Source organism: Serratia sp. CY76391 (assembly GCF_052166695.1).
GTDB classification, from domain to species: domain Bacteria; phylum Pseudomonadota; class Gammaproteobacteria; order Enterobacterales; family Enterobacteriaceae; genus Serratia; species Serratia nematodiphila.
Window position 1 is genome coordinate 171,773 of record NZ_JBJNOJ010000009.1, and the last position, 56,721, is coordinate 228,493.

Genomic DNA, 56,721 nt, shown 5'->3' on the forward strand with positions numbered 1-56,721 from the left:
CAACTCGCTCAGTTTGCGCTTCCCGCCCTGGCAGTTCCTTTTTCTCTTTTACTATCAGTACAATAATATGAAAACGACATTACCACCTGCGGCACGTTTGGGCCGACAGGCGCTTTTATTCCCTCTTTGTCTGGTGCTGTTCGAGTTCGCCACCTATATCGGCAACGATATGATTCAGCCGGGCATGCTGGCCGTCGTGGCGGATTTCAACGCCGGCGAAGAGTGGGTGCCCACCTCGATGACCGCCTATCTGGCCGGCGGCATTTTCCTGCAGTGGCTGCTAGGGCCGCTGTCGGATCGCCGCGGCCGTCGCCCGGTGATGCTGGCCGGGGTGGCGTTCTTCATCGTCTCCTGCCTGGCGATCCTGCTGGTCACCACCATCGAGCAGTTTATCGCCATGCGTTTCCTGCAGGGTATCGGCCTGTGCTTTATCGGCGCGGTCGGCTACGCCACCATCCAGGAGTCGTTCGAGGAGGCGGTGTGCATCAAAATCACCGCCCTGATGGCTAACGTGGCGCTGATCGCCCCGCTGCTCGGGCCGCTGGCCGGCGCGGCGCTGATCCACGTCGCGCCGTGGCAGAGCATGTTTGTGCTGTTTGCGGCGCTGGCGGCCATCGCCTTCTACGGCCTGTGGAAAGCGATGCCGGAAACCGCCACGCTGCAGGGCGAGGCGTTTTCCGCCGCCAACCTGTGGCGCGACTACCGCCAGGTGCTGGGCAACCGCCGCTTCCTGTGCGGCGCCCTGGCGATCGGTTTCGCCAGCCTGCCGCTGCTGGCCTGGATCGCCCAGTCGCCGGTGATCCTGATCAGCGGCGAGTCGCTGTCGACGCTGGACTACGGCCTGCTGCAGATCCCGGTGTTCGGCGCACTGATCCTCGGCAACCTGACGCTGGCACGCCTGACCGGCAAAAACAGCGTGGAGCGCCTGATCAAGCTGGGCGCAGGCCCGATGCTGCTGGGGCTGTTGATCGCCGCGCTGGCAACCCAGTTCTCCAGCCACGCCTACCTGTGGATGACCGCCGGCCTGAGTCTGTACGCCTTCGGCATTGGCCTGGCCAACGCCGGGCTGTACCGCCTGACGCTGTTCTCCAGCAACGTCAGCAAGGGCACAGTGTCGGCCACCATGGGCATGCTGAGCATGATGGTGTTCACCATCGGCATCGAGCTGGCCAAGGTCGCCTACGTCTGGGGCGGCAGCGGGCTGTTCAACCTGTTCAACCTCATCAGCGGCCTGTGCTGGCTGACGCTGGTGGCGCTGTTCCTCGCCAAACGCCGCAACGGCGACCCCACGCCTCAGCCGAACGGCGCGGCGTAAACGCGACGATAAAACGCCGGTCCGGTTTCCCGACCGGCGTTTTTTATGCGGGTTCAGCTTAGCAACCCCCACAGTGCATACCCCGCTCCCACCACCGCCACCGCCAACAACAGCAACGCCGACAGGACAGAGATCGCCCGCCGCGCGCGCTGCAGCGCCGTTCCCGACAGCAGGGTGATATAGGTCAGCAAAATGGCGAAGTCCGCCAGCACCCACAGCGCGGTCAGCAGCGTCAGGCTGACGCCGATCGAGGGGGTAACGGCGATGAACTGCGGGAAAAAGGCGACGAAGAAGATAATGTCTTTGGGGTTGGCGATGCCCACCAGAAAACCATTCAGGATCGCCGAGCGTTTTTGCGGCGGCGCAACGGGCTGCGCATCGGGGGCTCGCGCGGATAAATCCTCATACAGCGAGACGATCGCCATACGGCCAATAAACAGGCAACCCAGCAGGCCTATCCACTGCAGCAAGCGCATATCCACGGCAAACAGCCCGGTGATAATCAGCGCGGCGACGCCGATCAGCAACAAGGAGGCTCCGTTGCTGCCCAGCGCGGTCAACAGCGCACGCCGGGCGCCAAAGCGCGCCGCGGTGTTGGCCACCATCGCCACCACCGGCCCCGGCGCGGCGATCAGCAACAAAATGGCGGCGAAATACGCCGCCAGCAACGACAGGTTCATCTTTATTTCACTCACATTCAGTCAGTTGGCGTCGCGCCATTATCATGCCGCCGCCCCCGCCTTGAAAAAGGAGTAATCCTGTCGTTTACTGTGAATCAGACTCATTATTAGAGACGCCGCGATGGCCAGTTCCCTTCCGCCGCTTTACGCCCTGCGCGCCTTCGAAAGCGCCGCCCGCACCGGCTCGTTCACGCTGGCCGCCGAGGAGCTGCATCTCACCCCGAGCGCGGTCAGCAAGCACATCAAAACGCTGGAGCAGCACTTCGGCTGCCGGCTGTTCCAGCGCAACGGCCCGCGTATCGAGGTCACGCCGCAGGGGAAAATCTTCGCCGCCGAGCTGCAGCAAGGGTTTGGCCGCATCGAGCAAGCCTGCGAGCTGTTCAGAAGCCACCGCGATCTGCTGCGGCTGAAGGCGCCCTCCACCCTGACCCTGCGCTGGCTGCTGGACTGCCTGAGCCGGTTCCGGCAAACGGCGCAGGCGTTCGAGGTGCAGGCAGCCAGCGTCTGGATGGACATCGACAGCGTGGATTTTTTCAGCGAACCCTACGACTGCGCCATCCTGCTCGGCAACGGCCATTTTGGCGCCAATACCGCCGCCGCCAAGCTGTTCGACGAATGGCTGATCCCGATTTGCGCCCCCGCGCTGCTCGCCGACGGGCAGCGGGATCTCGCCGCCTGCCCGCTGATCCACCCTTCGCCCGATCGGCGCGACTGGCGGCGCTGGCTGCAGAAAAGCAGCATCGCGGCCCCGATCGATCTCACGCGCGGCCAGGTATTTGATTCGCTGGAACAGGGCAACGCGGCGGCCATCGCCGGGCACGGCATCTCGATCGGCGATCTGGCGCTGAGCCTGCGGACGATTGAGGAGGGATTATTGGTGTTGCCTTGTGACGTCGCCGTGCGCACCGGCGACGGTTACTATCTGGTTTGGCCGGAAGAATCGGCAAAACGGCCGCTGATCGAACGTTTACAGGCGTTTCTCACCGCCCAAACGCCCGACGTCAGCCGGGCCGCCGTCAGATTTATCGGGTAGGGGACTCGCTGCCGAACAACCCGCCGTCGCGCAGCAGATGCTCGTTGCCCTTGCGGCGGGTAAAGCCGCTGCGATCGAAGAACTCCAGCACCTGGATCGCCAGCTTGCGCCCGACGCCGAGCCGATCGCGGAAATCGGCGGCGTTGGCGCCCCCGCGCTCCGCATCCAGCTCGCGGATCAGCGCCGCGAACTGATCGATGCGTCGGCTGAGGTAGTAGCGATCCACCACCACCGCCGTCACATGGCCCAGCTGAGCCGCCTTGCGCAGCAGCGCGCGCACCCGGCTCTCCTCTTCGCCCAGCTCGCTCGCCAGATCGCGCACCCACCACGGTTCGTCGCCGAACAGCGGTTCGATGCGCGCCCACAGCGGCGCCTCTTCGGCGCTGAACGCCAGGCCGTGTTCCGGCAGGTGCAGCCAGCCGCGCGTATTGCGCAGCGCGCCGGCCCGCAGCAACCGATCGATCATCATAAACACCAGCGTTTCCGGCTGCTGAGGCAGAACCATGCGCCGCAGGCGGGCGCGCCCTAAGCCCAGCTGATCGGCGTGCTGTTGGTGGTACTCCGCCAGCACCTGCAGCAGGCGGCTTTCCGCCTGTTGCACCTGATCCTGCGCCAGCGCCCGGTCACCGACGATCAGCAGATCGCGGTTCGCCAGCAGCTCGTTCAGGCCATCGTCCGTCAATTGACGCGCCCAGGCGAACGCCGCCAGCGACAGCGCGCCGTGCGGCAATTCAAGCGCCAGCGCCTGCGCATCGTCCTGCGCCTGCGCCAGGGCCTGCAGCCATGCCAGATAGTCCGGCTGACGCTTGCCGCGCTTGGGCGCATTCAGCCTGAGCACCCGAGCCGCACCCAGCGTTTGCCGCGCGCCGATATCGCGCAGCACCAGCCGATCGTTCTGCGCCAACCACAGCGGACGATCGAGGATCAGTTCCGCCAGCCCGTCGTTCAGCAAAGAAATGCGCCCGGTGATGTGGCTGGCGGCATGGTGCAGATGCAGCGGCTGCCAATGGCGGATCGGCCGATCCGTCTCCAGCGCCACCAGAATGCGTTCCGCCGCTTCGTGCGGACGCTGCGCCAGCAGCCAATCGCCGCGCGCGACCCGCTCTTTATCGACATCGCCGCTGATGTTAAGCGCAATGCGCTGCCCGGCCTGCGCCTGCTCCACGGTCTGATTCTGGGCATGCAGGCCGCGCACCCGCACCGGCGCGTCGGCGCCGGTCAGCCACAGCGTATCCCCCACCTTCACCCGGCCGCCGAGCGCGGTGCCGGTCACCACCAGCCCCGCCCCTTTGACGCTGAACGCGCGGTCTACCGCCAGGCGAAAACGGCGCGTCAGCGCATGTTCAGCGGGCGACAACGCCAGCAAATGCGCGCGCAGCGCCTCGATGCCCTCGCCCGCCGCCGCTGCGGTCACGAACAGCGGCGCATCGGGCCAGCCCTGGCGCGCCAATTCGTCGCGCACCTGACCGCGCACCTCATCGATACGCGCCGCCTCCACCCGGTCGGCCTTGGTCAGTACCACCGTCAGCGCCGGGCGCCCGCTCAGGCGCAGGATCGCCAGATGCTCGCGGGTCTGCGCCATCACGCCGTCGTCGCAGGCCACCACCAGCAACGCATGGTCGATGCCGCCGACGCCCGCCAGCATGTTGGCGAGGAATTTCTCGTGGCCGGGCACGTCGATAAAGCCCAGCACCCGGCCGTCCGGCTGCGGCCAGTAGGCGTAACCCAGATCGATGGTCATGCCGCGGCGCTTTTCTTCCGGCAGGCGATCCGCGTTGATCCCGGAGATCGCCTGCAGCAGGGTGGTTTTGCCATGATCGACATGGCCGGCGGTGGCGATGATCATGATGCGCTCAGCGCTGCGATCAGCGCCCCTTCCTGTTCCAGGCAGCGCAGATCCAGCCACAGCCTGCCGTCGCCGAGGCGGCCGATCACCGGCTGCGGCAGGCGGCGCCAGCGTTCGGCCAGCGCTTCCAGCGTCGCGCCGCGGCCGTCGCGCGGCGTGAAGGTCAGCGCATAGCTGGGCAGGCGATCCACCGGCAGCGAACCGCTGCCGATCTGCGACCAGCAGGGTTCGGCGCGCAGCTCGAAATCGGCGGTGAACCGCGGCGTCAGCGCCGCCAGCAGCCGCTCGGCCGCCTGTTGCATCTCCTGCTGCGGGCGGGTCAGCAGCCGCAGCGTCGGCAGCTGCTCAGCCAGTTTTTCCGGCTGCAGATAGAGCTGCAGCGTGGCCTCCAGAGCCGCCAGCGTCAGCTTGCCGACGCGCAGCGCGCGTTTGAGCGGGTGCTGCTGCAAACGGGCGATCAGCGCCTTTTTGCCGACGATGATGCCGGCTTGCGGGCCGCCCAGCAGCTTATCGCCGGAGAATGTCACCAGATCGACGCCGGCGGCCAGCAGCCGCTGCGGCATCGGCTCGGCAGGCAGGCCGTACTGCGCCATATCGATCAGCGAGCCGCTGCCCAGATCGGTGGCGGTCGGCACGCCCTGTTCGGCCCCGAGCTGCGCCAGTTCGGCCTCGTCGACCGCCGCGGTAAAGCCCTGAATGCTGTAGTTGCTCGTGTGCACTTTCATTAACAAGCCAGTCTGCTCGTTGATGGCCTGGCGGTAATCCTTCAGATGGGTGCGGTTGGTGGTGCCGACCTCGACCAATTGACAGCCGGCCTGGCGCATCACGTCGGGAATGCGGAACGCGCCGCCGATTTCCACCAGCTCGCCGCGCGACACCACCACCTCTTTGCCGGGGGCGATCGCCGCCAGCATCAGCAACACCGCCGCCGCGTTGTTATTGACGATGCAGGCGTCTTCCGCGCCGGTCAGCCGGCACAGCAGATCCGCCACCGCCCGATCGCGATGGCCACGCCCGGCGCCGTCCAGATCGTACTCCAGCGTCACCGCCTCCCCCATCACCGCGTTCACCGCATCCTTCACCGGCTGCGCCAGCAGGGCGCGCCCGAGGTTGGTGTGCAGCACGGTGCCGCTGAGGTTGAACACCGGCAATAACGCCGGGCGTTGCTGCCGGGCCAGCTCGGCCCGCAGCGCCTGCGGCCAGTCGCCGCACCAGGCCGGCAAGCGTTGCCGTTGTTTGATCGCGTCGCGCGCCTGGGCCTGCAGCCGGCGCAGCAGTTCGCCGATCAGCGTCTGGCCATGCTGCGCCACCAGCGGTTCAATCGCGGGTTCACGCAGCAGGCGGTCGATGGCGGGCAGTTGGCTGTAAAGAAGGTGGGATTCAGTGCTCATGGTCGCTCGGTTTTCAGTTTAAACGTATCGGCATAGCAAAACCCCGCCGCGGCGGGGAGAAAAAACTCAGGGCGGCGCCGTGCGGGCGAAGCTTTCGCGGGCGAACAGGCGTTCGGCCAGCTTGACCAGCGCCGGGCGCTCGACGCACCAGTTGGGCAGGATGCGGCGAAAATTGAGGTAGCCCAGCGCGCAGCCGGTGGCGATATCAGCCAGCGTCAGCCGCTCGGCATTGAGCCACGTTTTTTCCCGCGCCAGCGCCTCCAGGGCGTCCAGGCCCTGCGTCAGCTTGTCACGCTGGCGCAGCATCCAGTTTTCGTCCTGTTTTTCCGGCGCGCGCCGGCTTTCACGGAACAGCGTCGCCGCCGCTTCGGTCACGCCGTCCGCCAACGCCGCCACCTGGCGAACCCGCAACGCGGCGGCGCGTTCGGCCGGCAAAAACGCCGGCTCCACCGCCAGCAGCTCGAGGTATTCGGCCACCACCGGCGAGTCGTAAAACACCTCGCCATCATCGGCGATCAGCACTGGCACCTTGGCGAGCGGGTTCAACTCCTTCACCCGGCTGCCGGGCTCATACGGCGGATCGTTGACGAATTCGAACGCAATCCCCTTCTCCAGCAGCATCACGGAAATCTTGCGCACAAAGGGGCTGGTGTAACTGCCGATAAGCTTCATCCGGTCTCCTCCGCTTCGTCCTGGCTGCGGCGTCCTTACTTCACCGCCAGGGTATCGATAATCCGCTGCACCAGCGCCTGATGCACTTCCGGCGTTTTGGCCGGCGACAGCATTTGCAACGTCACCACCCGCTTGTTGAACACCGTCAACACCAGGGTGGAGACCACCTTTTGCCCGTTAACGGTCTGTTCGGTATCCACCCGGCGAAACTTCTGTTTGCCGACGCTGAAGTTCTCTTCTTTGGTGGTCTGGATATTCTGATAGCGTTCGGCCAGCACCGTGATGGCGCTCTGCGTCAGCTCTTTCAGCATTTTGTCGCTGGTGTTGAGCTTCATGCCGTCCGGCGGGATCACTTCGGACGAGACCGCGCTCTGGCGCGACTTGCCGTCAAGGAAGCGCTGAATGGTGGAGGTGCTGTCGTTGATGATGCCGCTGTTCAGCGTTTGATCGCTAAAGCCCGGCGGCAGCTCGAAGGTGATCTTGCCCTTCTGCAGCGACACGTTCAGCCCCGGCGGCGCGGGCGGGGTTTCTACCGGCGCAGGCGGCGGCGGTGGCGCGGGCTGCGTCACGGTCGGCTTGGTGTCCGGCGGTGGCACCGCCGGTTTGGTGTCGTCTTTGTTGTCGCAGGCCGCCAGTCCAACCGCCAACACGGCGACCGCGGTCAGTTTTGCCAGGGTGTTTAACATCGTGGTTCCTTTCGCTTGGCGCGTTATGGCCTAAACGTAGCAACTCGCCCGGGCGATTGCCAGAAGCCCGTTCTGAAATTGCTCATCCGGCCCCGCGCGAACGGGGCCGGGCGGTTACTCCGCCGGGAACAGGAACGGATTGATGCTGCTGCGGCCGAAGCCTTCTTCTTCCATACGGGCGTCCAGCACCAGCGAAGCCAGATCGTCGGCCACCGCTTCGACCTGCGGGTCTTTTTCCTGATAGAGGATCTTCAGGTAAGTGCCGCAGTCGCCGCAGCTCTCCGCCTTCACCGCCGCCTGCTCGCTGTCCAGCGACCAGTAGTTGAGATCGCGAGTCTGCTCGCAGTTGCTGCACTTCACTCGTACCACGTGCCATTCGCTTTCGCACAGGTTGCAGTGCAGGTAGCGCAGGCCGTTGACGGTGCCGATGTGCACCATGCTGGAGACCGGGATGCTGCCGCACACCGGGCAGAACTGGCGCTGCTCGCCGTATTCGGCGCGCGCCTTGCCGGGGATCAGGCTGGCCATCTGCGCCCAATAGAGCGACAGCGCGGCCCAAAGAAACGGCGCCTTCTCGCTGCCTACCTTGCCGAACTCGCGGTTGAGCAAGGCGTCGGCCATCAGCTCCAGCTCGTGCGCCGAGGCCTTCTCCAGGTTGTCCAGCACCGCCAGAATGTGTTCCGGCGCCTGCGGGCGCAGCTCGGCGATCAGCGATGTCAACAGCTTGCGCCAGTGCTCGCTGCGCGGGAACACGCTCAGATCGAGCGGCGGTTTGCCGCTGGCGGCGCCCTGCGCCAACGCTTCGCTCAGATCGAGCGCCAGCGGGTTATCGTGCAGCGCATGCTGCTGCGCCTGCGCCAGCTCGGCGGCGAAGTTCAGGTAGTCGCCCAGCGGGTTGTCGACAGCCAGCTGACGCAGACGTTCGGCGCGGCGGCTGTACAGGCTTTTCAGGTTGGCGAAAAGTAACGGCGGGATGTTCTCCGCCGTTGTGGACTTCTCACGCTGTGCCCCTAACTGCTCTTTAGGAACGATGCGGATACTCATCAGGGTTTATCTTCCTGTCGTTTCTCGCGGACCTCACGGTACCAGCGCGGATGATGTTTCTTGGCCCAGGCCGCCGGCACCCAGCCTTCCACCATCGCGGTAATGGTGCCTTTTACCCACAATGCGGCGTAAATGTGCACCATAATCACGATGATAAGGCCGACCGCGGCCAGCGAATGCACCAGCAGCGCGATGCGGATCAGCGGAATGGAGAACGACGGCGCAAAATACGGCCGCCAGATCACCACGCCGCTGGCCAGCAGCAGCACCAGGCTGATAATCGCCGCCCAGAACACGCACTTCTGGCCGAAATTATAGCGCCCGGTATCACCCACTTCCTCGTTCATGGCGATTTTGTGGATGTTCTTGGCCCAGACGATATCTTCCCGGTTGATCAGGTTGTGCTTCCAGTAGCGCAGGAACATCAGCAGGAACGCGGCGAACATGATCACCCCGACAAACGGGTGCAGAATGCGCGCCAGCTGCGGCGTCCCGAAGATGTTCATCAGCCAGTTGAAGGAGGGGAAGAAGAACCCCAGCCCGCTGATGGCGGCGAACACGAAGCAGAACGCCACGATCCAGTGGTTGATGCGCTCCGGCGCGCTGTAACGCTGAATGGGCTTTTCCTTTCTCATTTGCGCGTCTCCTCGTCGTGCGACTCGTCGTGCTCGTCCTCATCTTCGACGCGGTTAGGCCCGACGCCGACATAGTGGAACACGCTGGCCGCGAAGGTAGCGGCAAAGCCGATGGCCGCCAGGGGTTTCCACACGCCCTTCCAGAAGGTCACCGCCGGGCTGATGCTCGGGTTGTCCGGCAAACCGTGGTACAGCTGCGGTTTGTCGGCGTGGTGCAACACGTACATCACGTGCGTGCCGCCCACCCCCGCCGGATCGTACAGACCGGCGTTCTGGTAACCGCGGGTGTTCAGCTCGCTGACGCGATCCGCCGCCACCTGCTTCATCGCTTCCTTGGTGCCGAAGTGAATGGCGCCGGTCGGGCAGGTTTTCACGCAGGCCGGTTCCTGGCCGACGTCCACGCGGTCGACGCACAGGGTGCACTTGTACACCCGGTTGTCGTCCTTGTTCATGCGCGGCACGTCGAACGGGCAGCCGGCGATGCAGTAGCCGCAGCCGATGCAGTGCTCGGACTGGAAGTCGACGATGCCGTTGGCGTACTGAATGATCGCGCCTTCCGACGGGCAGGCCTTGAGGCAGCCCGGATCGGCGCAGTGCATGCAGCCGTCCTTGCGGATCAGCCATTCCAGCTTGCCGTTTTCCTCCACCTCGGAGAAGCGCATCACCGTCCACGACTTGGCGGTCAGATCGGCGGGGTTATCGTACACCCCGACGTTGTGCCCCACTTCGTCGCGGATGTCGTTCCATTCGGAACAGGCCACCTGACAGGCCTTGCAGCCGATACAGGTGGTGACATCGATCAGTTTGGCCACTTCTTCCTGGTGGTCACGGGCGCGCGGCGCCGGCGTGAAACCATTGGTGGCGGATTTACGAATGATGTCTTGAGATTGCATGGCCATAATTCGTCTCCGTTACACCTTTTCCACGTTGACCAGGAACGCCTTGAACTCCGGCGTTTGCGTATTGGCGTCGCCGACGAACGGCGTCAGCGTGTTGGCGATAAAGCCTTTCTTCGCCACCCCTTCGTAACCCCAGTGAATAGGGATGCCGATGGTGTCGACTTCCTGGCCGTGCACCTGCAGCGTGCGAATACGCTTGGTCACCACCGCCTTGGCCTTGATGTAGCCACGGTTGGAGCTGACTTTCACGGTGTCGCCCTGCTTGATGCCCTTCTTCTCCGCCAGCTTTTCGCCGATTTCCACGAACTGTTCCGGCTGGGCGATGGCGTTCAGCCGCGCGTGCTTGGTCCAGTAGTGGAAGTGCTCGGTCAGACGATAGGTGGTGCCGACGTAAGGGAACTTGTCGGATTTGCCCATCGCCGCCAGATCGTCCTTGAACACGCGCGCCGCCGGGTTGGACACCACGTTCGGGTGCAGCGGGTTGGTGCCGAGCGGCGTTTCGAACGGCTCATAGTGTTCAGGGAACGGCCCTTCCGCCATCTTGTCGGTGGCGAACAGGCGGCCCATGCCTTCCGGCTGCATGATGAACGGCCCGACGTCGCTGCCCGGCGCGGCGGTGCTGTAGTCCGGGATATCGGCCCCGACCCACTTGGCGCCGTCCCACTCCAGCAGCTGGCGTTTCGGATCCCACGGTTTGCCCTGCGGATCCGCCGAGGCGCGGTTGTACAGAATGCGGCGGTTGAGCGGCCATGCCCAGGCCCAGCCCAGCGTATTGCCGAGGCCGGACGGATCGGCGTTGTCGCGCCGCGCCATCTGGTTGCCGGCCGGCGTCCAGCTGCCGGCGAAGATCCAGCAACCGCTGGCGGTGGTGCCGTCGTCGCGCAATTGCGCGAACGAGCTGAGCAGTTCGCCTTTTTTCACCAGCACTTTGCCGTCGGCATCCAGCAGATCCGCCAGCGCCTTGCCGTTGTTCTCCTGCGCCACCTCTTCCGGCGCCGGGTTGTCCGGCGTCAGGTAGTCCCAGGTCATGTTCAGCACCTGCTCCGGCACCGCGCCACCGTCGCGCGCATACATCTCACGCAGGCGGCTGAAGATGCCCGCCAGGATCTCGCCGTCGTTCAGCGCTTCGCCCGGGGCGTCCGCGCCTTTCCAGTGCCACTGCAGCCAGCGGCCGGAGTTGACGATCGAGCCGTTCTCTTCGGCGAAGCAGGTGGACGGCAGGCGGAACACTTCGGTCTGGATCTGCGAAGGATCCACCTCGTTGAACTCGCCGTGGTTCTGCCAGAAGTTGGAAGTCTCGGTGTTCAACGGATCGATGGTCACCAGGAACTTCAGCTTGGACAGCGAAGCCACCACCTTGTTTTTGTTCGGGAACGACGCCACCGGGTTAAAGCCCTGGCAGAAGTAGCCGTTGACCTTGCCCTGCGCCATCATTTCGAAGTACTGCAGCACGTCGTAGCCTTTGTCCCACTTCGGCAACCAGTCAAAGCCCCAGCTGTTGTCCTTCTGCGCCTTGTCGCCGTAGAAGGTCTTCATCATGCTGACGAAGAATTTCGGGTAGTTGCCCCAGTAGTTCACCTGGCCCGGCAGCAGCGCCTTCGGCGTGTTGGCCTTCAGGTAGGTCTCGAGATCGGTCTGTTTCTCCGACGGCAGCGTCAGGTAGCCCGGCAGGCTCTGCGACAGCAGGCCGAGATCGGTCAGCCCCTGGATGTTGGAGTGGCCGCGCAGCGCGTTGACGCCGCCGCCCGCCATGCCCATGTTGCCGAGCAGCAGCTGGATCATCGCCATGGTGCGGATGTTCTGCGCGCCGACCGAGTGCTGAGTCCAGCCCAGGGCGTACAGGAACGACGCGGTTTTATCCGCCACGCAGGTTTCGGCGATGTATTCGCACACCTTGAGGAAATCGTCCTTCGGCGTGCCGCAGATGTTGCTCACCACGTCAGGCGTGTAGCGGCTCACGTGCTGCTTCAGCAGGTTCCACACGCAGCGCGGATCCTGCAGCGTGACGTCGCGCTTGGCGAAGCCGTTCTCGTCGAACTGGTAGTTCCAGGTGGTTTTGTCGTACTTGCGGTTTTCCGCGTCGTAGCCGCTGAACAAGCCGTCTTCGAAGGCAAAGTCTTCCCGCACCAGCAGGCTGGCGTTGGTGTAGGCCTCGACGTATTCGCGGTTGAACTTGTTGTTGGTCATCAGATACAGCAACACGCCCGACAGGAAAGCGATGTCGGTCCCGGAGCGGATCGGCGTGTAGAAGTCCGCCACCGATGCGGTTCGGGTAAAGCGCGGATCGATCACGATCAGCTTGGCATTGTTGTGTATTTTGGCTTCCATCGCCCAGCGGAACCCCACCGGATGCGCTTCCGCCGCATTACCGCCCATGACGATAATCAAATTCGCGTTCTTGATATCAACCCAGTGGTTGGTCATCGCACCGCGACCAAATGTTGGAGCAAGACTTGCTACCGTTGGTCCGTGTCAGACACGCGCCTGGTTGTCTACGGCAAGCATGCCGAGAGCGCGACTAAATTTTTGCGACAGAAAACCGGTTTCGTTGCTGGCGGCCGAAGCGCACAGCATGCCGGTGGTCAGCCAGCGGTTGACGGTAACGCCCTGGTCGTTGGTTTTGATGAAGTTGGCGTCACGGTCTTCTTTCACCAGCTTGGCGATGCGGGTAAAGGCGTCGTCCCAGCTGATGCGCTGCCATTTGTCCGACCCTGGTGCCCGGTATTCCGGGTACTTGAGACGGCTTTCGCTGTGGATGAAGTCAACCAGGCCGGCGCCTTTCGGGCAAAGCGCGCCGCGGTTTACCGGGTGATCCGGATCCCCTTCGATATGGAAAATGCTTTCTTTGGCGTTTTTGGCGCCATCACCAAGGCTGTACATCAACAGCCCACAGCCGACGGAACAATACGTACAGGTATTACGGGTCTCGCGGGCGCGCAGCAGTTTGTACTGCCGGGTTTCCGCCAACGCCACTTCGGGGGCAAAGCCCAGCGCGGCCACCGTCGTTCCTGCCATACCGCCAGCGCAGATCTTAAAGAACTGCCTTCTGCTGACCTGCATGGGGGTCTCCTTTACTCTCGATTGTCACATTGTTCAAATGCGCCTGCCCGCTAGCGCGGCAAACGCGAATGTCACTGTTGTTATGCTTGCTACGAACGCCGGCCATATTACCACAGCGTGCTTGTGGTTGTTACACACTCGTGCTCATTCAGTGAACGCATTGGCACATTTCGATACATTTCGGCGTTGGCGCTCCCTACAGTATAGAGAGTAACCAACGTGCCGGGGCAGCGGTTCGACGTGGCCCCCCAGCGCCCTCTTCTATCAGCATGTTAACGCAACGATTTGTTCATTAACCACACAATTCACAGGGCATTGATAATCATTTTCAATATCATTTAATTAACTATAATGATCCGACTGCTTACGCGGTGCTCGCCCTTTGCGCCGCCCATACACCACTGGAGATGATGATTATGAGTTATTCACTGCCATCCCTGCCGTACGCTTACGACGCACTGGAACCGCATTTTGACAAGCAGACGATGGAAATCCATCACACCAAACACCACCAGACCTACGTCAACAACGCCAACACCGTGCTGGAAGCCTACCCTGAGCTGGCCAAATACAGCGTTGAAGAGCTGATCCAGGATCTGGACAAAGTGCCTGCCGACAAACGCACCTTCATGCGCAACAACGCCGGCGGCCACGCCAACCACAGCTTCTTCTGGAAAAACCTGAAAACCGGCACCACGCTGGGCGGCGATCTGAAAGCGGCCATCGAGCGCGATTTCGGCAGCGTTGAGAAATTCCAGGAAGAGTTCGAGAAAGCCGCAGCCACCCGCTTCGGTTCCGGTTGGGCCTGGCTGGTGCTGAAAGACGGCAAGCTGGCCGTAGTGTCTACCGCCAACCAGGACAGCCCGCTGATGGGCGAAGCCGTCGCCGGCGCTTCCGGTTTCCCAATCATCGGCCTGGACGTGTGGGAACACGCTTACTACCTGAAATATCAGAACAAACGTCCTGACTACATCAAGGCGTTCTGGAACGTGGTCAACTGGGACGAAGCGGCCGCACGCTTCTCCGCGAAGAAGTAATTCGCCCCCGCTGATGAAGATGCCCGCCGCCGGCGGGTATTTTTTTGCCTGAAACCCGCTAAAGTTTGACCACTTCCTGCCGATGGTTTGTTCAATTGACGTTCGCCCGGAGAAGGAAAAACGCTATGGCGGCATTGCAAGCATTGGCAGGAAAGTTCACTCATCTCACCGTAGGTAAAAAGCTCGGCCTCGGCTTCGCGCTGTTGCTGCTGTTGGCGGTCGTCATCGCCGGCACCGGAGCGCAATATCTGCACATCATCGAATCCCGCGCCGATCGCATCGACTTCAGCAACCGGCTGAACGAGGAGATCAACCAGGCCAAATACAACCGCGCCATGTACGGCCAGACCTACCAGCCGGAGTATCTGCAGAACAACCGCGCCAATATTGAAAACGCCGTCAAACTGATAGATCAGGGACAGGCGCTGGACTGGGACGCCCAAAGCCGCAAGGATCTGCAGCGTCTGGTGACGCTGATCGGGGAATATCAGCAGCAGCAAAAGGTCTTTGAGCAGGCGGTGGCGGCGAAAGACGCGGTGCGCCAGAGCTGGAACATGTCGGAAGTGCAGGCCAGCCTGAGCCAGGTGGAGCGCCAGCTGACCAACGGCGATCTGCAGCTGGCCTTCATCCAGCTTAACCAGAAGCTGACCCAGGTGCGCTACGGCGCGCGCGGCCTGCTGCTGAGCCTGAACAAGGAAACCGAAGCGCCGCTGATGGCGGCCATCGACGACGCGCGTGACGCGGCCAACGCCCTGAGCCGCCGGGTCAGCGACGCGCAGCGCCCGCAGCTGCAACCGCTGCTGGCCGCCCTGGACGATTACAAAAACCGCATCGCGGCCTACCTGCCGGCTTATGAACACGAACAGCAAATCAGCCGGCAGCTCGGCGAACGCGCACAAGCGATCGGCACGCTGGTGAACGCCTTTATGCAGGACGAGCTGGTGCAGACGCGCAACAACATCAACCTGGCGCAGCTGCAGATGGGCGTCACCACCCTGATCGCCATCATCGCCGGGGTGCTTATCGCCTGGCGCATCACGCTGCAGATCACCCGTCCGCTGCACAGCACGTTGGCGATGGCGGAGCGCATCGCCAACGGCGACCTGCGTCAGGCGCAGACCAGCACCCGCCGCGACGAGCTGGGGCAGCTGCTGAACGCGGTGGCGGCCATGAGCCAAAACCTGCGCACCATGATTGAAAAGATCCAGATGGGGGTCAGCCAGGTCTCCACCGCCTCGGCGGAAATCGCCGCCGGCAACACCGATCTCTCTTCCCGCACCGAGCAGCAGGCGGCGGCGGTCGAGGAAACCGCCGCCAGCATGGAGCAGCTGACCGCCACGGTGAAACAGAACGCCGACAACGCCCATCACGCCAATCAGCTGGCCACCGACGCCTCGCAGACCGCGCAGCAGGGCGGCAAGCTGGTGGAAAACGTGGTCAGCACCATGCGCGATATCTCCAGCAGTTCGCAGCGTATCGCCGAAATTACCACCCTGATCAACGGCATTGCCTTCCAGACCAACATCCTGGCGCTCAACGCCGCGGTGGAAGCGGCGCGCGCCGGCGAACAGGGCCGCGGCTTCTCGGTGGTCGCCAGCGAAGTGCGCAGCCTGGCGAGCCGCAGCGCCCAGGCGGCGAAGGAGATCGAAGGGCTGATCGCCGAATCGGTCAGCCGGGTGAAAACCGGCACCGAACTGGTGGAAAGCACCGGCAATACCATGGAGCAGATCGTCCGCTCGGTCACCCACGTGCGCGACATCATGGCCGAGATCGCCGCCGCCTCCGATGAACAGACGCGCGGCATCGCCCAGATTGGCCAGGCGATCGTCGAGATGGACCATACCACCCAGCAGAACGCCGCGCTGGTGGAAGAGTCCGCCGCCGCCGCCGATTCGCTGGAAGAGCAGGCGGAGATGCTGCTGCAGAGCGTTTCGGTGTTCCGTTTGGCGGAGCAGACCGAACCCGCCACCGTGAAAGCCGCCGCGCCGAAAGCGCCGGCCGTAAAACCCGCGGCCGCCAACGCCGCAGCGGAAGAGAACTGGACCACCTTCTGACGCCCTCAGGCGAGGAATATCCGTTCCTCGCCCTATCTTTGTGGCAACAGGTGGGTCGCGACTCCCCAATTCAACAAATTAAAACCGGAGGCAGTCGCATCAAGCATTGCGTAGCCGCAATTGCGATGACCGTATCTGCGAAGATCCTCCTGCGGGTCAGCCCCTTTAAGCCACCAAATCAGTGCCTGCAGAGCATGGCCGTGCGTAACAACACCAAGCGTTTGATTTTGTCCATCGACAGCCAGATCGGACAGACAAGCCATCAGGCGCCAGGCAACCTCATAAGCACTCTCCCCTCCCGGCGCCGACGCCTCTGCCTTACCGGCAAAGAGGCACTGCGTCGCTTCAGGATAATCGCGCATGGCCTGCGCATAAGATAACCCTTCCAGTCGGCCAAAATCTTGCTCCTGCAAACGCTCATCCATTTGCACAGTGCAGCCACATCTCTCAGCCAACGTCTCCGCCGTCGTAAAAGCCCGACCAGCCGGTGAACTGATCAACGAAGTGACCGATAACATTTGCAAGCGAGCGCCAAGCCCAGCGATTTGACGTCGCCCCTCTTCTGTCAGCGGACTGTCACTTCGCCCCTGAATAATCCCCGAGCGGTTCCATTCTGACTCCGCATGCCTCAATACAATGAAACGCATGGTTTTTTCTCGACGATAAAAGCCTAAATATAGACAGGAAAAACACATCCTTCCGTACAGGTAAACGCCGGGTAGTGTACGGGAACAACTCAGGCTATGCTGAGCCCTTAACGCGAGACACGGAGGCGCACATGCATCACCCAGACGTTTACATCGGCAGCATTCAACCCTATGAAGGCGGGCGCCCCAGCGCCATCGCCAAACGCCAGGTGGATGGCGCCATCCGGCTCACGCCGCTCGGCCTGGAGGGTGACGAACAGGCCGAAAAAAGCTACCACGGCGGGCCGGACCGCGCGCTGTGTCACTACCCGCGCGAGCATTACGCCCACTGGCGCGAGCAGTTTCCGGCGCAGGCCGAGCAGTTTTGCGCCCCGGCCTTCGGCGAGAATATCTCCACCGAAGGGCTGACCGAACACAATGTGTTTATGGGCGACATCTTCCGCTGGGGCGAGGCGCTGATCCAGGTCACCCAGCCGCGCTCGCCGTGCTTCAAGCTCAATTATCACTTCGCCATCGAGGACATTTCGGTGCTGATGCAGCAAAGCGGCCGCTGCGGCTGGCTGTATCGGGTGGTGTCGCCGGGCGCGGTCAGCGGCGATCGCCCGCTGGCGCTGGCGGCGCGCAACAGCGACGTGTCGGTCGCCGAAGCCATCGCCATCGCCTGGCATATGCCGTTCGACGCGGAACAGTACAGCCGCCTGCTGGCGGTGGCCGGCCTCTCCGCCAGCTGGAGCAAGACCATGCTCACGCGGCTCGCCGAAGGGCGCCTCGAAGATTTCAACCGCCGCCTGCTCGGCCGTTGAAAACGGCGGCGGAAAAGATGAAAAACGTGCGCCGGATGCCGCGCTAAACATTTTCTTCCGCTTATACTGTAGCCGCACGTTTTTTCAGCCAGGAGCCAGGTATATGACCACCCCGACCCATTCGATTCATCACGCCGCCGCCGAAGGCTATCAGGCCAATGCCGATCGCTATGTGAAAGGCCGGCCGGATTACCCGCCGGAAATCGCCGTCTGGCTGCGTGACGTCATCGGCCTGCACGCCGGCATGACGGTCATCGATCTCGGCGCCGGCACCGGCAAGTTCACCCCGCGCCTGCTGGAAACCGGCGCGCAGGTGATCGCCGTCGAACCGGTGCCGCAAATGCTGGAAAAACTGTCGGCGGCGCTGCCGCAGGTGAAAACGCTGGCGGGCACCGCTGACGCTATCCCGTTGCCGGACGAGTCGGTGGATGCCGTGGTGTGCGCCCAGTCTTTTCACTGGTTCGCCACGCCGCAGGCGCTGGCGGAAATCCAGCGCATTCTCAAGCCCGGCGGCAAACTCGGCCTGGTGTGGAACATGCGCGATGCGCGCGTCGGTTGGGTGCGTAAACTGAATCAGATTGTCGATAGCCACGAAGGCGATGCGCCGCGTTTCTATACCGGTGAATGGCGCAAGTTCTTCCCGTTCAAAGGCTTTGAACCGCTGCAAGAGCAGGTGTTTATGCTGGGCCACCGCGGCGCGGTAGAGGACGTGATCTACAACCGGGTGCGTTCAACCAGCTTTATCGCCGCGCTGCCGCCGCAGCAACAGGAGCAGGTTATCGATCGGTTGCGCCAGCTGGTGGCGGAAGAAGAGGAGTTGCGGGGGCAGGACACGGTCACCGTGCCCTATCAGACCAAGGCGTATTTCACCACCAAGGTCTGACGCCCGGGGTTCAGAACGCTTTCTTGGCGTAACCGGTGACCGCTTTCAGGCCCATCTCGCGGCCCAGCGCGGTCATCGGGTGCACCACGATCAGCCCGCGTGCGCTTTTCTTCAGCGCGCCCATATCGGCCTGCTCTTTCTTGGTGATTTCACGGCTGAACGGCAGCTTGCTCAGCTTCTGCGCTTCGGCGCTCAGCTTCTCGCCGCGCACGTTTTTCAGGCGCTCGATCTCCGCCGCCAGCTTCTCTTTTTCTTTGGTGTGCTGCGCGATCAACTCAGGGTTGCCCTGTTGGATCACGGTGGCGTCTTTGTGGTTCAAGGCGTCCAGCAGGTCGCTCAGGCGCTTGATCTCTGCCTTTTCTTTCTCTTTCATGGTCTCTGGCCCGTTGTGCCCAAAATGGCACGCTAATCAATGATACCGGCATTGTAGCAAAAGGCGCGCGCCGTTACCCGTCCTGCGCAATGCCGGGCGGCAGGCCGCTCATCTCGCAGGCTTTGGCGCCCAGCCGGGCCAGCGCCTGGGTGTAGCGCGCGTTGAACGGGTAACAGCAGGAGAGACGCAGCGCGTTGCGGTAACGCCCGCTGGGCGAATACAGGGTGCCCGGCGTCAAACAGATCTGCTCCTCCAGCAGCTGATGGAACAGCGCCACGCTGTCCACGCCGGGAGGGAATTCGACCCAAAACACGAAGCCGCCCGCCGGCTGCGTGGCCAGCGTGCCGCGCGGGAAATGCCGGGCGATCAGCGCCCGTGCCTCGTCCACCTGAGCGGCATAGCGCTTGCGCAGGTTGCGCAAATGGTGATCGTAGCCGCCGCTCTCCAGGAAGGTCGCCAGCGTTTCCGACAGCAGCTGCGACTCTGACATCGACGACACCGCCTTCAGCTTGCGCAACGCCTCATGGAAACGGCCGCCGCAGATCCAGCCGACGCGAAAATCCGGCGCCAGCGTTTTGGTAAAGCTGGAGCAAAACAGCACCCAACCGTCGCGATCGAACGCCTTCACCGCCGGTGACAGCGCGCCGCCGAACTGGATCTCGGCATACAGCCCGTCTTCAATCAACGGCACCTGATGATCGTTCATCAGCCGCGCCAGCCGCTTTTTCGCCGCCAGCGGCATGGTGCAGCCCAGCGGGTTTTGCACCGTCGGCATGGCGATCACCGCATTCAGCCGCTTCTCGTTCAGCAGCAGCTCCAGCGCGTCCAGCGACAGCCCCAGCTGCGGATCGGTAGGGATTTCCAGCGCTTTCAGCCCCAGGCTGGCCAGCAGCGGCAGCAGATAAAAGTAGGTCGGCGACTCCAGCCCGACGCAGTCGCCCGGCTGGGTGGTGACGCGCAGCGCCAGCTGCAGTGCCTCCATGCAGCCGTGGGTCAGCACCACGTCGCCCGGCTCCAGCAGCATGCCCAGCGTCATCGAACGGCGGGCGATCTGCTGACGCAGCCGCAGGCTGCCGGGCGGCAACGGGTACTGCCCGATCAGATCCGGCTGGCGGCGCAGCTGAGAGGACAGCATGCGCCCCAGCTTGCCGCCGGGATAGAAATAGCTGGTCTGCGGGCAGGCCAGCGCAATGTTGGTGAAGGCCGGGTTCTGCTGGGCGGCGAACACCGTATCGATCAACGCCAGCACGTCGTCCGCCGGCGGCTCGATGCGGCCGCTGGGCGCCGAGGCCATCTTCAGCGCCGGCAGCGTGCTGCGGACATAAAACCCCGACTGCGGCCGCGCTTCGATCAGCCCGCGATCCTCCAGCGTGCGATAAGCCGACACCACGGTATTGATGCTGACGCGATGGGTTTGCGCACAGCGCCGCACCGAAGGCAAGCGGTCACCGGGCTGCAGCGTGCCGCGGCGAATGGCTTCGGCCAGCGTATCCGCCAGCTGCAGGTAACGGGTATCCGGGGTTTCATCGAGCAGGGTCACAGTTTCTCTCCAGGCAATGGGTACAGTTTACATTTTGCACAACTGTAACCATGACAATAGCCGATTTGTGGTTCTGTCACCATCCCATCGCAGCGATTATGCTGATCCTCTCGTTATCACCGTCATTTTCAAGGAACCTGCCATGCTGGACTCCGCCTTTGTCAGCTACGTCACCGTCATGTCGATCACCCCCGGCCCCAACAACCTGCTGCTGGCCTCGTCGGGCGTTAACTTCGGCCTGCGCCGCACCCTGCCGATGCTGTTCGGCATCTGCGTCGGTTGTGCGGTACAGCTGGCGATCATTATCCCGCTGCTGGCGCTGGCGCTGAGCTGGGCCGGCGTCATCCGCCTGCCGCTGGCGGTGATCGGCTGCGCCTATCTGCTGTGGCTGTCATGGAAACTGTTCCAGGCGGCCTCGCCGGACGCCAAAGAACAGGCGCAGCCGATGAGCCTGCTCAGCGGCGCGCTGTTTCAGGCGATCAACCCCAAGGCCTGGCTGATGGTGATCAACGTGGCGATCCTGTTCACCCCGCGCGAAGGCGCCACTTTCGTCCATACGCTGTCTATCATCGCCGGTTTCGCGCTGCTGAACTTGCCGTGCGTGCTGCTGTGGGCGGTGTTGGGCGACCGGTTGCGCAACGCGCTGCGGGTCACCTGGAAACTGCGCGCCTTCAACGGCGTGATGTCCGGGCTGATGGCCGCCACCGCGCTGTGGTTGCTGTTCGACGAGTGGCGCGCGGCCTTTGCCTAGCCGCGGCCGAGAGGAGAAAGCCGGGAGGGTTGCTTGGCGCCGATGCCGGCGATCAGGTCGGTAATGGACAGCACCATGGTGGAGCGCACCATCTGCTGATAGCGCTGGCGCTGCATGGCGATCAGCGCTTCATCCGCCTCGCCCGGCTGCAGGAAGGTCGGCACCGGCGGCAGCGCGGCCACGCAGTGCAGCTCGCCGAACGGCCCGAGGATTTCGTCGTCGACGAAGCGGTATTCCGAACCGTCGTGGTTCAGCTCTTCGCGCATCGCCATCAGCAGTTCGGCGTCTTCATATTCGTGGCGGGAGATCACCCCCAGCCCGTACATCAGCTTCAGGCGCACCGACAGCTCCCCCAGCGGGCCGCTGCCGGACAATAGCGGTTCGACGGCATATTTCACCGCATAGTCGTCCTTGCGAAATACCTGCACCACCAGCACGTTGAGCGCTTCCGCCAGCAGCTCTACCGCTGCGATCAGGAAGCTGCGCACCGTTTTGCCCGCGTTCAGCTTTTCCAGAACCTGGTTTTCAAATGCCTGTGCTTCTTCCATCGTCGCTTTTCGAAAGGCGTGGGGAGGGCCGTCGATGCCGAACTCGGGTTGCAGGAGCGCAGCAAGCTGCGCTCGGGTGTTCATCATCACGATTCTACTTGTGCATGGCGTTATACACAGCAACGGCCTGTTCTACAACCTCGCTTTCCACCGGCAGGCCGGAAATTTGCGCCAACGCGGCTTTCGGCCCGATCGTGTTCAGCAGTTCCGCCAGTTCCTGCGCCTGCGGATCCTGTTCGCTGCGGTAACTCATGGCGGCGGCGATGCCCTGGATCAGGTTGGCATGCGGCAGGCCGTATTCCAGCGTGCCCAGCAGCGGTTTGATCAGGCGATCGCCGGCGCTCAGTTTGCGCAGCGGCTGGCGCCCCACGCGCTCGACGTCATCGTGCAGATACGGGTTTTCGAAGCGGCCGAGAATTTTGTTGATGTAGGCGGCGTGCTTGTCGGCGTCGAAGCCGTAACGCTTGATCAGCACCGCGCCGCTCTCTTCCATCGCTCCTTTCACCACGCGGCGGATCGCCGGGTCGAGAATGGCGTCGCGAATGGTTTGCAACCCGGCCCGTTGGCCGAGGTAAGCGGTGATCGCGTGGCCGGTGTTGAGGGTGAACAGCTTACGCTCGACGAAGGCCATCAGGTTGTCGGTCAGCTCCATGCCGGCGATCGCCGGAGGCTGGCCTTTAAACTGCGTCTGATCGACGATCCATTCGCTGAAGGTTTCTACCGTCACTTCCAGCGGATCGCTGCTGTCCGCCGGCGGCACGATGCGGTCGACCGCCGAATCGACGAAGCCGACGTGCTGCTCAACCCATGCCTGCTCGTCCTGCGCCAGCGCGGCGAACACGTGCTGCTTCAGCTGGCTGGTGCCGCGTACCATGTTCTCGCAGGCGATGATGTTCAGCGGCTGCACATTGCCCTGCTGATGGCGCAGCACCAGCCCTTTGGCGATCGTGCCGGCGATTTTGGCGAGAATTTGCGGGCCCACGGCGGTGGTCACCAGATCCACCTCGGCGATCAGCGCCACCGCGGCTTCGCTGCCGCTGTTGACGGCGCTGACGTTGGTAACGCTCTCTACGCGCTCTTGCTCGCCCACCACGTGCACCTGGTAGCTTTTTCGGCTGTTCAGCAGATCCAGCACCGTTTGATTGACGTCGGCGAAGGTCAGCTCAACGCCCGCGTCCGCCAGCAGCTTGCCGATAAAACCGCGGCCGATGTTCCCTGCGCCAAAATGTAATGCTTTCATAACCCTACCTTCTTAATGTCGAAGGGTGCAGCAAGCTGCACCCTTGAAAATGATTCTGTTATCCGGCTTTTTTGCCACCGAGCAGGTCCAGCACTTCCTGGACACTGGTGGTATTCGCCAGCCGCTCGATAACGCTCTCGTCATCCAGCGCGTTGGTCAGGCTGGTGATCACCTGGATATGTTCGTTGTTGCGCGCGGCAATGCCGATCACCAGACGGGCTACTTCGTCCTCTTCATCGCCGAAGCGCACGCCCTGCGGGTATTGGCAGAACACCACGCCGGTACGCAGCACCCGGTCTTTAGCCTCGATGGTGCCGTGCGGAACGGCGATCGACTCGCCCAGGTAGGTGGACGTGAGCTTTTCGCGCTCCAGCATCGCCGGCACGTATTCCGGCTCAACGTAGCCGCCCTTCACCAGCTGCTCACCGGCGAAGCGGATCGCCTGCTCTTTGTCGCTGGCCTGCAGGTTGAGGAACACGTTGCTCTCGCTTAGCTTGAACAGCCCCGGTTCGCCGGCCTCTGCAGCCGCGTTCGCGCCGCTCTGCGGGGCCGCTGCGGCAGCGGTGTTCACCGCCAGCAAACGCTCGACCAGATCGCCATACAGCTTGCTGTCGAGGAAGTTGGTCAGCGAAATGTGCTGGGCCTGCGGCGCGTGGCGCATTGCGCGCTCGGTCAGATCGCGGTGCGTGATCACCAGATCCACGTCGTCCGGCAGACTGTTGATGGCGCTGTTGGTCACCGAGATGTTCTTCAGCCCGGCGTCGGCCACTTTCTTGCGCAGCACCCCGGCGCCCATGGCGCTGGAACCCATGCCCGCATCGCAGGCAACGATGATTTTGCGCACGGTGCTCAGATCGCCGTCGACCGATGCCGGCGCCGCTGCGCCGCCTTTGGACTGCGATTTCATCTCTTGCATGCGACGGGTCGCGGCTTCCAGATCGTCATCCTCTTTCACCTTGGAGGTTTTCAGCAGGAAAGCGGACACCACGAAGGAGACGGCAAAGGCTGCGCACACCGCCGCAATGTTGGCGAAATAGGCGCCTTTCGGGGTCATCGCCAGCACCGCCAGAATCGACCCAGGGGAAGCCGGAGACACCAGGCCACCGTTCAGCAGCGTCAGGGTGAAGACGCCGGTCATGCCGCCCAGGATCACCGCCAGCAGCAGACGCGGGTTCATCAGCACGTACGGGAAGTAGATTTCGTGGATGCCGCCCAGGAAGTGAATGATCGCCGCACCGCCGGCGGATTGCTTGGCGCTGCCGCGGCCGAAGAACATGTAGGCCATCAGCACGCCCATGCCCGGGCCTGGGTTGGCTTCGATCAGGAAGAACACCGACTTGCCGGCTTCCGTGGCCTGCTGGATGCCCAGCGGCGAGAAGATGCCGTGGTTGATGGCGTTGTTCAGGAACAGGATTTTCGCCGGTTCAACGAAGATGGACGCCAGTGGCAACAGGTTGTTCTTCACCATCACGTGTACGCCCGCCGCCAGCAGCTTGGAGAGCACCTCCACCAGCGGCCCGATGCCCAGGAAAGCCAGGATTGCCAGCAGCATACCGATGATGCCGGCGGAGAAATTGTTCACCAGCATTTCAAAGCCGCTTTTGATCTTGCCGTCCACCCAGCGGTCGAAATGCTTGATAGCCCAGCCACCCAGCGGGCCGGCGATCATCGAACCGAGGAACATCGGCATGTCGGCGCCGACGATGACGCCCATGGTGGTGATGGCGCCGACCACGCCGCCGCGCTCGCCGCCCACCAGTCGTCCACCGGTGTAGCCGATCAGCAGCGGCAGCAGATAGGTGATCATCGGGCCGACCAGCTTGGCTAAGGTTTCATTCGGCAGCCAGCCGGTTGGAATGAATAGCGCGGTGATAATCCCCCAGGCGATAAAGGCGCCGATGTTGGGCATCACCATGTTGCTCAGGAAGCGGCCAAAGTTTTGCACTTTAACCTTGATGTCTGGTGAAAACATAAAACACACCCCTATTGTTACGCGCTGACAATAGAGCGCGTGATTATTGTTGTGACGATCCAGCCGTGTTGCCGCTGTATGCGAAACGGACTCTATCACGCTGTTTTTGTCACGCGAACTTCACGAATTTTTTGTGATACAAGTCACACACAACACCCCAACAACCCCTCATTTATGGTGATAAAGATCACATTTATGGCGTGTAAAAAAAGCACAGTGAGAAAAAAACCGCCCAAAAACCGACAATAAAGTGATTCATGTCACATTTTTAACTTGATTGTTTGTTTTTAAATTGTGATAAACATCACAATTTATTTTTAGCTGCAGCGCCCGAACGCGACGCTCTGTTTGATCTTCCCTGTGAGCACTCATCCCGCCGGGAACTAGCGAAGTGATGAATGAAAGAAAACTACATTGCCGAATGAATGGATTAATTGAAGTGTAGTACAGAAGCCTGCGTAATAAACCAGCAAGCTATTGGAAACGCTGAGGGGAAATAAAACAGGCCGGCAATGCCGGCCTGTAGATCGTCGTAGGCGCGTTATTGCGTCACGCTTTGAATGGCTTTCTGCGCATTCACCAGGTTCTGCTGTTTGGCCACCAGATTCGACATCATGGTGTTGTACTGCGCCACCTGCTGGGCGGTGCGGAACTGCACGCCGTTGTTGTTGAAGCTGACCTGATTGCCCTGGCTCTGCAGGAAATCGCCAACCTGCACCAGATCCTGCACAAAGCTGGCGGTGGTCGGGATTGCCGGCATCAGGGCGTTGGCCGGCGCGGTGACGATTTTGTCATAGGCCTGGTTATACACCGCCTTCAGATCGTCGGGCTGTTTCAGCGCCGTGCGGGCGGTATCCGCCTGCGACTTGGCGGACTGGATCTGCTGGCCCAGCAGGTTTAACGCCCCGACCGATTGCTGCAGCGCATCGCGTTTGTTCAGATAGTCCTGCGCGGTGCGGATCTGGTTAATCTGATCCAGCGCTGGCGTCAGGCTGGCGCCGACCGACTTGGACAGCTGCTGTGAAAAGCCGACCAAAATCGCGTAATCGCCGGCATAGTTGCCGAACTTCTGCTTTTGGTCTTCGCTCAGCGTGGGGATGTTCGCCCCGCTGCGCATCACGGTATTCTGTAAGTAATCAATGAATGCTTTGCGCTGTTCCGGCTCTTTATCGCCGCAGGCGGTCAATTGCATGACCACCAACAATGCCAATACCGGTGCCAACCAACGCGCGAAACCTCTGCTCTGGATCCCTACCGCCATGTGACATAACTCCTGTTATAAACCTGCTTTTTCATTGGACTCCGCCCCTTTTTCCGCACTCCGTGCGCCTATAAGAATAGATCAACTGGCGGCGTTCCGATACGCGATTCCGTTTGCGGTGAACATTGTCTCGGCCGGAGGCGGTTGAACATCGTGCGCAAAACGCACTGAGGTTCATTGCCGTCGGCGACCGGACGCTTCAATTTCCCCAAGTCGCCAGGCGACCTTGCCTTCGCACCCAGGAAACGGAAATAAAAAAGGCGCCCGCAGGCGCCTTTTCACAGCACAGAGCCGTTTACTGCAGTACGGAGATATCCGCCACCTGCAGGAACAGTTCACGCAGTTTGCTCAGCAGCGTCAGGCGATTCACGCGCACTTCCGCATCGTCCGCCATCACCATCACGTTGTCGAAGAACGCATCCACCGGCTCACGCAGCGCAGCCAGTTCCACCAGCGCTTCCTGGTAGTTGCCCGCCGCGAAGTACGGCTGCAGCTTGTCGCGCAGCACCACCAGGTGGGTCGCCAACTGGATCTCCGCCGCGTCCTTCAGCACCGAGGCTCGCACGCTGTCGTTCAGCGTTTCGGTAGATTTGGCCAAGATGTTGGAGACGCGTTTGTTGGCCGCAGCCAACGCCGCCGCTTCGTCCAGCGTGCGGAAGTGGGATACCGCCTTGACGCGTGCGTCAAAGTCGGCCGGCTTGGTCGGACGGCGCGCCAGCACCGCCTGAATGGTATCGACCGCGTGGCCTTCTTCCTGATACCAGGCGCGGAAACGGCCCAGCATGAATTCCACCACCTCATCGACCACTTTGGCGTTGGTCAGCTTGCTGCCGTACAGGCGCACGGCCTCTTCGGTCAGGGTCTGCAGATCCAGCGGCAGGTTTTTCTCGACGATGATGCGCAGCACGCCCAGCGCGGCGCGGCGCAGCGCGAACGGGTCTTTATCGCCTTTCGGATGCTGCCCGATGCCGAAAATGCCGGCCAGGGTGTCCATCTTGTCGGCGATCGCCAGGGAACAGGCCACCAGCGACTGCGGCAGCGCATCGCCGGCGTAGCGCGGCTGATACTGCTCGTTCAGCGCAACGGCGACGTCTTCCGCCTCACCGTCGTGGCGCGCATAGTGCATACCCATCACGCCCTGGGTGTCGGTGAATTCGAACACCATGTTGGTCATCAGGTCGCACTTCGACAGCAGGCCCGCGCGGGTGGCGTGGTTGACGTCGGCGCCGATCTGGCCGGCAACCCAGCCCGCCAGCGCCTGAATGCGATCGGTCTTGTCGCGCAGGGTGCCCAGCTGCTGTTGGAACAGCACGGTTTCCAGGCGCGGCAGGTTGTCTTCCAGACGTTTCTTGCGATCGGTGTTGAAGAAGAACTCGGCATCGGCCAGGCGCGGACGCACCACCTTCTCGTTACCGGAAATGATCTGCTGCGGGTCTTTCGACTCGATATTGGCCACAAAGATAAAGTTCGGCAGCAGTTTGCCCGCGGCGTCATACACCGGGAAATACTTCTGATCGCCCTTCATGGTGTACACCAGCGCTTCCGCCGGCACCGCCAGGAATTTCTCTTCGAATTTGGCGGTCAGCACCACCGGCCATTCCACCAGCGAGGCCACTTCTTCCAGCAGGCTGTCGCTCAGATCGGCTTTGCCGCCAATCTTCTGCGCCGCCAGTTCGGCGTCGCGTTTGATGAGGGCTTTACGCGCTTCGTAGTCGGCGACCACTTTGCCGCGCTCCAGCAGGATCTGCGGGTATTGGTCGGCGTTATCGAGGGTGAACTCGGCTTCGCCCATGAAGCGGTGGCCACGCACGGTGCGCGCGGATTCGATGCCCAGCACGGTGCCCGGGATCAGATCGGCGCCCAGCAGCATCGTAACGGTGTGCACCGGACGCACGAACTGCACGTCGGAGTCGCCCCAACGCATCAGTTTCGGGATCGGCAGTTTAGCCAGCGCGGTGCTGACCATCCCGGCCAGCAGTTGTTGCGCCGACTGGCCTTTGACGTGGGCGCGGTACATCAACCACTCGCCCTTGTCGGTCACCAGGCGTTCAGCCTGATCGACGGTGATACCGCAGCCGCGCGCCCAGCCTTCGGCCGCTTTGCTCGGTTTGCCTTCGGCGTCGAACGCCTGGGCGATCGCCGGGCCGCGTTTTTCAATTTCGCGATCGGCCTGCGCCGCGCTCAGGTTGGCCACTTTCAGCGCCAGGCGGCGCGGTGCGGCGAACCAGCTCACGTCACCGTGTTCCAGGCCGGCGTTGTCCAGCTCGGCGGTAAAGTTGGCGGCGAAAGATTCCGCCAGGGAACGAAGAGCCTTCGGCGGCAGCTCTTCCGTGCCGATTTCCACCAGGAAAGTCTGTTGAGTCATGGCTGCCTCTTAGTTCTCGTTCTTCTTGTTGCACATCGGGAAGCCCAGCGCTTCGCGGGAAGCGTAGTAGGCTTCGGCAACGGCTTTGGTCAGCGTGCGGATGCGCAGAATGTAGCGTTGGCGTTCGGTCACCGAAATCGCCTTGCGCGCGTCCAGCAGGTTGAAGGTATGGCCCGCCTTCAGGATGCGTTCGTAGGCCGGCAGCGGCAGCGGTTTTTCCAGCGCCAGCAGCGATTGGGCTTCTTTCTCGTACTGCTCGAAGCAGGAGAACAGGAAGTCGACGTCGGCGTATTCAAAGTTGTAGGTGGACTGCTCCACTTCATTCTGATGGAACACGTCGCCGTAGGTGGTGACGCCCAGCGGGCCGTTGCTCCACACCAGATCGTACACGCTGTCCACGCCCTGGATGTACATCGCCAGACGCTCCAGACCGTAGGTGATCTCGCCGGTCACCGGCTTGCACTCCAGGCCGCCGACCTGCTGGAAGTAAGTGAACTGCGTCACTTCCATGCCGTTCAGCCACACTTCCCAACCCAGGCCCCAGGCGCCGAGCGTCGGGTTTTCCCAGTTGTCTTCCACGAAGCGAATGTCGTGGATGGTCGGATCCAGACCCAGCTCTTTCAACGAGCCCAGGTAGAGTTCCTGAATGTTGTCCGGCGATGGCTTAATCACCACCTGGAACTGGTAGTAGTGCTGCAGACGGTTCGGGTTTTCACCGTAGCGGCCGTCGGTCGGGCGGCGAGATGGCTGCACATAGGCGGCGGCCATCGGCTCCGGCCCCAGTGCGCGCAGGCACGTCATCGGGTGTGAGGTTCCCGCGCCGACTTCCATGTCCAATGGTTGAACGATGGTGCAGCCCTGGCGCGCCCAATAATCCTGCAGTGTCAGGATCAGGCCCTGGAAGGTCTTGGTATCAAACTTTTGCATGTTGAATTCGCACGCGATACAAGTGGATTTAGATGGAATGCGCCAGTATACCCTTTGACCGTAAGATATACAGCCAGAATCCGGCAACAAGTGCGAATCAGGGCGAGAAACGCTGGATTTTCGCGCGCGGCGCGTGCAGGACAGGGCACCGGTTAGCCGGCTAATTTCACCGGCGACGAACGGGGCGAAAATACGGCCCGCCAAAAACATTAGAATAACTTAACAAAAAACGAGACTTATCGTTGCTTAAATCGTCACTTATTCGCCCGCAGCTCCTGTTCTCACCAACCCTATTTACGCAGATTGAAATGCACACATGCTTATATTTGCCACAGGGAAAAGTTACGCCAATGTTATTTTTGTTAATTTTATCAACTAAAAAACTCGCCTCACCGGCAGATAATGTGACTAACCGCCAAATTATTTCTTATATCGTGAAAAATAAGGAGAGATCACGCGATGGGCCGCTGCAGCGACTCGAGGAGAAACAAGCGGATATGTAATACGCCAACAATGAGCCACATAAACCCATTGACAGTTAATCTTTGGTTATACAATAATAATTAAAATTTTCCCTGGTGTTGGCCAAGTGGCTACCTGATCCTTTCATAGGATCAGTTTTTTTTTGTATTTCCGTCAGCATCATGGCGGCCCGCATAATTAATTCCCGTCCGCTTCCTCTTAATTAGCTTCCCTTATAAGAACGTATCGCTTACGCAATGCCATTTAGCGCGCCTTTGGCAAACGCGCTCTGCAGGCACACCATTCAAAAACGCGCGCTGACGCCGACGTTATACATAAACTGCTCGCCGCTGCTCAGCCCGCCGGTTTGCGAGACGGTGGCGAAGGCCGATACCCTGTCCGTCAACGGCATGTTGGCCCCGAGCGTGACATCCACCCAATTTTTGTCCTGGCCCGCACTGTCGCGGGTGAACGAGGTTTGCGTCGATTTCAGGCCGCCGCCGGCGCGGTAGACGTCGTCGCCGAACTGGTGCTGATAACTCACTTCCGCATAAGGGTTAAACACGCCGAATTGCGTATCCAGCCGCCAACCCAACGCACCGATCTGCGAGTGGTAGGTTTGATCGTTGAAGCGCATGGCGGTGCTGTCATCGCCGTCTTCGCTGTAACCGGAAACGCGGCTGTAATCCCAGGCGAACTGCGCCACCGGCCCGGTGGTCAGGTAAGAGGCGATCGGGAAGTCATAGCCGGCGGTCACGCGCGCCCCCCACTGCCTGCCGGTGGTCGAACCGGTTTCGGTGCGCGTCAGCGGCCCCAGCCGCATGCTGCGGCGGATGTCGTCATAATCCATCGTCGCATAGTGCAGATCGGCGTTGACCCAACCGTGCTCGAATATCGCCAGTGAACTGAAAGCCGAGAGCAGCAGCCCGCGCGCCTTGTAATCAAAGCGGCTGGAAGGATGCTGATCGTCGTTGGAACCGGCGATCAACGCGCCGATCAACCAGCTGTCGGTCAGCTGATAGTCCACGCCGACGGTCAGGTTGTGGGTGGTAGCGTTGCCGTCCCCCGCGGCCCGGTTATCGGCATAGTCGTAGTGCTGGCCGGCGTAACCGCCGAACACGCCCAGCGAACCCTGCGGGTTGTCGCCGTTGCGCAGCTGCTGGAAGCGGCTGTCGAGCGTGGCGCGGCTGTCACGCGCCATCGCCGCCGTCGCCTGATTCAGCGCCACCACCTGCGCCGGGCCATCCAACACCGCCTGGATATAATCCGCAATCAGCAGATGCGCCTGTGGGCTGGGGTGGAAATGGTCGGAGAACAGATAGGACTGGCCGGCGTCGAAGCCGGGCATGTCGGAACGGCAAACCGCCGAGGAAACGCCCGGCGGGCAAGCCATGCCGGCGGTGTTGGCGAAGCCGAACTGCGCCGGATTGGCGATCGCTTCGGCGAACAGCTTGTTGACGTCCACCCGCACGATATTGCCGCTTCCCTGCGCCAGCAAACGGTCTTCGCTTTGATTATAGAAATCGGTCAGCTGAGCGGCCTGCGCGCTCAGGCCGTCATACGCCGCGATAAGCTGCGCGGCGATCGCCTGCTGCACCTGAGGAATGGCGCTGCCCTGCTTCGCCGCAGCGGCCAACGCTGCGTGGATCGCCTGCGTGCGTGAAGCGTTGTCCGGCGTCGCCACCGAATTAAGCGTGGCATAGGCCGCCTGGATCGCCGCCCCCTGCACCGGAGACAGCGCCTGTTGAATGATCAATTCCATCAGCTGCGGCGTGGAGCCGATGTTCGGCACCGTCGGCACGATCACCGTGCCGGCGCCGGCGTTCAGCAGCGAATGCACCTGCGCGGCCGCCGCGGCGGCGCTGTTATAGGCCACGCCGGGCGCGGTAGCGGCATTCAGCGCCGCCGCCGCCAGATCGTTGCCGCCGATCCAATGAATATACAAACCGTCGCCGTCGGCCTGGCCATTGACCCGGTTCAGATAGCGCTGCACCTGCTCCTGGGTGTTGTCGGCCGGGTTCAGGCCCGGCACCGCCACGGCGCCGCCGGCGGCGTAGTTCTCACCGCCGTTGTCCGAAGCCACCAGCGCCGCCCCGATGCGTTGCGCCAACGCTTCGTCGTACAGCAGGTGCTGGCTGCCGTCATAGGTGAACCGGCCGTTGTTGCCGGTATCGCTCAGGCTGTCGCCAAAGACGTAGAGTTGATCGTACGCCTGAGCCGGAAGGGTCACACTGCAAAGTAACGCCACTGCAAGCGCCGCCGGGCGGGGCATGCACGTTATTTTTAGAGGCATGAATCGACTCCTGAGAGCCTGCAAATGAAGGCCATGTCGTTTTTATCGTTGGTCAGTTTTCCACCGACCATGTAGTAACTATTGTCGGCTTTTTCGTCACGTCAAGCGGGCTGATGACAAAACAATCAGAGACTTGCCAAGTTCGGCGCTTCGAGCGATGATTACTGTTCATAAACACAGCATAAGGACATTCAGGATGGCAGACGAACGTTGCGGTTGGGTGACGGCCGATCCGTTGTATCTCGAGTATCACGACAAGGAATGGGGCGCGCCCACCACCGACGCGCGCGAGCTGTTTGAAATGTTGTGCCTCGAGGGGCAGCAAGCCGGCCTTTCCTGGATCACCGTCCTGAAAAAGCGCGAGAACTACCGCCGCGCTTTCCACGGTTTCGATCCGCAGCGGGTTGCCGCCATGACCGAACAAGACGTGGAAAACCTGCTGCAGGACAGCGGCATCATCCGCCATCGCGGCAAGATAGAAGCCATCATCACCAACGCCAAGGCCTATCTGGCGATGGAGGCGGCCGGGGAGAATTTCGTTACCTTCATTTGGGACTTCGTCGGCGGCCGGCCGCAGCTCAACCGCTGGCAAGCGCTGAACCAGGTGCCGGCCAAAACCGAGCAGTCCGACGCCATGTCCAAGGCGCTGAAAAAGCGCGGCTTCAAGTTTATCGGCTCCACCATCTGTTACGCCTTCATGCAGGCCAGCGGGCTGGTGAACGATCATCTCACGGGGTGCATGTGTTACCCAAAGCCACGGTGATCCGCCCCTGTGGCCCGGAGGATATCGAACGGATGATGGCGCTGTGGCTGCCCAGCACCATCGCCGCCCATCCGTTCGTGGCGGAAAAATACTGGCGTGAGAGCGCCGCGCTGGTGCGGGAAAACTACCTGCCGCGCGCGCAAAGCTGGGCCTGCTGGCACGAAGGCGAGATCGTCGGCTTTATCAGCGTGCTGGACGAGCAGTTCATCGGCGCGCTGTTTGTCGATCGGGCGTTTCACGGCCGCGGCGTCGCCCAGGCGCTGATGACGCACGTGCAGCAGCGCTACCGCCGACTCAGTCTGGAGGTGTACCAACAGAACCTGCGCGCCTGCGCGTTCTACCACAAGCACGGCTTTCAGATAACGCAGCGCCTGTTCAATGATGAAACCCAGGCCTATACGCTGATCATGAACTGGCCGGCAGTCGAAAACTCAACCGGTTACGCTTAAAAAAGGCGCATCCGCACCCCGGATGCGCACAATTAGGAATCCGCTGCATGGCGCCGCCCGGCGTTTTGCCGCATAACTCCCCCAGCACTTACCCGCGCTCATCATTTGTCACGTTTTTCTCCGGAACTGCCGGCGAAAGCGCGCGTCATAGGTAGCGCGGCGATGCGGGCTCCCTGCGTCACCCACTTTTTTGCGTCCCCGTTTTGGGCCGGCGCGTACAGATTCTGATGCCATTAAGGACAAGAACATGAAAAAACGCATTGCAATTATTGCCGGCGCCGTGAGCCTTACGCTCGCGCTGTCGGCCTGTACCACCAACCCTTACACCGGTGAATCCGAAGCCGGCAAATCCGGCATCGGCGCAGGCCTCGGCGCCGCACTGGGCGCCGGCGTCGGCGTGCTGTCCTCTTCCAAGAAAGATCGCGGCAAGGGTGCGCTGATCGGCGCAGCGGCCGGTGCAGCCCTCGGCGGCGGCGTAGGCTATTACATGGACGTGCAGGAAGCCAAACTGCGCGACAAGATGAAAGGCACCGGCGTCAGCGTCACCCGTCAGGGCGACAACATCGTGCTGAACATGCCGAACAACGTGACCTTCGACAGCAGCAGCGCCACGCTGAAACCGGCGGGCGCCAACACCCTGACCGGTGTCGCCATGGTGCTGAAAGAGTATCCGAAAACCGCGGTCAACGTGGTCGGCTACACCGACAGCACCGGTTCCCGCTCGCTCAACATGAACCTGTCGCAGCAGCGCGCCGACGGCGTAGCCAGCGCGCTGATCACCCAGGGTGTGGCGGCGAACCGTATCCGCACCACCGGCGCCGGCCCGGACAACCCGATCGCCTCCAACAGCACCGCGGAAGGCAAGGCGCAAAACCGCCGCGTCGAGATCACGCTCAGCCCGCTGCAGTAATCCCGTGCGGGGCGCCACCTGCGCCCCGCCGCCTCCCTGCGATTTTCTCCTTACCCTTCAACATTCCCGCCCGCACATCGGGTATGGTAGTCTCCTTGGCAATTAACCGCAGGAGGGATCGGCTGTGAGCACTGTCAAGGCAACGCGCGCATCGGGACGCGCCACCATCAGCGATGTGGCCAGCATCGCCAAAACCGGCAAGACCAGCGTGTCGCGCTATCTGAATGGTGAACAACACCTGCTTTCCGACGATCTCAAACAGCGCATCGAACAGGCGATCCAGCAGCTCGACTACCGGCCAAGCCAGATGGCGCGCAGCCTGAAGGGCGGCCAGACCCGCCTGATCGGCCTGATCCTCGCCGATATCACCAACCCCTACTCGGTGGACGTGATGCGCGGCATCGAGGCCGCCTGCCGCCAGCACGGCTTTACCCTGCTGGTGTGTAACACCAACAACGAAGTCAATCAGGAGCAGCACTACCTGCAGCTGCTCAGCAGTTACCGGGTGGAAGGCATTGTGGTCAACGCGGTCGGCATGCGCGAGGAAGCGTTATCCACGCTGCAACAGTCGATGCTGCCGATGGTGTTGATCGACCGCAAAATCCCCGACTTCGCCTGCGACGTGGTGGGCCTGAACAACCGCGAAGCCGCCACCGTCGCTACCGAACACCTGTTGCAACAAGGTTTCGAAGCGATCCTGTTCCTCAGCGAGCCGCTCGGTACGGTCAATACCCGTCTGGAACGCCTGCATGCCTTCAGGCATACCATGGCGCAGCACCCCGCGCTGTTGGCGGAGCAGGCCGAAACGCCGCTCAACGATCGGCAGAAACTGGAGCAGGTGCTGAGCGATTTCAGCGGCCGCCACCGCGGCATGCGCAAGGCGGTGATCTCCGCCAACGGCGCCCTGACGCTGCAGGTGGCGCGCGCCATGCGTCGGCTCGGCATCCAGTGGGGCAACGACATCGGCCTGCTGGGCTTTGACGAACTGGAGTGGGCAGAACTGGCGGGCGTCGGCATCACCACGCTGAAACAGCCCACCTACCAAATGGGGCACGCGGCGCTGGAGCGGCTGGTGCAGCGCATTCAGGGCCTGGCCGCCCCCAGCGGCGAGCAGATGTTCTCCGGCGAGCTGATCGTCCGCGGCTCCACCACCCGCTAACCCGCCTTTTCCGGGGCGTTAACCGCCCCGCCCTTATCGGCTGTTTTTTGCTCAGCTTCGTGATTGCGATCATATTTTTACACTCTGCCGCTTTTCGCTGGAACCGGTTCCATTTAACGTACCGGTAACAGCAGCGGCGGCGACAATGCCGCCTCAGGAGTCAAAATGAAAACAGAAATCATCGTGGTCACCGGCGCCTACGGCACCGATACCGTCAAACAACACGGCGGCCAGCGCGCGCTGTTGCCCCTCATCGCCGGCGCTGGCGCCGACGGGGTGGAGATCCGCCGCGAACTGTTCGCCGCCGGCGAGCTGGACAGCCTGCCGGCGCTGGCGCAAGAGATCGATCGCCAGCAGCTGTTCGCCGTCTACTCCGCCCCTGAGGCACTGTTCACCCCGCAACATACGCTGAACCCCAACCTGCCGGCGCTGCTGGCGGAAGCGCAGGCGCTGAACGCGCGCCAGCTGAAGCTGTCCCTCGGTCATTTCCGCCCCGGCTTCGATTTTACCGAGCTGAAAGTGGCGCTGGAGCAACACCCGGTCAAGCTGGTGGTCGAGAACGACCAAACGCCGGACTGCGGCATTTTGTCGATGCTGAACGCCTTTTTCCACGCCGCGGAAGATAGCCACCTGCCGGTCAGTATGACCTTCGATATGGCCAACTGGCTGTGGGTGGGGCAAGACGCCTTCGCCGCCGCCGAGCGCCTGGCCCGCCACGTCGGTTACGTGCACGTCAAAGCCGCCACCCAAGGCCCGCGCGGCTGGCGCGCCGTCGCGCTGGACGATACCGACGGCAGCTGGCGCGATCTGCTGGCCCGCCTGCCGCACGATGTGCCGCGCGGTATCGAATTCCCGTTGCAGGGCGATGACCTGGAGGCCGTCACCCGTCATTACGTCAATATTTTGCGTGCGGAGTAACCCCATGATGACAACGTTAACGGCAACGACGGCGCAGCAGACGCCCCTGGATGTGGTCACGCTGGGCGAAGCCATGGCGATGTTCGTGGCGGCGCAAACCGGCGATCTGGCGGAGGTGGAAACCTTCACCAAACGCATCGCCGGCGCCGAACTGAACGTGGCGATCGGCCTGGCGCGTCTGGGCATGAACGTCGGCTGGGTCAGCCGCGTCGGCAATGATTCGTTCGGCCGCTTCGCCCTGCAGCAGCTGAAAAAAGAAGGCATCAACTACCGGCAGGTGACGGTCGATGGCCACTATCCGACCGGTTTTCAGGTGAAATCCAAAACCACCGATGGTACCGATCCCAGCGTGGAATACTTCCGCAAGGGCTCGGCGGCCAGCCACCTGTCGATTGCCGATTTTAACCGCGAGTATTTCGGTTCCGCGCGCCACCTGCACCTGAGCGGCGTGGCGGCGGCGCTGTCCGGCGAATCGCTGGCGCTGTGCCACCATGCGGCGCGCGAGATGCGCGCCATGGGCAAAACCATTTCGTTCGACCCCAATCTGCGCCCGGTGCTGTGGCCCAGCCGCGAGGTGATGATCGAGCAGCTGAACCAGCTGGCGTTCGCCGCCGACTGGGTGCTGCCGGGGCTGAAAGAGGGGCAGATCCTCACCGGCCAGTCGACGCCGGAAGGCATCGCCGATTTCTATCTGGAACGCGGCGTGCAGGCGGTGATCATCAAAACCGGCCCGGACGGCGCCTGGTTTAAAACCGCCGCCGGCGATAAGGCGGCGGTGGCCGCGGTCAAGGTCGACAACGTGGTGGATACCGTGGGGGCGGGTGATGGCTTTGCCGTTGGCACCCTCAGCGCCCTGCTGGAAGGCAAAACGCTGGTACAGGCGGTGCAGCGCGGCAACAAAATCGGTTCGCTGGCGATCCAGGCCATCGGCGACAGCGAAGGCCTGCCGACCCGCGCGGCGCTGGCCGAATAACAATAAAAAAACGACTTCTCCGCATGACGTCAGCCTCTGGCCCTACAACCGGGACGCGTCGGGAGAGCATCTGCCCCTTCTTCTGGCATGCCGGGCGAAGGGGATGCAACACCACTGAAGGATACTGAACATGAACAAAGCGACTGTCGCGGCCAAACGCTGGTGGTACATCATGCCCATCGTGTTTATCACCTACAGCCTGGCCTATCTCGATCGCGCCAACTTCAGCTTCGCCTCCGCCGCCGGCATCAATGAAGATCTCGGCATCACCAAGGGCATGGCCTCGCTGCTTGGCGCGCTGTTTTTCCTCGGTTATTTCTTCTTCCAAATTCCCGGCGCCATCTACGCCGAGCGCCGCAGCGTCAAAAAACTGATCTTCTGGTGCCTGATCCTGTGGGGCGGCTGCGCCTCGCTGACCGGCGTGGTGAGCAATATCCCGATGTTGGCCGCCATCCGCTTTATCCTCGGCGTGGTGGAAGCGGCGGTGATGCCGGCGATGCTGATCTACATCAGCAACTGGTTCACCAAATCGGAGCGGTCACGCGCCAATACCTTCCTGATCCTCGGCAACCCGGTGACGGTGCTGTGGATGTCTGTGGTGTCAGGCTACCTGATCCACGCCTTCGGCTGGCGCGAAATGTTCATCATCGAGGGCATTCCGGCGGTTATCTGGGCGTTCTGCTGGTGGGTACTGGCGAAAGACAAACCGGCGCAGGCCGGCTGGTTGAGCGCCGATGAGAAACAGGCGCTGCAACAGCAGTTGGACGAAGAACAGAAAGGCATCAAGGCCGTGCGCAACTACGGCGAAGCCTTCCGCTCACGCAACGTGATCCTGTTGTGCGTGCAGTACTTCGCCTGGAGCATCGGCGTGTACGGCTTCGTGCTGTGGCTGCCTTCCATCCTGCGCAGCGGCATGCAGATGGGCATGGTGGAAGCCGGCTGGCTGTCGGCGGTGCCTTACCTGGCGGCAACCATCGCCATGATCGTCGTCTCCTGGGCGTCGGACAAAATGCAAAACCGCAAGCTGTTCGTCTGGCCGCTGCTGCTGATCGGCGCGCTGGCGTTCTTCGGCTCTTACGCCGTCGGCACCAACCACTTCTGGATCTCCTACGGCCTGCTGGTGGTCGCCGGCGCCGCGATGTACGCCCCTTATGGGCCGTTCTTCGCCATCATTCCGGAAATGCTGCCGAAAAACGTCGCCGGGGGCGCCATGGCGCTGATCAACAGCATGGGCGCGCTGGGTTCGTTCTTCGGTTCGTGGTTCGTCGGCTATCTGAATGGCGCCACCGGCAGCCCGGCGGCCTCTTATATGTTTATGGCCATCGCACTGGTGGTGGCGGTGGTGCTGACGCTGATCGTCAAGCCCGCCCGCAACGAGATCCAGCCACAATTGGCTTGATCCGGTTATACTTTTTCTCTGTTAACCCAACCGGGGGGGCGCCATGCCCCCTTTGGCCCAGCTGGAGTTCGTGATGAAGCCTTCTATCATATTGTACAAAAGCCTGCCCGCCGATCTGCGTGAACGTCTGGAACAGCACTTCACCGTGCACGCCTTCAACGGCCTGCAGCCGGAGAACCGCGACGAACTGCACCAGGCGCTGCAGCAGGCCGAAGGGATCATCGGTTCCGGCGGTAAAATTGACGAAGCTTTCCTGCAGCAGGCACCCAAACTGCGCGCGGCCTCGACCGTTTCCGTCGGCTACGACAACTTCGACGTCGAGGCGCTCAACGCCCATAACGTGCTGCTGATGCATACCCCGACGGTGCTGACCGAAACCGTCGCCGACACCATCATGAGCCTGGTGCTGGCGACCGCGCGCCGGGTGGTGGAAGTGGCGGAGCGGGTGAAGGCCGGCGAATGGCGCGGCAGCATCGGGCCGGACTGGTTCGGCGTCGACGTGCACCACAAAACCATCGGCATCCTCGGCATGGGGCGCATCGGCCTGGCGCTGGCGCAGCGCGCGCACTTCGGCTTCGGCATGCCGGTGCTGTACAACGCCCGCCGCACGCACGAAGAGGCGGAGCAACGCTTCAACGCCCGTCGCTGCGATCTGGATACCCTGCTGGCCGAATCGGATTTCGTTTGCATCACGTTGCCGCTGACCGAACAAACTTTCCATCTGATCGGCCGCGATCAGCTGGCAAAAATGAAGAAAAGCGGCATTCTGATCAACGCCGGCCGCGGGCCGGTGGTGGATGAGCAGGCGTTGATCGAAGCGCTGCAAAACGGCGTGATCCACGCCGCCGGGTTGGACGTGTTCGAGAAAGAGCCGCTGCCGGCCAATTCGCCGCTGCTCAGCATGCCGAACGTGGTGGCGTTGCCGCACATCGGCTCCGCCACCCATGAAACCCGCTACGGCATGGCCGCCTGCGCGGTGGATAACTTGATCGCCGCGTTGACCGGCACGGTGAAAGAAAACTGCGTCAATCCGCAGCTGTTGCGGAAATAACTCAGCGCGGCCGGTGGTCTGCGGATAACCGGCCGTGTTGCTCTTCCTGCTGCGGCGCGAACAGCGCCTGCAGCTGATGTTCTTCGGCGAAGTGCTGCAATTCGGCATCCTGAATTGCCCGAACGATCTCTTCTCGCCAGTTTTTGTCCGTCATCGCTAACCTCCTTTGATGTTCATCGTTTAATCTGCCGCAGCGCGCGCGCAAAGCCAAGCCGAATCAATCCGAAAACGCTCCGCCCTTCTCCTCCTCCCCGAAAAACCCTCGCAGGGAGGAGGCCATTTTTCCGCCGTTTGCCACACTGGCGCTACCCAGCGGAAAAAACGCTTCCTGCCACGCGTAAGGAGAGCCATGAAACTGTTACCCCTGCCCTTGTTGATACTGCTGTCGCCTTCAGCGCTGGCCGGCTGGACGTTGGCGGGTTTCCCGGCCTTCGACGAAACTGCCGCCGGGCTGTTCGCCAGCCAGGCCGCGCTGCCCAAGGGCCAGCTGCCGCTGCGGCTGTATCAGGATAACCACTGCTGGCAGCCGGCCGAGGCGGTGAAGCTTAACCAAACGCTGTCGCTGCAGCCCTGCGGCGCCCATCCGCCGGCCAGCTGGCGGCAGTTCCGCGCCGGCGATTATCAGGTGCGCATCGACACCCGCAGCGGCACGCCGACGCTGCAGCTCAGCCTGAGCAGCGCACCGGAAAGCGCCGCCGTTGCCGTGCGCAGCTGCCCGCGCTGGGACGGCAAGCCGGTCACGGTCGACGTCGCCTCCACCTTCGCCGAAGGCGAAACGCTGCGCGATTTCTATTCCGGCCAAACGGCGCAGGTGAGCCAGGGGAAAATCACGCTGCAGCCCGCCGCCGCCAGCGGCGGCCTGTTGCTGCTGGAATCCGCCGCCACGGCGAAACCGGCGGCTTTCAGTTGGCATAACGCCACGGTCTACTTCGTGCTGACCGATCGCTTTGAGAACGGCAATCCGGCCAATGACCACAGCTACGGGCGCCGCAGCGACGGCCTGCAGGAAATAGGCACCTTTCACGGCGGCGATCTGGCCGGCCTGACGCAGAAGCTGGATTATCTGCAGCAGCTCGGCGTCAACGCCTTGTGGATCAGCTCGCCGCTGGAGCAGATCCACGGCTGGGTTGGCGGCGGCACCCAAGGCGATTTCCCGCATTACGCCTATCACGGCTATTACGCGCTGGACTGGACTCGCCTCGACGCCAACATGGGCACCGAACAGGAGCTGCGCACGCTGGTCGAGCAGGCCCATCAGCGCGGCATTCGCATTCTGTTCGACGTAGTGGTGAACCATGTCGGCTACGCCACGCTGGCGGATATGCAAACGTTCCACTTCGGCTCGCTGTATCTGCAAGGTACAGAGGTGGAGAAAACCCTGGGGAAAAACTGGAGCGACTGGCGCCCTGGGCCGGGGCAAAACTGGCACAGCTTCAACGACTACATCAACTTCAGCGACAAGGCGGGCTGGCGCCCATGGTGGGGGAAAAACTGGATCCGTACCGACATCGGCGACTATGACTCACCGGGCTATGATGACCTGACGATGTCGCTGGCCTTCCTGCCGGACATCAAAACCGAAGCGCCCGGCGCCAGCGGCCTGCCGCTGTTCTATCGCCACAAACCCGACAGCGCCGCGCGCGACATGCCCGGCGCCACCACCCGCGATTACCTGACCGTCTGGCTCAGCCAGTGGGTGCGCGATTACGGCATCGACGGTTTTCGCGTCGATACCGCCAAACACGTGGAAAAACCGACGCTGGCGCTGTTAAAGCAGCGCGCCACGGCGGCATTGGCGGCGTGGAAAGCGGAGCATCCGCAGCAGGCGCTGGATGACGCGCCGTTTTGGATGACCGGCGAGGCCTGGGGCCACGGGGTGATGAAAAGCGACTATTACCAAAACGGCTTCGACGCGATGATCAACTTCGACTTCCAGGACCAAGCGGCGCAGGCATTGGGCTGCTTTGCCGACATCGATGCCACTTACCGGCAGATGGCCGAGCGGCTGCAGGATTTCAACGTGTTGAGCTACCTCTCTTCACATGACACCCGGCTGTTCTTCGCCAGCGACGCCAAAGGCTCGCAGGTGCGCCAACAGCGGGCGGCGAACCTGCTGTTGCTGGCGCCGGGGGCGGTGCAGATTTACTACGGCGATGAAAGCGGCCGCCCGCTCGGCCCAACCGGTTCCGATCCGCTGCAGGGCACCCGCTCCGACATGAACTGGCCTGAGTTGCAGGGGGAAAAAGCCTCGCTGCTGGCCCACTGGCAACGGTTGGGGCAGTTCCGCGCTCGCCACCCGGCGATCGGTGGCGGCGTGCAAACGCCGCAGCCGCGCGCCGCCTACTATACCTTCAGCCGTCGACTCGGCGACGATAAGGTGATGGTGGTATGGGCCGGCGAACGGTCACAATAATCCAGCGTAATATGCTGACAATCGGCTAATGAGTGAAGCTTTTGCCCATTGGTCGATTTGTCGGCCGCATTGCAGAGGAATTTGTCTGGCGGTATGGTGGGAGATTACCTGCTAAAAAACAGTACTGCTGCACCTATGACTTTCTCACTTTTCGGCGAAAAATTTACCCGTTATGCGGGCATTACCCGTTTGATGGACGACCTGAACGAAGGCCTGCGCACCCCCGGTGCCATCATGCTCGGCGGCGGCAACCCGGCGCAGATCCCAGAGATGGAAGCCTACTTCAAACAGCTGTGCCAGGAGATGCTCGACCAGGGCAAACTGACCGAAGCGTTGTGCAACTACGACGGCCCGCAAGGCAAGGACGCGCTGCTGAAAGCGCTGGCCAATCTGCTGCGCGACGAGCTCGGCTGGGAGATTTCGCCACAGAATATTGCACTGACGAACGGCAGCCAAAGCGCGTTTTTCTACTTGTTCAACCTGTTCGCCGGCCGCTACGCCGACGGTTCGCGCCGCCGCGTGCTGTTCCCATTGGCGCCGGAATATATCGGCTATGCCGATGCCGGGCTGGACGAAGGGCTGTTCGTCTCCGCCAAACCGAACATCGAGCTGCTGCCGGACGGCCAGTTCAAATATCACGTTGATTTCGAACACCTCACCATCGGCGACGACATCGGCATGATCTGCGTTTCACGGCCGACCAACCCGACCGGCAACGTGATCACCGACGAAGAGCTGATGAAGCTCGACCTGCTGGCGCAACAGCGCGATATTCCGCTGGTGATCGACAACGCCTACGGCGTGCCGTTCCCCGGCATTATCTTCAGCGACGCCACGCCGCTGTGGAACCCGAACACCATCCTGTGCATGAGCCTGTCCAAACTCGGCCTGCCGGGCTCGCGCTGCGGCATCGTGATCGCCGACGAGAAGGTGATCACCGCGCTGACCAACATGAACGGCATCATCAGCCTGTCGCCGGGCAGCATGGGGCCGGCGATGGCAACGCAAATGATCGCGCGCGGCGATCTGCTGCGCCTGTCGAACGAGGTGATTCGCCCGTTTTACAAACAGCGCGTCGAACACACCATCGAGATTATCCGCCGCTACCTGTCGCCGGAGCGCTGCCTGATCCACAAACCGGAAGGGGCTATCTTCCTCTGGCTGTGGTTCAAGGATCTGCCGATCACTACCGAGGTGCTGTATCAGCGCCTGAAAAAGCGTGGCGTGCTGATGGTGCCGGGCCACTACTTCTTCCCGGGGCTGGAGCACGACTGGCCGCACACCCACCAGTGCATGCGCATGAACTACGTGCCCGACCCGGAGAAAATCGAGCGCGGCGTGGCGATCCTGGCAGAAGAGATCGAACGCGCGCATCAGGAAGCGAACTAAACTCAATCCATTGGGGCGCCACCACGGCGCCCTGATGGATTACAACGTCCAGAACAGCACCGCCAGCAGCTGCGGCGACATGATGCGCAGGAACATCGCCAGCGGATAAACGGTGGCGTAAGACAGCGCCGCGGCGCCGCTGGTGGGATGCAGACCGTTGGCGAACGCCAGCGCCGGCGGATCGGTCATCGATCCCGCCAGCATGCCGGACAGCGTCAGGTAGTTCATCTTGCCCACCGTGCGCGCCAGAATACCGACGCTCAGCAGCGGAATCGCGGTGATCAAGGCGCCGTACCCGACCCACGTCAGCCCCTCGCCGTGCAGCAACGTATCGATAAAATTGCCGCCCGATTTCAAACCGACCACCGCCAGAAACAGCACGATGCCCAGTTCGCGCAGCGCCAGGTTGGCGCTCGGCGGCATAAACCAGTACAGCTTGCCGATGCTGCCGATGCGCCCCAGGATCAGCGCCGCCACCAGCGGCCCGCCGGCCAGCCCCAGCCGCAACGCCGCCGGGAAGCCGGGCACGAACAGCGGAATGGAACCGAGCAATACCCCGAGGCCGATACCGATAAAGACCGGCAGCATCTGCACCTGCTGCAGTTTTTGTTGGGCGTTGCCGACAATCGCCGTCACCGCGTCGATGGCCTCCGGCCGGCCGACCAGGTTGAGAATGTCGCCAAACTGCAGCGTCACGTTGCTGCCGGCCACCAGCTCGACGCCGGCGCGGTTGAGGCGTGAAATCACCACGTCATACTTTTGCTTCAGATTCAGATCGCGAATTTTCTTGCCCAGCACCTGCTCGTTGGTCACCACCGCCCTCACCACCTGCAGCGCAGTGCCGCGCGTCGACAGCGAGGCATCCACCTCTTCGCCGATCACCAACCGGGCGTTCTCAAGATCTTCGCGTTTGCCCACCAGGTGCAGGTAGTCGCCAAGCTCCAGCCGCTCGTGCGGCGCCGGCACCATCAACAGCTCCCCGCGCTTGAGGCGCGAACAGACGATCGCTTCACCGTTGAGCAGCGGCACGCTTTTGATCGCCATGCCCTGCAGATTGGGGTTGCGCACCGCCACGTTGATGGCGTGCAGCAACTCGCGCTGATTGCCCAGGCTGCTTTCAAACGCCTGAGCCTCACGCTCGATGTTGATGCGGAAAATCAGCCGGATCAGCCACATCACCAGCAGGATGCCGCATATGCCGAACGGATAGGCCATGGCGTAACCCATCCCCATGCCGTCCACCAGTGCCGGATCGGAACCGAGATCGGTCAGGATTTGTTGACCGGCGCCCAGCGCCGGGGTGTTGGTGACCGCGCCGGAGAACACGCCGAGGATGATCGGCAGCGGCACGTCGAACAGCTTGTGTACCGCCGCCGCCACGATGCCGCCGGTCAGCACCAGCAGCACCGCGAAGGCGTTGAGCCGCAGACCGGAGACACGCAGCGAAGAGAAGAAACCGGGGCCGACCTGGATGCCGATGGTGTAGACGAACAGGATCAGGCCAAACTCCTGGATAAAGTGCAGCATGTCCCCGTTCAGGCTGATTTGCCCGCTCTGGGCAAAGTGGCCGACCAGGATACCGCCGAACAGCACGCCGCCAATGCCCAACCCGACGCCATACAACTTCCAGTTCCCCATCCACAGCCCAATGACGGCCGCCAACGCCAACATGCTGACAGTCAGGGCAATATCGCTCATAGGTCACATCCTTGCCAAAGTTGAACATGGGATTTGCGGCCAAAGACACACAATTAACAAGGATTATGGCATCGGGCAGACGGGGGGACTGTGGCGTGCGCCACATAACGCAACGGGGGAGATCCGTTTGGATCTCCCCCGCATGATGATGACCGTTTTTCAGCCGGTTATTTCGCTTCCAGCTCCGGCGTCGCGCCGATGGCGATGCGCTGAGGCTGCAAGGCTTCCGGCACCTGACGCACCAGATCGATGTGCAACAGGCCATTTTCAAATTTGGCCTCGGACACCTGCAGGTGTTCCGCCAGGGTGAAGGTCAACTGGAACTCTTTGCACACCAGCCCCTGATGCAGGTACTCGACCTGTTTTTCCGGCGGCGTAGGTTTACCGCTGACGGTCAGCCGCGGCCCTTCCACTTCAATATTCAGTTCGCTCTGCCGGAAACCGGCCAGCGCCAGAGAAATGCGGTAGTGATTGTCGTCACTTTTCTCGATGTTATACGGCGGGAACCCCTGGGGTTCCTGGCCGCCCATTGAACTGGCCAATTTATCAAAACCAATCCACTGACGCAGAAGCGGGGATAAATCGTAATTACGCATAGGAACAACTCCTTTCATTAAGCGAGATGTGTTTATTCAGCCCCCTGACGGCAGGCTAATCATGACTTCATATTTACCGGCAGCGTACCTGCCGGCGAAACGGAAATTTATTTAATTTCGATGCGGCGCGGTTTTAATGTTTCCGGCACGATGCGTTGCATGTCGATATACAACAGGCCATTCTCCAGTTTGGCGCCTTTAATTTGAATATGTTCGGCCAGCTGGAATTTACGCTCGAAATTACGCTCGGCGATGCCCTGGTATAAATAGGTTTTTTCTGCCGGTTCATTGTTGTGCGCCCCGCGCACGATCAGCAGATTGTCCTGCGTGGTGATCTCCAGCTCCTGCTCGGCAAACCCGGCTACCGCGATGGCGATGCGATAATGATTTTCATCCACCAGCTCGACATTATAAGGGGGATAACCGCCGTTGCCCTGACTCTGGCCAGCCTCCAGCGCGTTGAACAGGCGATCGAAACCAATGGCGGAACGGTATAGCGGGGAAAGATCAAAATTACGCATAAAACAGCCTCCTAAGGCACTTCAGCGAGGTTGAAATAAATACGCCTTCCACTCTGGACAGGCTAATTAAGCCAGAATTCCCTTACGGCGAATTCTCAATTCGGCTCTGATGATAAAATGGGGGTTGCTTTCATCAATTCAACAGGCGAGGATCAAAAAAATTTGCACCAATAAGGTAAAAGTTTTTTTTACCACTTACACTAAAGTGAGAGAGCCGCCACAGAGCGGGATTTTGCTTCTTTTAAAGCAGCAACAGGATGTTATAAATCAGCTTAATTTAGGGGAACAGCAACCCTGCAGGATGGATTAATGACGACGATGAAAGCGATAGCGACGGGCTGCATGTTGTTGGCGACCAGCGGTTGCTCCAGCGTGATGAGCCATACCGGCCCGAATCAGGGTTACTATCCCGGCACCCGCGCCAGCGTGGACATGCTGAAGGACGACAACACCAGCTGGGCGATGATGCCGCTGGTGGCGCTGGATCTGCCGTTCTCCGCGGTGATGGATACCGTGCTGCTGCCTTACGACTATCTGCGCTCCGGCAACGACGCCACCGCAGACTCGCCAAAAGCGCGTATCCTGCGCAGCGAGCAGCAGAATTTGGCGGCGACCGGCAACCCCGGCGAGGGCGACGACAGCACCGCCACGCACTAATCGCGCACGCAGCGGGTCATCAGGCCCGTCTTACGCCTCAACCACGAAGATCTGGTTGAACCCCGCTATCTCGCGCATAAACGCCACTTTCTTGCCATCCGGCGAGAACACCACGGCATCCCCCGACGGCGGCTGCACGCTGCGCTGCGTCAAACGCTGCAGGCGACCGCTGGCCACCTCGCACAGCATCACGCTGTTGTCACACACCAGGGCTATCGTCCCGCCCTGCGGGTGCCAGCTGAACGCCGACTGGATGTCATGCTCGCTGCGGCTCACCTGGCGCGGCTCGCCACCGTTAGGCGACACCGTCCACAGCTGCACCACGCCGCCGTCGTCCTTCATCAGAAAAGCTATCTGGCTGCCGTCCGGCGAACTGCGCAACCAGTGGCGCGGCGCACCAGCCACGCCAGGAAAACGGCGATCCCCGGTAAAGGTTACCCGCCGCTGCCTGACGCCAAGCGGCGGCGCCGGCAGCTCGCTTTCCGTCCCCTGCAGCGGCAGAGCGCCCGCCCGGGCGTAATCGACGTCGTTCTCCGGCAGATCGACGATAAACACCTCAGATAGCTTCTCTCCGGCGACGGACAACGTATCGCCGATAAATGCCAGCGCCCAGCGCTGCCGGCTGCCGTCGGCCTTACGGTAGCCTTCGCGGCCGATCCAGCCTTCTTCGTAAGCGCGATTGATCTGATCGCTGCCCGGCTGCGGCTGCAGCACCGTCTCGCTGACCAACACGCAATAGTGGCTGCCGTCGTACTCGCGCGGGTGCTGTTTTGGCGGGTTAACCCCGTGTAGCGGCACGGCCACGCCGACGTTGCGCAGATCGCGCGCCGGATCGCGTTCATGCATCACGTGATCGTTATAGGTAAAGCTGAGGCGGCTGCCGTCCGGACTGAAAACGTGCACGTGGCTGCCGCCGCGCAGCGCGCCGGGGGTATAGGGCGCGGTGATATCCAGCGCGTCGAGGGTGATGGCCAACTCGCGATCCGGTTCGCTGACGATCACCCCGCGGCGGTGGTGAAAATCATACTGCCAGGCGCTGTCCGGGTGCTCAGGTCCGTGAATAAAAGCATAGCGCGCCGGCGCATCGGGGCTGACCGTGACCACGCCGACGTGGGCGCCGTGCTGGGCGCGATAAACCACTTCCACCGCGCCGCTGGCGACGTTGACACGCTCGATGCTGAGGCCGGTGAAAGAGGCGCCGCGCGGGCGCACATCATAAGCCAGCCATTGGCTGTCCGGCGTCCAGACGTTGATATTGGTTAACTGATGCCCACGAGGGTCGAAAGTCAGTTGTTTTTCCCGATGGCTCATGGCGGCTCTCCTGCACATGCTGGCACTGAGCCGTCATCTTACCGGATCGGCGGCAGCGTTTCATATCACCGCCGCCGTTTGCAGGCAAGGTTACTTTTTCAGGGCGTTGAACTCCGTTTTGGCCCGTTGCAACTGCACAGCGAAAGTGGGCTCCGCATGCAGCCGAGCAACGATGGCCGAAGCGACCAAGCGCGCGGCGGTCACGTCGCTCTGCCAGTGATAGCCGCAGATCACTCGGCTTTGGCCCATCTCATAACCACGCTGCAGTATCGCCCCCTGATTGGCGGGATTGATCTCCGCCAGCACCAAAGCGGTCGCCCAGCCGATGGTGGTATGCCCTGAAGGATAGGAGCCGTTCTTCGATAACGTGCCTTCATCATCCGGGCGACAGGTAGGTTCCTGGTAGAAAGCGAATGGCCGAATGCGCATATAGTGATTCTTGGCGCTGCGGGTAGCCAGATCGCCTGCATCTTCACGCATTTTCATCACCAGCTTGAACAGCTCCGGCGTTTTATCCTGCGTAATTTCCGTACCGAATGCGCCGGAAAAAGCGGCGGCGACGCCATCTCCGGTAACCTGAGCGTCGTTATAAGCCTGTTTGCCTCGTTCAGTATTACGCAATAATTTTCCTGCATCATATTGTGCCTTGTCATTCATAAAATCGATGCTGTCCATCGCGGGCGGCGGCGGTAATAACGCCAGGCTGTCTATCGACTGCGATTCTTGCAGAAAATAAACCTCTGGCTGGGTGGTCACATCCTTGGCGGCGAAACAAAACGGCGTCAGCGCGACATAGGTTAATGAAGCGAGCAATATTTTTTTCATTATCGTTCCCTAATTAAAAATAAATGAGTGACTGCGACTTCCTTAACGCAAATAAATAAAAAATCGTGCCGTTAAACTATAATTTAACGATTATTTTTAGCCGTAAGCGCGATCACACAATGCCATGACCGGTTTTGACCGATGGTTGTGGGTAGGGTTTACAATCAATACAAAAAAGTACAAACTGGATTTTTAAGTCCAAAAAAATCTTCTGGAGCCGGTATGAACACCCTCTTCGATGCCATTGTTTCCGCTCATCAGCAACTGCGCCCTCAAGTGCGGGTCACGCCGCTGGAGCGCAGCGTGCTGCTTTCTCAGCAATTGGGTTGCGAGCTGTATTTGAAATGCGATCACCTGCAGCACACCGGTTCCTTTAAATTTCGCGGCGCCAGCAACAAGCTGCGGCTGTTGGATAACGAGCAACGCCGGCGCGGCGTGATCGCCGCCTCAACCGGCAACCACGGCCAGGCTGTCGCCCTGGCGGGGCAACGGATGGGCGTTGGCGTCACGGTTTATGCGCCGGAGACGGCGGCGAGCATCAAGCTCGACACCATCCGGGCGCTGGGCGGCACCGTGGAATTGGTGCCGGGCGACGCGCTGAACGCCGAACTGGCTGGGGAACAAGCCGCACGCGAACAGGGGAAAACCTACATCTCGCCGTATAACGACGAGCAGGTCATTGCCGGCCAGGGCACCTGCGGCATGGAGCTGGTTGAACAACTCGCCGATCTTGACGCGGTGTTCGTGGCGGTCGGCGGCGGTGGCTATATCGCCGGCATCGGCACCGTTCTGCGGCAACTGTCGCCAAACACGCAGCTTATCGCCTGCTGGCCGGAAAACGCCACCAGCCTGTACAGCGCGTTGGAAGCCGGCCATATCTTCCCGGTAGAAGAACAAGAAACCCTGTCCGACGGCACCGCCGGCGGCGTCGAGCCGGGCGCCGTGACCTTCCCGCTGTGCCAGCAGCTGATTGACCGTAAAGTGCTGGTCAGCGAGGCGGAGATCAAACGCGCGATGCGCCGGATCGCCGCCAGCGATCGCTGGATTATCGAAGGCGCAGCAGGCGTAGCGCTGGCGGCGGCGATCAAATTGGCGCCGGAATACCGAGCTAAAAAGGTGGCGGTGGTGCTGTGCGGTAAAAACATCGTGCTGGAGAAATACCTCAAGGCCATCGCCGATGCGCATCCTTAATCGGCAGCAAATTCTCGCCGCGTTCGACGCCGAGATCATAACACCGCTGCTGAAGCAGGGTTTTATCGCCTACTCGCAACGGCGGGTACAACAGCCGCCGGCGCAGCATTTCCTGTTCGAGCAAGCCGCCGGCGACTGCTGTATCAAATCCGCCTGGTTGGAAGACGACGAACTGTTCGTGGTCAAGATCTCTACCGGTTTCTATCGCAATGCCGAACACGGCCTGCCGAGCAATCAGGGGCTGATGATGGCGTTCTCCGCCCACACCGGCGAGCCGCAGGTGCTGCTGCAAGATGAAGGTTGGCTGACCGCGCTGCGCACCGCCCTGGCCGGCCGCATCGTCGCCGAGCTGTGCGCGCCGCCGCATATTCAGGCAATCGGCATGGTCGGCACCGGCCTGCAGGCGCGGCTGCAGCTGCAATGTCTGAAACCGGTGACCGATTGCCGCGAGGTATGGGTGTGGGGCCGCAACGAACAGGCGCTGGCGGCGTATCGGCGCGATGCCGAGGCCGAGGGGTTTCGGGTGCGGGTCACGCAGGATGCGGCGGAGCTGGCGACACACTGTCAGCTGATCGTCACCACCACGCCCAGCCGCGAACCGATTTTGCAGGCGGCGGATATTCGGCCCGGCACGCACATTACCGCGGTGGGCGCCGACACGCCCGGCAAGCAGGAGCTGGCAACCGAGCTGGTGGCCCGCGCGGACGCGCTGTTGGTCGATGCGCTGGCTCAGTGCACAGACTATGGCGAGATCGCAACGGCTTATCGGCAGAACAAGCTGACTTCAACGCCGATCGTCGAAATGGGCGCCGCATTGGCGCAGGGCGGGCGGGTACGACGCGAGCCGCAGCACATCACCATCGCCGATCTCACCGGCTTGGCGATTCAGGATCTGCAGATCGCCAAAGGGGTGTTGGCGAAAGTATAAAGAGGCGCCGCAGCGCCCCGTTTTCTCAGGCGTTGAGCACGAACTTCTCGATAGCGCGCGCCACGCCGTCTTCGGTATTGGCGCTGGTGACAAACTGCGCCACCGCTTTCAGCTCGGGAATGGCGTTGCCCATCGCCACGCCGACGCCGGCATATTCGATCATCGCCGTATCGTTAGCCTGATCCCCCAGCGTCATGATGTTTTCCCGCGCCACGCCGAGGTGCTCGGCCAGCATTTTCACCCCGGCGCCCTTATCGACGTTTTTATGTAAGATCTCGAGGTAGTAAGGCGCACTTTTCAAGATAGTGTAACGCGCGCGCGTTTCCTCCGGGATGCGCGCGATGGCGCTGTCCAGCAGCGCCGGTTCGTCGATCATCATCACTTTTGGAAAACGCATCTGGCGATCCATCTCTTCCACGCTGCGGTATTTCAGCGGAATGCCGGTCATTTCCGCCTCGTGTATGGTGTACTTGCCGATGTCCTTATTCGGGGTGTACAAGGTATTGAAATCAAACGCCTGGAAGTGAACGCCCAACTCGCGCGCCATCTGCTCGAAGTGCAGATAATCCTCGAAGCCCAGGGTTTCCTGCAGGATGCAGGCGCCGTCGACCGCACGCAACACCAGCGCACCGTTATAGGTGATACAGAAATCGCCGGGGCCCTGAATGTCCAACTGGCGCAGATAGTCCTGCACGCCGACATAAGGCCGCCCGGTAGCCAGCACCACGTGCACCCCTTTGCGCCGCGCCGCCGCGATAGCCTGCTTTACCGCCGGCGTGATTTGATGCTGCGGATCCAGCAACGTGCCGTCCATGTCGATCGCAATCAGTTCAATAGCCATTCAACGCTTCTCCCAGTGGTTTTTATTCATGCTAACGCGTTTCAGCCTCGGCTGTCAGCGCCAAAAAAGGCGTAAAAAAATCCGCGCGGGTCGCCCGGCGCGGATTTTCACGGCCATTAACGCATCAGATATCGATGTTCGCCGCTTTCAGGGCGTTTTCTTCGATAAAGGCGCGGCGCGGCTCAACCGCATCGCCCATCAGCGTGGTGAACAGCTGATCGGCTGCGATGGCGTCCTTGACGGTGACGCGCAGCATGCGGCGGCTTTCCGGATCCATGGTGGTTTCCCACAGCTGCTCCGGGTTCATCTCGCCCAGACCTTTATAACGCTGCACCGACAGGCCGCGGCGCGACTCTTTCACCAGCCACTCCAGCGCCTGCTCGAAGCTGTCTACCGGCTGACGGCGTTCGCCGCGCTCGATGAACGCGCCCTCTTCGATCAGCCCGCGCAGCTGCTCGCCCAGCTGGCAGATCTTGCGGTATTCACCGCCGTGGATGAAGTCGAAGTCCAGCTTGTAGTCGGTATCCACGCCGTGGGTACGGATGCGCAGCGCCGGCTCGAACATCTGGCGTTCGCGGTTCTCGAAGATCACGAAGTCATAGCTGCTGCCGTGCTGCTCTTTGTCGTTCAGCGCCTGCACCAGCGACGCGATCCAGGTCTTCACCTTGGCTTCATCGCTGAGATCGCCTTCGTTCAGCGTCGGCTGATAGATCAGGCTGTTCAGCAGCGCGCGCGGGTAGCGGCGCTCCATGCGGCCAATCAGCTTCTGCACGCCGTAGTGCTCGGCCACCAGTTTTTCCAACTGTTCGCCGCCGAGCGCCGGTGCGCTGGCGTTGGTGTGCAGCGTAGCGCCGTCCATCGCGATGGCGATCTGGTACTGATCCATCGCCTCGTCATCTTTGATGTACTGCTCCTGCTTGCCTTTCTTCACCTTGTACAGCGGCGGCTGTGCGATGAACACGTGGCCACGCTCGATGATTTCCGGCATTTGGCGGTAGAAGAAGGTCAACAGCAGCGTACGGATGTGCGAACCGTCGACGTCGGCATCGGTCATGATGATGATGCTGTGATAACGCAGTTTGTCCGGGCTGTACTCGTCGCGGCCGATGCCGCAACCCAGCGCGGTGATCAGCGTCGCCACTTCCTGCGAAGAGAGCATTTTGTCGAAACGCGCTTTCTCGACGTTGAGGATTTTCCCCTTCAGCGGCAAGATAGCCTGATTCTTGCGGTTGCGCCCCTGCTTGGCAGAGCCGCCCGCGGAGTCCCCTTCCACCAGGTACAGTTCGGACAGCGCCGGATCGCGTTCCTGGCAGTCCGCCAGCTTGCCCGGCAGGCCGGCCAGATCCAGCGCGCCTTTGCGGCGGGTCATCTCACGCGCTTTACGCGCCGCTTCGCGCGCGCGCGCCGCGTCGATGATTTTGCCGACCACGATTTTCGCGTCGCCCGGATTCTCCATCAGGTAATCCACCAGCTTCTCATTCATCAGCGTTTCAACCGCGGTTTTCACCTCGGAAGAGACCAGCTTGTCCTTGGTCTGAGAAGAGAACTTCGGATCCGGCACCTTCACCGACACCACGGCGATCAGGCCTTCACGCGCGTCATCGCCGGTGGCGCTGACTTTGGCCTTCTTGCTGTAGCCTTCCTTCTCCATGTAGCTGTTCAGCGTACGGGTCATCGCGGTACGGAAACCGACTAGGTGCGTGCCGCCGTCGCGCTGCGGAATGTTGTTGGTGAAGCAGTAGATGTTTTCCTGGAAACCGTCGTTCCACTGCAGCGCCACTTCTACGCCGATGTCGTCTTTCACGGTGGAGAAGTAGAACACGTTCGGGTGGATCGGGGTTTTGTTCTTGTTCAGGTACTCGACAAACGCCTTGATGCCGCCTTCGTAATGGAAGTGGTCTTCACGGTCGGTGCGCTTGTCCTTCAGGCGGATAGACACGCCGGAGTTGAGGAAGGACAGCTCGCGCAGGCGCTTGGCCAGAATGTCGTACTCGAATTCGGTCACGTTGGTGAAGGTCTGGTGGCTCGGCCAGAAACGCACCATGGTGCCGGTCTGCTCGGTTTCGCCCACCACGTTCAGCGGCGCCTGCGGCTCGCCGTGGCTGTAAGTTTGTTCGTGCACTTTGCCTTCGCGGCGGATCACCAGCTCCAGTTTCTCCGACAGGGCGTTAACCACCGAGACGCCCACACCGTGCAGGCCGCCGGAAACTTTATAGGAGTTGTCGTCGAATTTACCGCCGGCGTGCAGCACGGTCATGATGACCTCTGCGGCTGAAACCCCTTCTTCCGGGTGAATGCCGGTCGGAATGCCGCGGCCGTCATCCTGTACCGATACCGAGTTGTCGGCATGGATGGTGACCTGAATGTCACTACAGTGGCCCGCGAGCGCTTCGTCGATAGCGTTGTCCACAACCTCGAATACCATGTGGTGCAGACCGGTGCCGTCATCGGTATCGCCGATATACATGCCCGGGCGCTTGCGCACCGCATCCAGCCCTTTTAATACCTTGATACTTGAGGAGTCATAAGAATTCGACATCAACGTTTCTCGCTCATTTTAGTCCTGTGGTTGAACCTCTATTTTACCCTGTTCCACGCGGAACATCTTGCCCTTTTCACCGGCCATGTCGGTCACTTGTTCAGCGCTGACCGCGCTGACAAAAACCTGGGCCTGGGTGGCTTTCAGGCGATCGGCCAGCAACCGGCGACGGCCGGTGTCCAGCTCGGAGGCAAAATCATCAATCAGATACAGGCAACGCCGCCCGCTCTGCCGGGTGAGAAACTCACCCTGCGCCAAGCGCAACGCGCACATCAGCAGCTTAAGCTGACCGCGCGATAACAAATCCTCTACCGGCGTGCCGTCGGCACGAATGCGAAAGTCCGCTTTATGCGGCCCCACCGCGGTATAGGTCAACGCCCTGTCGCGCTCAAACTGGCGCTCCAGCAGCTCGCCGTAGTCGCTCTCTTTGTCCCAGCCGCGTTGGAAGGAGAAGCTCAGGGCAAATTCAGGCAGAAACTGCGCGCAGGTCGCGGTGATATCCGCGGCGATCGCGTCGCTGTATTCCGCCCGCCATTCGCTGATGCGCTCCGCGAGCGGGATCAGTTCCTGATCCCAGGCGCGGATCTGCGCATAGCGACTCACCTGGCGCAACGCGGCATTGCGCTGCTTCAGTAACCGTTTCAGGTTGCTCCAGGCGGTGAAAAAACCGGGTTCGTTATGAAAACAGCCCCAGTCCAGGAAGGCGCGCCGGAATTTCGGCCCGCCGTTCAGCAGGGTAAAACCTTCGGGGGTGATCAGCTGCATGGGCAGCAGCTGCGCCAGCTCGGCCACCTTGTGGCCGTCGCTGCCATCGATGCGTACTTTGCTGTCACCCTGACGGCTCTTGCTCAATCCTACCGACAGCTCGCGCTCCGCGCCTTCGATGCGGCCGTGCAGCACGAACTCCGGTTGGTCGTGGCGAATGACCCGACCGGCCTGCAGGCTGCGAAAGGCGCGGCCATGGCCGAGCGTATACACCGCCTCCAGCACGCTGGTCTTGCCGCTGCCGTTGGCGCCGACCAGGAAGTTGAATCCCGGCGCCAGCGCCAAATCCGCCGCCTCGATATTGCGGAAGTCTTTAATCAATAAACGCGTCAGAGCCATGCAATCTCTTTACCGATGACGGTGCTGTAATTCAAGGTAACGAGACTACAACCGCATTGGCATAACAACGTAGGCCGCCGCCTGGCTGGCGCCGTCTTCGATCTGCACGCTGGAGACCGAGTCGGTCAACAGCAGGCGCACGTCTTCACACTTGAGCGCGTTCAACACGTCCAGCACGTAGCTGACGTTGAAACCGATCTCCATCTCCGCGCCGTCGTAGCTGACGTCGAGGATCTCTTCCGCCTCTTCCTGCTCCGGGTTGTTGGCGGTGATCTTCAGCTGGTTCTGGCTGACGTACAGCCGCACGCCGCGGAATTTCTCGTTCGAGAGAATGGCCGCGCGGGCAAACGCCTGCTTGAGCAGATCGCAGCCGGCTTCCAGCGTTTTGTCCGGATTCTTCGGCAAGACGCGGCGATAGTCCGGGAAACGGCCGTCAACCAGCTTGGACGTGAAGATGAAATCGCCAACGTGGGCGCGGATGTTGTTGCTGCCGATCTGCAGCTGCAGCAGCGAATCACCGCCGTCCAGCAGACGCACCAGTTCCATCACCCCTTTACGCGGCACGATCACCGAATGCGACGGCAGCTGCTGGCCGATCGGCATCGAGCACACCGCCAGGCGGTGGCCGTCGGTCGCGACGGTGCGCAGCTCTTCGCCCTCGGTTTCAAA

49 protein-coding genes (1 of these 49 running past the window's edge) are annotated in these 56,721 nt (G+C 61.7%); 20 read left to right on the forward strand and 29 right to left on the reverse strand.

The genetic code is table 11. The annotated features are described in order from the left end of the window. Positions 1-67: 67 nt before the first annotated feature. Positions 68-1,315 (forward strand): MFS transporter, encoded by a 1,248-nt coding sequence (locus ACJ8PN_RS17930; protein ID WP_074055725.1) that lies wholly within the window; start codon positions 68-70, stop codon positions 1,313-1,315. A gap of 53 nt (positions 1,316-1,368) precedes the next feature. Here ACJ8PN_RS17930 and ACJ8PN_RS17935 read toward each other — a convergent pair whose 3' ends face one another. Then, positions 1,369-1,995 (reverse strand): LysE family translocator, encoded by a 627-nt coding sequence (locus tag ACJ8PN_RS17935; protein WP_171453112.1) that lies wholly within the window; start codon positions 1,993-1,995, stop codon positions 1,369-1,371. A gap of 121 nt (positions 1,996-2,116) precedes the next feature. Between ACJ8PN_RS17935 and ACJ8PN_RS17940 the strand changes: the two genes are divergently transcribed. Further along, positions 2,117-3,028 (forward strand): LysR family transcriptional regulator, encoded by a 912-nt coding sequence (locus ACJ8PN_RS17940; protein ID WP_351108067.1) that lies wholly within the window; start codon positions 2,117-2,119, stop codon positions 3,026-3,028. Here ACJ8PN_RS17940 and selB read toward each other — a convergent pair. The 8 genes from selB to fdnG all read right to left on the reverse strand — a co-directional run bounded on the left by selB (position 3,018) and on the right by fdnG (position 13,261). After that, positions 3,018-4,874: a selenocysteine-specific translation elongation factor gene (gene selB, locus ACJ8PN_RS17945; RefSeq protein WP_171453110.1), complete on the reverse strand. Its 1,857-nt coding sequence runs from the start codon at positions 4,872-4,874 to the stop codon at positions 3,018-3,020. The two genes, ACJ8PN_RS17940 and selB, sit on opposite strands and share 11 nt — an antisense overlap. After that, positions 4,871-6,265 (reverse strand): L-seryl-tRNA(Sec) selenium transferase, encoded by a 1,395-nt coding sequence (gene selA, locus ACJ8PN_RS17950; RefSeq protein ID WP_171453109.1) that lies wholly within the window; start codon positions 6,263-6,265, stop codon positions 4,871-4,873. The genes selB and selA overlap by 4 nt, the downstream gene beginning before the upstream one ends. Before the next feature lie 66 nt (positions 6,266-6,331). After that, positions 6,332-6,937 (reverse strand): glutathione S-transferase, encoded by a 606-nt coding sequence (locus tag ACJ8PN_RS17955; RefSeq protein WP_044030191.1) that lies wholly within the window; start codon positions 6,935-6,937, stop codon positions 6,332-6,334. A gap of 35 nt (positions 6,938-6,972) precedes the next feature. Continuing rightward, positions 6,973-7,623, reverse strand: coding sequence for a DcrB-related protein (locus ACJ8PN_RS17960; RefSeq protein WP_004934023.1), 651 nt, complete (start codon positions 7,621-7,623; stop codon positions 6,973-6,975). 114 nt (positions 7,624-7,737) lie between these two features. Further along, positions 7,738-8,667: a formate dehydrogenase accessory protein FdhE gene (fdhE, locus tag ACJ8PN_RS17965; protein ID WP_004934019.1), complete on the reverse strand. Its 930-nt coding sequence runs from the start codon at positions 8,665-8,667 to the stop codon at positions 7,738-7,740. Then, positions 8,667-9,302 carry a formate dehydrogenase cytochrome b556 subunit gene (fdoI, locus tag ACJ8PN_RS17970; protein ID WP_004934017.1) on the reverse strand — a complete coding sequence of 212 codons (636 nt, stop codon included), beginning with the start codon at positions 9,300-9,302 and terminating at the stop codon, positions 8,667-8,669. Before fdoI ends, fdhE begins: the two co-directional genes overlap by 1 nt. Next, positions 9,299-10,201, reverse strand: coding sequence for a formate dehydrogenase subunit beta (gene fdxH / locus ACJ8PN_RS17975; protein ID WP_004934014.1), 903 nt, complete (start codon positions 10,199-10,201; stop codon positions 9,299-9,301). The genes fdoI and fdxH overlap by 4 nt, the downstream gene beginning before the upstream one ends. A 12-nt stretch (positions 10,202-10,213) precedes the next feature. Further along, positions 10,214-13,261, reverse strand: coding sequence for a formate dehydrogenase-N subunit alpha (gene fdnG, locus ACJ8PN_RS17980; protein WP_103086119.1), 3,048 nt, complete (start codon positions 13,259-13,261; stop codon positions 10,214-10,216). Between the two features lie 416 nt (positions 13,262-13,677). Here fdnG and sodA point away from each other — a divergent pair, with 416 nt between their 5' ends. Together sodA and ACJ8PN_RS17990 are read left to right on the forward strand one after the other, a co-directional pair. After that, positions 13,678-14,298 (forward strand): superoxide dismutase [Mn], encoded by a 621-nt coding sequence (gene sodA, locus ACJ8PN_RS17985; RefSeq protein ID WP_442535128.1) that lies wholly within the window; start codon positions 13,678-13,680, stop codon positions 14,296-14,298. A gap of 125 nt (positions 14,299-14,423) precedes the next feature. Then, on the forward strand, positions 14,424-16,352 hold the full coding sequence (locus tag ACJ8PN_RS17990) for a methyl-accepting chemotaxis protein (RefSeq protein ID WP_351108073.1): 1,929 nt from the start codon (positions 14,424-14,426) through the stop codon (positions 16,350-16,352). A 32-nt stretch (positions 16,353-16,384) separates the two neighbouring features. Here ACJ8PN_RS17990 and ACJ8PN_RS17995 read toward each other — a convergent pair whose 3' ends face one another. Continuing rightward, on the reverse strand, positions 16,385-16,999 hold the full coding sequence (locus ACJ8PN_RS17995) for a histidine phosphatase family protein (RefSeq protein WP_413713891.1): 615 nt from the start codon (positions 16,997-16,999) through the stop codon (positions 16,385-16,387). Between the two features lie 131 nt (positions 17,000-17,130). Here ACJ8PN_RS17995 and yiiM point away from each other — a divergent pair, with 131 nt between their 5' ends. Next, positions 17,131-17,802, forward strand: coding sequence for a 6-hydroxyaminopurine reductase (yiiM, locus tag ACJ8PN_RS18000; RefSeq protein ID WP_351108078.1), 672 nt, complete (start codon positions 17,131-17,133; stop codon positions 17,800-17,802). 103 nt (positions 17,803-17,905) lie between these two features. Beyond that, positions 17,906-18,685, forward strand: coding sequence for a class I SAM-dependent methyltransferase (locus tag ACJ8PN_RS18005; RefSeq protein WP_103086120.1), 780 nt, complete (start codon positions 17,906-17,908; stop codon positions 18,683-18,685). A gap of 10 nt (positions 18,686-18,695) precedes the next feature. Here the strand turns inward: ACJ8PN_RS18005 and ACJ8PN_RS18010 are convergent, their stop codons facing one another. Both ACJ8PN_RS18010 and ACJ8PN_RS18015 read right to left on the reverse strand, forming a co-directional pair. Further along, positions 18,696-19,058, reverse strand: a complete 363-nt coding sequence (locus ACJ8PN_RS18010; RefSeq protein ID WP_063918266.1) for a YibL family ribosome-associated protein — start codon at positions 19,056-19,058, stop codon at positions 18,696-18,698. A gap of 73 nt (positions 19,059-19,131) precedes the next feature. Beyond that, on the reverse strand, positions 19,132-20,598 hold the full coding sequence (locus ACJ8PN_RS18015; RefSeq protein ID WP_442535129.1) for an aminotransferase-like domain-containing protein: 1,467 nt from the start codon (positions 20,596-20,598) through the stop codon (positions 19,132-19,134). Positions 20,599-20,740: 142 nt separating this feature from the next. On the opposite strand from ACJ8PN_RS18015, the gene ACJ8PN_RS18020 reads away from it, so the two are divergent. Next, positions 20,741-21,349, forward strand: coding sequence for a LysE family translocator (locus tag ACJ8PN_RS18020; protein ID WP_060660109.1), 609 nt, complete (start codon positions 20,741-20,743; stop codon positions 21,347-21,349). Here the strand turns inward: ACJ8PN_RS18020 and ACJ8PN_RS18025 are convergent. The 7 genes from ACJ8PN_RS18025 to ACJ8PN_RS18055 form a co-directional block, all read right to left on the reverse strand. Continuing rightward, the gene (locus ACJ8PN_RS18025) at positions 21,346-21,897 is read right to left on the reverse strand and encodes an MltR family transcriptional regulator (RefSeq protein ID WP_016929575.1); all 552 of its coding nucleotides are present in this window, start codon (positions 21,895-21,897) and stop codon (positions 21,346-21,348) included. The two genes, ACJ8PN_RS18020 and ACJ8PN_RS18025, sit on opposite strands and share 4 nt — an antisense overlap. 94 nt (positions 21,898-21,991) lie before the next feature. Then, positions 21,992-23,137, reverse strand: coding sequence for a mannitol-1-phosphate 5-dehydrogenase (locus ACJ8PN_RS18030; protein ID WP_442535130.1), 1,146 nt, complete (start codon positions 23,135-23,137; stop codon positions 21,992-21,994). 58 nt (positions 23,138-23,195) lie between these two features. Beyond that, positions 23,196-25,109: a PTS mannitol transporter subunit IICBA gene (locus ACJ8PN_RS18035; protein WP_351108083.1), complete on the reverse strand. Its 1,914-nt coding sequence runs from the start codon at positions 25,107-25,109 to the stop codon at positions 23,196-23,198. Between the two features lie 541 nt (positions 25,110-25,650). Continuing rightward, positions 25,651-26,370, reverse strand: coding sequence for a DUF3053 domain-containing protein (locus ACJ8PN_RS18040; RefSeq protein WP_015376162.1), 720 nt, complete (start codon positions 26,368-26,370; stop codon positions 25,651-25,653). A 295-nt stretch (positions 26,371-26,665) separates the two neighbouring features. Beyond that, the gene (gene glyS, locus ACJ8PN_RS18045; RefSeq protein WP_171453103.1) at positions 26,666-28,735 is read right to left on the reverse strand and encodes a glycine--tRNA ligase subunit beta; all 2,070 of its coding nucleotides are present in this window, start codon (positions 28,733-28,735) and stop codon (positions 26,666-26,668) included. A gap of 9 nt (positions 28,736-28,744) precedes the next feature. Next, positions 28,745-29,662, reverse strand: a complete 918-nt coding sequence (gene glyQ / locus ACJ8PN_RS18050) for a glycine--tRNA ligase subunit alpha (RefSeq protein ID WP_004933966.1) — start codon at positions 29,660-29,662, stop codon at positions 28,745-28,747. A gap of 766 nt (positions 29,663-30,428) precedes the next feature. Beyond that, complete coding sequence (locus ACJ8PN_RS18055; RefSeq protein ID WP_015376161.1) at positions 30,429-32,417, reverse strand: autotransporter outer membrane beta-barrel domain-containing protein; 1,989 nt, start codon at positions 32,415-32,417, stop codon at positions 30,429-30,431. Positions 32,418-32,613: 196 nt separating this feature from the next. Between ACJ8PN_RS18055 and ACJ8PN_RS18060 the strand changes: the two genes are divergently transcribed. From ACJ8PN_RS18060 to ghrB, 8 genes are all read left to right on the forward strand, one after another. Continuing rightward, a complete protein-coding gene (locus ACJ8PN_RS18060) occupies positions 32,614-33,180 on the forward strand; it encodes a DNA-3-methyladenine glycosylase I (protein WP_004933960.1) in 567 nt (188 codons plus the stop codon). Then, positions 33,177-33,629: an N-acetyltransferase gene (locus tag ACJ8PN_RS18065; protein ID WP_442535140.1), complete on the forward strand. Its 453-nt coding sequence runs from the start codon at positions 33,177-33,179 to the stop codon at positions 33,627-33,629. Before ACJ8PN_RS18060 ends, ACJ8PN_RS18065 begins: the two co-directional genes overlap by 4 nt. Before the next feature lie 247 nt (positions 33,630-33,876). Further along, positions 33,877-34,539, forward strand: coding sequence for an OmpA family lipoprotein (locus tag ACJ8PN_RS18070; RefSeq protein WP_004933954.1), 663 nt, complete (start codon positions 33,877-33,879; stop codon positions 34,537-34,539). A gap of 124 nt (positions 34,540-34,663) precedes the next feature. Beyond that, the gene (locus tag ACJ8PN_RS18075) at positions 34,664-35,698 is read left to right on the forward strand and encodes a LacI family DNA-binding transcriptional regulator (RefSeq protein WP_004933951.1); all 1,035 of its coding nucleotides are present in this window, start codon (positions 34,664-34,666) and stop codon (positions 35,696-35,698) included. A 165-nt stretch (positions 35,699-35,863) separates the two neighbouring features. Continuing rightward, on the forward strand, positions 35,864-36,616 hold the full coding sequence (locus ACJ8PN_RS18080) for a sugar phosphate isomerase/epimerase family protein (RefSeq protein WP_033631401.1): 753 nt from the start codon (positions 35,864-35,866) through the stop codon (positions 36,614-36,616). A gap of 7 nt (positions 36,617-36,623) precedes the next feature. Then, the gene (locus ACJ8PN_RS18085) at positions 36,624-37,589 is read left to right on the forward strand and encodes a sugar kinase (RefSeq protein WP_033645233.1); all 966 of its coding nucleotides are present in this window, start codon (positions 36,624-36,626) and stop codon (positions 37,587-37,589) included. Positions 37,590-37,719: 130 nt separating this feature from the next. Next, on the forward strand, positions 37,720-38,988 hold the full coding sequence (locus tag ACJ8PN_RS18090) for an MFS transporter (protein ID WP_004933942.1): 1,269 nt from the start codon (positions 37,720-37,722) through the stop codon (positions 38,986-38,988). A gap of 73 nt (positions 38,989-39,061) precedes the next feature. Further along, a complete protein-coding gene (gene ghrB, locus ACJ8PN_RS18095; protein WP_442535131.1) occupies positions 39,062-40,039 on the forward strand; it encodes a glyoxylate/hydroxypyruvate reductase GhrB in 978 nt (325 codons plus the stop codon). A gap of 1 nt (position 40,040) precedes the next feature. Here ghrB and ACJ8PN_RS18100 read toward each other — a convergent pair whose 3' ends face one another. After that, positions 40,041-40,193 carry a hypothetical protein gene (locus tag ACJ8PN_RS18100; protein ID WP_015376155.1) on the reverse strand — a complete coding sequence of 51 codons (153 nt, stop codon included), beginning with the start codon at positions 40,191-40,193 and terminating at the stop codon, positions 40,041-40,043. A 195-nt stretch (positions 40,194-40,388) separates the two neighbouring features. On the opposite strand from ACJ8PN_RS18100, the gene ACJ8PN_RS18105 reads away from it, so the two are divergent. Beyond that, the gene (locus tag ACJ8PN_RS18105) at positions 40,389-42,452 is read left to right on the forward strand and encodes an alpha-amylase (RefSeq protein ID WP_351108092.1); all 2,064 of its coding nucleotides are present in this window, start codon (positions 40,389-40,391) and stop codon (positions 42,450-42,452) included. Positions 42,453-42,587: 135 nt separating this feature from the next. Further along, complete coding sequence (locus ACJ8PN_RS18110) at positions 42,588-43,841, forward strand: valine--pyruvate transaminase (protein ID WP_351108095.1); 1,254 nt, start codon at positions 42,588-42,590, stop codon at positions 43,839-43,841. 39 nt (positions 43,842-43,880) lie between these two features. On the opposite strand, the gene ACJ8PN_RS18115 is transcribed toward ACJ8PN_RS18110, so the two are convergent. The 3 genes from ACJ8PN_RS18115 to ibpA form a co-directional block, all read right to left on the reverse strand. Continuing rightward, on the reverse strand, positions 43,881-45,539 hold the full coding sequence (locus ACJ8PN_RS18115; protein WP_015376152.1) for a putative transporter: 1,659 nt from the start codon (positions 45,537-45,539) through the stop codon (positions 43,881-43,883). A gap of 167 nt (positions 45,540-45,706) precedes the next feature. Continuing rightward, on the reverse strand, positions 45,707-46,135 hold the full coding sequence (gene ibpB / locus ACJ8PN_RS18120; RefSeq protein WP_004933922.1) for a small heat shock chaperone IbpB: 429 nt from the start codon (positions 46,133-46,135) through the stop codon (positions 45,707-45,709). 107 nt (positions 46,136-46,242) lie between these two features. After that, positions 46,243-46,656 (reverse strand): small heat shock chaperone IbpA, encoded by a 414-nt coding sequence (gene ibpA / locus ACJ8PN_RS18125; RefSeq protein WP_004933919.1) that lies wholly within the window; start codon positions 46,654-46,656, stop codon positions 46,243-46,245. Positions 46,657-46,965: 309 nt separating this feature from the next. Between ibpA and ACJ8PN_RS18130 the strand changes: the two genes are divergently transcribed. Beyond that, positions 46,966-47,313, forward strand: a complete 348-nt coding sequence (locus ACJ8PN_RS18130) for a YceK/YidQ family lipoprotein (RefSeq protein WP_351108098.1) — start codon at positions 46,966-46,968, stop codon at positions 47,311-47,313. A 30-nt stretch (positions 47,314-47,343) separates the two neighbouring features. Here ACJ8PN_RS18130 and ACJ8PN_RS18135 read toward each other — a convergent pair whose 3' ends face one another. Together ACJ8PN_RS18135 and ACJ8PN_RS18140 are read right to left on the reverse strand one after the other, a co-directional pair. After that, a complete protein-coding gene (locus tag ACJ8PN_RS18135; protein WP_351108101.1) occupies positions 47,344-48,624 on the reverse strand; it encodes a DUF3748 domain-containing protein in 1,281 nt (426 codons plus the stop codon). Positions 48,625-48,714: 90 nt separating this feature from the next. Continuing rightward, positions 48,715-49,449, reverse strand: coding sequence for an acid phosphatase (locus ACJ8PN_RS18140; RefSeq protein ID WP_171453095.1), 735 nt, complete (start codon positions 49,447-49,449; stop codon positions 48,715-48,717). A 222-nt stretch (positions 49,450-49,671) separates the two neighbouring features. On the opposite strand from ACJ8PN_RS18140, the gene ACJ8PN_RS18145 reads away from it, so the two are divergent. Together ACJ8PN_RS18145 and ACJ8PN_RS18150 are read left to right on the forward strand one after the other, a co-directional pair. After that, positions 49,672-50,640, forward strand: coding sequence for a threonine/serine dehydratase (locus ACJ8PN_RS18145; RefSeq protein WP_171453094.1), 969 nt, complete (start codon positions 49,672-49,674; stop codon positions 50,638-50,640). Beyond that, positions 50,627-51,568 carry an ornithine cyclodeaminase family protein gene (locus ACJ8PN_RS18150; protein WP_442535132.1) on the forward strand — a complete coding sequence of 314 codons (942 nt, stop codon included), beginning with the start codon at positions 50,627-50,629 and terminating at the stop codon, positions 51,566-51,568. The genes ACJ8PN_RS18145 and ACJ8PN_RS18150 overlap by 14 nt, the downstream gene beginning before the upstream one ends. 25 nt (positions 51,569-51,593) lie before the next feature. Here the strand turns inward: ACJ8PN_RS18150 and yidA are convergent, their stop codons facing one another. The 4 genes from yidA to dnaN form a co-directional block, all read right to left on the reverse strand. After that, positions 51,594-52,409, reverse strand: coding sequence for a sugar-phosphatase (gene yidA, locus ACJ8PN_RS18155; protein ID WP_351108109.1), 816 nt, complete (start codon positions 52,407-52,409; stop codon positions 51,594-51,596). A gap of 124 nt (positions 52,410-52,533) precedes the next feature. Next, complete coding sequence (gene gyrB, locus ACJ8PN_RS18160) at positions 52,534-54,948, reverse strand: DNA topoisomerase (ATP-hydrolyzing) subunit B (RefSeq protein ID WP_004933898.1); 2,415 nt, start codon at positions 54,946-54,948, stop codon at positions 52,534-52,536. Between the two features lie 18 nt (positions 54,949-54,966). Further along, on the reverse strand, positions 54,967-56,052 hold the full coding sequence (recF, locus tag ACJ8PN_RS18165) for a DNA replication/repair protein RecF (RefSeq protein ID WP_004933895.1): 1,086 nt from the start codon (positions 56,050-56,052) through the stop codon (positions 54,967-54,969). A 45-nt stretch (positions 56,053-56,097) separates the two neighbouring features. Next, positions 56,098-56,721, reverse strand: partial view of a DNA polymerase III subunit beta gene (dnaN, locus tag ACJ8PN_RS18170; protein WP_004933892.1) — the 3' portion only. Its footprint extends 477 nt past the window's final position; 624 of the gene's 1,101 nt are visible here — the last part of the coding sequence; its start codon lies off the right edge, out of view; its stop codon occupies positions 56,098-56,100.

Excerpts from the sequence above, each read along its gene's own strand:
- ACJ8PN_RS17940 (WP_351108067.1), top strand. The coding sequence starts at position 2,117 with ATGGCCAGTTCCCTTCCGCCGCTTTACGCCCTGCGCGCCTTCGAAAGC.
- sodA (WP_442535128.1), top strand. The coding sequence starts at position 13,678 with ATGAGTTATTCACTGCCATCCCTGCCGTACGCTTACGACGCACTGGAA.
- selB (WP_171453110.1), bottom strand. The coding sequence starts at position 4,874 with ATGATCATCGCCACCGCCGGCCATGTCGATCATGGCAAAACCACCCTG.
- ACJ8PN_RS18040 (WP_015376162.1), bottom strand. The coding sequence starts at position 26,370 with ATGGCGGTAGGGATCCAGAGCAGAGGTTTCGCGCGTTGGTTGGCACCG.
- yidA (WP_351108109.1), bottom strand. The coding sequence starts at position 52,409 with ATGGCTATTGAACTGATTGCGATCGACATGGACGGCACGTTGCTGGAT.
- ACJ8PN_RS18070 (WP_004933954.1), top strand. The coding sequence starts at position 33,877 with ATGAAAAAACGCATTGCAATTATTGCCGGCGCCGTGAGCCTTACGCTC.
- ACJ8PN_RS18025 (WP_016929575.1), bottom strand. The coding sequence starts at position 21,897 with ATGGAAGAAGCACAGGCATTTGAAAACCAGGTTCTGGAAAAGCTGAAC.
- ACJ8PN_RS18055 (WP_015376161.1), bottom strand. The coding sequence starts at position 32,417 with ATGCCTCTAAAAATAACGTGCATGCCCCGCCCGGCGGCGCTTGCAGTG.
- ACJ8PN_RS18110 (WP_351108095.1), top strand. The coding sequence starts at position 42,588 with ATGACTTTCTCACTTTTCGGCGAAAAATTTACCCGTTATGCGGGCATT.
- ACJ8PN_RS18005 (WP_103086120.1), top strand. The coding sequence starts at position 17,906 with ATGACCACCCCGACCCATTCGATTCATCACGCCGCCGCCGAAGGCTAT.
- ACJ8PN_RS18030 (WP_442535130.1), bottom strand. The coding sequence starts at position 23,137 with ATGAAAGCATTACATTTTGGCGCAGGGAACATCGGCCGCGGTTTTATC.
- ACJ8PN_RS18135 (WP_351108101.1), bottom strand. The coding sequence starts at position 48,624 with ATGAGCCATCGGGAAAAACAACTGACTTTCGACCCTCGTGGGCATCAG.
- ibpA (WP_004933919.1), bottom strand. The coding sequence starts at position 46,656 with ATGCGTAATTTTGATCTTTCCCCGCTATACCGTTCCGCCATTGGTTTC.
- ACJ8PN_RS17960 (WP_004934023.1), bottom strand. The coding sequence starts at position 7,623 with ATGTTAAACACCCTGGCAAAACTGACCGCGGTCGCCGTGTTGGCGGTT.
- yiiM (WP_351108078.1), top strand. The coding sequence starts at position 17,131 with ATGCATCACCCAGACGTTTACATCGGCAGCATTCAACCCTATGAAGGC.
- ACJ8PN_RS17955 (WP_044030191.1), bottom strand. The coding sequence starts at position 6,937 with ATGAAGCTTATCGGCAGTTACACCAGCCCCTTTGTGCGCAAGATTTCC.
- ACJ8PN_RS18060 (WP_004933960.1), top strand. The coding sequence starts at position 32,614 with ATGGCAGACGAACGTTGCGGTTGGGTGACGGCCGATCCGTTGTATCTC.
- ACJ8PN_RS17935 (WP_171453112.1), bottom strand. The coding sequence starts at position 1,995 with ATGAACCTGTCGTTGCTGGCGGCGTATTTCGCCGCCATTTTGTTGCTG.
- ACJ8PN_RS18145 (WP_171453094.1), top strand. The coding sequence starts at position 49,672 with ATGAACACCCTCTTCGATGCCATTGTTTCCGCTCATCAGCAACTGCGC.
- ACJ8PN_RS18140 (WP_171453095.1), bottom strand. The coding sequence starts at position 49,449 with ATGAAAAAAATATTGCTCGCTTCATTAACCTATGTCGCGCTGACGCCG.
- gyrB (WP_004933898.1), bottom strand. The coding sequence starts at position 54,948 with ATGTCGAATTCTTATGACTCCTCAAGTATCAAGGTATTAAAAGGGCTG.
- ACJ8PN_RS17930 (WP_074055725.1), top strand. The coding sequence starts at position 68 with ATGAAAACGACATTACCACCTGCGGCACGTTTGGGCCGACAGGCGCTT.
- ACJ8PN_RS18080 (WP_033631401.1), top strand. The coding sequence starts at position 35,864 with ATGAAAACAGAAATCATCGTGGTCACCGGCGCCTACGGCACCGATACC.
- ACJ8PN_RS18020 (WP_060660109.1), top strand. The coding sequence starts at position 20,741 with ATGCTGGACTCCGCCTTTGTCAGCTACGTCACCGTCATGTCGATCACC.
- ACJ8PN_RS18130 (WP_351108098.1), top strand. The coding sequence starts at position 46,966 with ATGACGACGATGAAAGCGATAGCGACGGGCTGCATGTTGTTGGCGACC.
- fdhE (WP_004934019.1), bottom strand. The coding sequence starts at position 8,667 with ATGAGTATCCGCATCGTTCCTAAAGAGCAGTTAGGGGCACAGCGTGAG.
- fdxH (WP_004934014.1), bottom strand. The coding sequence starts at position 10,201 with ATGGCCATGCAATCTCAAGACATCATTCGTAAATCCGCCACCAATGGT.
- ACJ8PN_RS18100 (WP_015376155.1), bottom strand. The coding sequence starts at position 40,193 with ATGACGGACAAAAACTGGCGAGAAGAGATCGTTCGGGCAATTCAGGAT.
- ACJ8PN_RS17990 (WP_351108073.1), top strand. The coding sequence starts at position 14,424 with ATGGCGGCATTGCAAGCATTGGCAGGAAAGTTCACTCATCTCACCGTA.
- ACJ8PN_RS18010 (WP_063918266.1), bottom strand. The coding sequence starts at position 19,058 with ATGAAAGAGAAAGAAAAGGCAGAGATCAAGCGCCTGAGCGACCTGCTG.
- ghrB (WP_442535131.1), top strand. The coding sequence starts at position 39,062 with ATGAAGCCTTCTATCATATTGTACAAAAGCCTGCCCGCCGATCTGCGT.
- selA (WP_171453109.1), bottom strand. The coding sequence starts at position 6,265 with ATGAGCACTGAATCCCACCTTCTTTACAGCCAACTGCCCGCCATCGAC.
- ACJ8PN_RS18150 (WP_442535132.1), top strand. The coding sequence starts at position 50,627 with ATGCGCATCCTTAATCGGCAGCAAATTCTCGCCGCGTTCGACGCCGAG.
- glyS (WP_171453103.1), bottom strand. The coding sequence starts at position 28,735 with ATGACTCAACAGACTTTCCTGGTGGAAATCGGCACGGAAGAGCTGCCG.
- recF (WP_004933895.1), bottom strand. The coding sequence starts at position 56,052 with ATGGCTCTGACGCGTTTATTGATTAAAGACTTCCGCAATATCGAGGCG.
- ACJ8PN_RS18115 (WP_015376152.1), bottom strand. The coding sequence starts at position 45,539 with ATGAGCGATATTGCCCTGACTGTCAGCATGTTGGCGTTGGCGGCCGTC.
- fdoI (WP_004934017.1), bottom strand. The coding sequence starts at position 9,302 with ATGAGAAAGGAAAAGCCCATTCAGCGTTACAGCGCGCCGGAGCGCATC.
- ACJ8PN_RS17995 (WP_413713891.1), bottom strand. The coding sequence starts at position 16,999 with ATGCGTTTCATTGTATTGAGGCATGCGGAGTCAGAATGGAACCGCTCG.
- ACJ8PN_RS18085 (WP_033645233.1), top strand. The coding sequence starts at position 36,624 with ATGACAACGTTAACGGCAACGACGGCGCAGCAGACGCCCCTGGATGTG.
- glyQ (WP_004933966.1), bottom strand. The coding sequence starts at position 29,662 with ATGCAAAAGTTTGATACCAAGACCTTCCAGGGCCTGATCCTGACACTG.
- ACJ8PN_RS18035 (WP_351108083.1), bottom strand. The coding sequence starts at position 25,109 with ATGTTTTCACCAGACATCAAGGTTAAAGTGCAAAACTTTGGCCGCTTC.
- ACJ8PN_RS18105 (WP_351108092.1), top strand. The coding sequence starts at position 40,389 with ATGAAACTGTTACCCCTGCCCTTGTTGATACTGCTGTCGCCTTCAGCG.
- ibpB (WP_004933922.1), bottom strand. The coding sequence starts at position 46,135 with ATGCGTAATTACGATTTATCCCCGCTTCTGCGTCAGTGGATTGGTTTT.
- ACJ8PN_RS18090 (WP_004933942.1), top strand. The coding sequence starts at position 37,720 with ATGAACAAAGCGACTGTCGCGGCCAAACGCTGGTGGTACATCATGCCC.